The following is a 54,696-nucleotide window of genomic DNA, read 5'->3' on the forward strand; positions in this document are numbered from 1 at the left end:
CAGCCGAGCAAGACGCTCTTCAACATCAAAGAAACCTGGTTGCTTCATAAGCCAGCCCCCCACTCTCCACATGAGGAATGGAATCACACAGAGGGCCCAAAAACCAGAGGGTTTTTCGAACCCTCCACTTCCGTTTTTGGGCAGCGCATACCCGTGCTTCGATGTCCCAAAAGAGGCGTAAGCGGACGCCGTACTTTTCACCTTCTTCAAATCACTTCTCAGTCTTTGAAATGCTGCGCTGGCAGTATCCTAATGCCTGTCAGCGTGGTCGCGACGTAGTCACCCGAATAGGTGAAGAGGTCCCGAGCGATGGTCCAGTTTGCCCATGCTGCGAGGAGGTCACGGGCTTTTGTGTCATCAGGGTCTTTCAGGATCAGATCAAGGCGGGGGTTTTTCTCCCCTTTTGTCCCAAAATCGAACACCGCGAGCCCGCGGATCGAGTGGTCGTAATCGAGGAGCAAAGCTCCCTTGACCAGGCATTCGTGTGCTTTACATGCCGAGAAAAGCCAGCCCCCGGCCTTGTAGCCTAGCATTTCGACCGGACGATCGGGCGGACCACCCAAAGAGGCTAATACCTGTCGCTGAAGCGTTGCAAATTCGCCCGTATGAGGTCCAACAAAGCGTTTGATTTCACCATCGAAGCCCCGGCTCCAAACCAGCTGATTGGTATCCCGGCAGAACTCGGCTGTCTTGAGAGTGCAGGGCTGAGCGGCAGCGCGGGCAACAGAGCACCACGATGTCACGAGAGCGAGGGCAATAGCACTGAAAATTAGCGCCCCGGGAATGCTCATAAGCTGTCTTATCCTCTTGTTCAGACTAGGCGTGTTGCATGACGTCTTTCAGGTGACGTCCAGAGGGTGATCATTTTCTCCTTGGGCGCCCCCGATTATCTTGAGGCAACGTGCCTCACTGATACTTCGTAAAACGTCCTCGATGCCCGCGCGATCAATCGCTGCATGCACTCGGATCAAGGTCTCGCGTAGAGCGTCGGGTGCATGGTGCGGGAGAGGAATGATCCAGGTCTCCGGTCGGTCAGGCTGCCAAGCCGGTGCGTAATCAAGAGGGCATGGCCCGTCTGGCCATGCTTGCCGCATGTCCCAGAGTGATCGCTCCAGTGTGCGGGAGCGGTTGACCCTGACAATGCGCCATGACGAGAGCAAATCCGTGAACCCGTCTTCATCGAGATACACAGGTGTGATCCGGGCATGAAGCCAGACCGTGCGCCACCCCTCTCTACCTGCAAGGCGACGCCAAAGACTGAAACGCCGTGAGGCTCCGCAGTTCCCCGCAATGCGCTCGTGGCTCCAGGTCACATCCGTGACGTCGAATATCTCTCGATTTCGAGTTGCAGACGGGTTGAACTCCCGCAGGATCGCCTCCCGGAGCCGCGCGGTCTGCTCTTCATCAAAAGGGCCATAGTTTTGTGGATAGGAGTCATCGAAGCTCATGGTCTCGGGCAGGCTGTCAAGTTCGCCGACCAGCTTTCCTTTTGATGCGCTGACAGCGGTAATCGACCGGATATCGATTTTTGCATGGTAAGGATCACCCACCCGGAGAAGACTGCTCAGCAGCTCAGAAGCAGGATGGGGCGGGATATTATCGAACGCTTGGGCAAAACTGACCATGCGTCGCAGACGGTAGTAGGCATTCTCTTCGCGGGGATCGCGGCTGGTATCTGCCTTGAAGGGATGATTCTCGAGGTCTGCCAGAAATCGGAGGATCGCCACCTGGGCCTTCTTCTGACGGCTGCGTTTAACAAAGTGCCGGACGAGGGCGAGAGACTGGTACATCATAAGACTCTAAAAACGGGCAAACACGCACGCAAGTCCTTCTGCGACGCACCATGTGTATTCAGACAGGAGCGGGTGGGTTAGGGTGACCTCCGGCAGGATCTGATCGACCAGGGCGAGCCCGGAGGGCGTGGCTTGCAGGGAGAAGAGATGTGACAACGGTACTGGGCAGCTCGGCCTTTGCGCGCCATGAAGACCTGAGGCAGGAGCAACTCCAGGCAGTCGTACGGTTCATGGCGGACCGTTTGATGACCGGATCTGCTGGTGTGGTTCCAGGCACGCTGAAAACGCTGACCGATCAGGGAAGGGACTATCCTTTCGTTCTTCTGCAAGACGATTGTGTCTACGCGGTAAGTCCGATCGAGAGCCTGCGCCTTGTGCTGGATGCGGATGGTCGTCCCCTGGGCTGTCCGTCAGAGGGGCTGCTGTATCTTTCGGATGTAGAGGGAAATGCTGTGGTGCGGCTTCTTCCGACACCGCGTTACAAGCCGTCGGATCTCGGACTGACAATCTGAGGACCTCAATTCGGTTCTGACGCTTCAACCCCTCTGGTCCATCAGCTGAACCGCACTCACAAACGCTGTCGTCATACTACCCGGTATGACCGAGCATACACTTTCTCTTGGGCAGTCAGAGCTGCCCAAACACTCCCTTTCTCTCTCACTCTTGTCCCCCTGGATGCTTGGCAGCATGGTTCTTTCGGCGACCATGCTTTTAGGGTTCGGCTGGCTCCTTTTTCCGCTGGATGTCCAGATGGTCTGGACCATGCTTGCTCAGGCGATCCTGTTTTCCCTGGCGATCTCCGTTCTCGTGATGGACGTCATACGCCTGTTGAAGACGAACGCCTTCATGCCGCGCTGGCATGTGCTGGTCTTCGTTCCGGTCTGGGTGGCTGTCGGCCTGTTCAATCTCCGGAACGCCTATGACTGCATGAAGGCGGCAGGCCAATGGTGACGTTGCGTAACCGCACTCACAACACCCCGCGGGATACTGACTGTCAGGTGACAGAGAACGGGGCAACACAGTGAAGTTTGGTGGCAACCAGCCCAAAGCACGGGTTTTTCGCAAGCTGAATGCGCAGACACAGCGCGAAGCCTATCAGGCCGTACTTCAGCACGTCCGGACCTGCCTCAACCGGGGGCCATATAATGTCCTTGAGCTTCGGGCAAACCTCACCCCGGAAGAGGCTGGAGCTTTGCCTCTGGCTCTGACGACGCTGGCTCAGGCTGGCGAAATCGCGGCTCTGGGTCATAGCGTCTATGCCCGCGTACCCTGGATGCCTGCAACGCGGACCGTGAAGACGTCACCAATCGAGGATCTGGTCTTTGCTTCACTGACCGAACACGAGACGCCAACCGAAATCGCGTCCTGGCTTGGACTGACCCTCACTGTGGTCAGAGACTCTCTCGCAGCTCTGGAGCAGGCCGGTCTGATCGAAGAGCGGCTGGATCCGCGTCGCCCCAACCGCTACCGGATTGTATCGCCGCATATGGCCAAACATATCCGGCAGGGGGCACAGGACAGGACGTTCACCGATATCGCCCGGCATGGCTGAGACATGAGGGAGGCGTCGCGCTTGCGGATTATCCCCCAAAGCAGTGGACAGCGTTGTGGGCAACCGCGGGCAGGATATGTGGATTCACGGTCCGTTCGTCCCGGGCACAGGCGTGCAGCGCTGTCCATTGCAGGCGAACTCTCCGTCATCGGCTGGGGTGTGCGCCAGGCGTCCCGCCGATCCGGCGTCTCCAAGGACAGGATCCTGCGCTGGCAATCAGGGCAGGGTCTTCCTGACCCGGATTTTCTCAAGTGGCTCGCGGCCCTTGGGATGCTGCACCGTCGACTGAGTCACCCACTGGCCCGGGCTGTGCCTCCAGCGGGGAACAGACCTCCGCTGAATGGCTACGCGATGACCAGTGCCCTCATCACAATTGGCTGGTCCGAACGTACACTCGCAGATCGCCTCGGCGAACACCGGACGGCGCTTCGCCGTCTCATTGAGGAACAGGGACATCTCCCGGAGCGGCAGTCCCGCTGGCTCGAAGCGCTGGCAGACGGGCATCGCGATCTGCCACGCCCCCTCTCTCCCATCTGCGTCTCACCCGATCTCTGAAAGGTTGATCCATGTTGCAACGCGTATCATTTCCTGAAGACGTTCAGGACAATCATGGTGTCATCGCAGGCGGCATCGCCGCCGACCGGCTGCGGTCCATTATTGAGCGGGTTGAGCGCCTGGAAGAAGAGCGCAAGGCGCTGAGTGGTGACATCAGGGACATCTTTGCCGAAGCCAAGTCGGCCGGGTTCGACGTCAAGGTCATTCGTACGATTATCCGGCTGCGCAAGCAGGAGCCCGCGGAGATCGAGGCTCAGGAAACCCTTTTGCAGATCTATCGCCGTGCCCTGGGAATGTGACCGAATGCAAGATGCTCCACCGCGCCGACGTATCGCCGAGACGGCAGGAGAGATCCTGGTCTGCTGGCCGAGTGTGGGACTGCTTCTGTTTGCGTTTGTGGTTCCCAGGCTTGGCGCTGTCATGGGGCCCGTTTTCATGCTCGGTGGCTGTCTGGCAACCATGACGGGACCGGGTGTCCCCGAAATCGGCGAAGACGGGCGTGACTACGGTCTCGAGCGCAGGCGCGGTGTGGTTTTTGCCAGTCTCGGCCTGGTGCTCTGCCTGCTCTCTCTGTCTCGTCTTTTGCCGGATGGGTATTGAGCGTGCCTGCACCTTTCTTCGCGGACTGGACTCCAACGCGCATCACCAGTGTCCGCTATGCCTCCACTCTGGGACCCTCTCACCCTGTTGGGACGGTACAGCGTCGGGTCTGTGGCCCCAGATGTCTGATCGGGGTCAGCCTGTTTCTTCTGACGAACGCCGCGGATGGATTTCTTGGCCTGGATCAGTTTGCCGGACAGGGACCCTGGCATCTGTCCGGACTGGGTCAACCGGTTCTGATGCTGTCGTTCTGGCAGTGGACGCTTCTGGCCTGCCTCACACTGGCTCTTGTGAAACTCGCTGAAAAGACGTCCGGGATCCTGACCAGGCGTGGGCAGGGGCGGGCGACCAGAATAAGGCTCCTCGTCACCTGCGTGGCCCTGGCACTCGGCGGCCTCGCCCGCAGCCTGATCCATCCGGGATGACCGGACTCACATTGCCCTCTCCTAAAGTGATCCTACACAACCGGCAGAGGAAAGATGCCTGAACTGCAGACGCTCCTGAAAGAAGTGGTGAAACTGCCTGCGTCCTATCGGCGGCAAGGCGCACCTCTGGCGTCCCTTCTGGCACAGGTTGCCAAAGGGGATGACGGGCATGGCCAGAGGGTCGGGCGCCTTGCTGGCCTGCTCGGCCATCTGGCGAAAACTGGCCTCTCGTCCAGCGCCCTTGAACTGGCAGGCCGCCTGCACGATGCGGGCAAACTGCTCCTGCCAGACAGCCTCCTGAATCATCCGGGCATGTTTAACGACAGGCAGATGCTGGTGATGCGGCAGCATCCCTCGCTTGGCCTTGGAGCGCTGTTTCATCTGTCAGCCGATATCCCGACCCTTGTTCATGAGGCCGTACTCCTGCACCACGAACGCTATGACGGTGATGGTTATCCCTTTGGGTTGAAGGGCAGAGCCATCCCTCTGGCCGCCCGCATCATCGGCCTCGTGGACGTGATCGACGCCCTGCTCTCCGCCCGCGCCTATAAGACAGGTTGGACGCCGCGTCAGGTGAAAGCCTTTCTCCACGAGCAGGCAGGTGGTGCGTTTGATCCTGACCTGGTGCGGCACGCGACCACCTTCTTCGATGATCTGCTCGCCATTCGCCGCAGCGTCGCGCAACCCGTTCAGGGGTACCAGCCAGTCCCTGGTCAGTCCCCTGCTTCTTCCCGTACTCTCAGCTTTCGGAACGATATGCCATGATGCCACTTCCGCTCCCACCCGCAGCGCACGCAGTCCCGTCGGAAGCATCTTCCCTCAAACTTCTTGCCGGGATTGCAGACCGGCTTTTCGCAGAAAACCGGAGAGACGAGGGGCTGTGTGTGATTGACGCTCTCTATCTTCAGGCAGATGCAGCATTTTGCGGCAGCCGGAAGCCCTGTGGTCAAGAGGACGGCTGACGCCGTCCGATCCGGATGTATCTTATCGCGCAACGCGGAATGCTGATGAATCTTGGTCGATAGGGGGTTAGCGCGAAAGCGTAGATCGGCACCATGATGTAATCGTCAAGTCATGGACGGGATCTCGAGCACCAGGAGGAAGTCGTCGTTGGGTCGCATAGTCAAAAAATAAAGAAAGCCCGATTTGTGTATTGAAAAAGGTATCCAACGGATACTATGATGTAGGCATCACGAACGAGGACAATGCGATGCCTAAATTCGACACTTCCCGGATGCGCGAACTTGAGAAGGAAGTGCTGCGTCGTGCCACCGTCGAGGCGATAGGACGGGTGAAAGATGGCGTTCAGCGTGATGAGGAAGGACGGGTCCTGCTCCTGGCTGCGCCGTCGCATGGCTATTTCTCGCTCGAAGACAGCACCGTGACGAAAGAGGTCGCTGCTCTCCTCGGGGTTTCGCCTACGGCCGATGATGTCGCGAAGGCCATTCGTAAGGTCGGAAAGACCGAAGTGGACAGACTGGCTCTGTCAGGCTGGCATTTCTCAACGGGTGAGACGCGCAATCTCGGCAGTGTAAAGCTGGACGACGGGTTTGAAATCGCGACAGAGCACTCGATGCGGCATGCCGTAACGGGGGAAGTCGCGATGCGTGACGACATCCCTCATTATTCCGATCGCATTGAGCTGCAGCACAGAACCGGGGATCGTATCCTGTCAGGTGTCTGGATCTTTCCCGACGGTCGCTGTGAAATAGACGAACCCAGTTTGGATAAAACCGGCGAATACAGCGAAGACTTCGACCTCTCGCCGCAGGGGCGGGCCGACGCTACGTTGATCGCGAGCCTTAATCGGACGAAGGCCGGACTTGAGCGGGCAGGTCATTTCAAGCGGGCATGGCTGGGTTATTGAGGGAGGCTGACGTCGAGGACATTTCTCCTCGGGCAATCCGTCAAGCCCGTCTCGATGCGGGCCTGACACAGGTGAGTGCTGCGTCTCTTGTTCACGTCACACCTCTGACCTGGAAGCGATGGGAAAGTGGTGATCGCACCATGCATCCGGCCTTCTGGGAACTTTTTGCTCTCAAAGTCGAGAGTGGCATATTGGGTGGAATGAACAGAGACGAGTCAAAGTAGAGACAGAAAGGGACAGTAAAGAGCGTCCGGCCGCCACAATGGTCTGGCCGCACGCGGCCCGTGCCCTGGAGGGCGCTCCATTGTCCGGTCCAGGCAATACGGGATTTTATCGCTGAACCAAAAACGCACTGGGGTGATATTCACGCTCAGGATAATTCGGGACTTTTGCCTGATTTGCACTATGGACTGTTTCAGTAATGCCAGAAAATCCAGACGACCTGAGGCGAACCTATGTTGCGTTCTGTTCGGGCGCAGGTTTGTCGCACGCAGATGTAAAGTCTCTTCTTGCTGATCGTGGGTACACTCTCTCGAACAACGCCGTCCGTGAATTTGGAAGGGCTAATCGTTTTCGTGATGAGAGACCCAGAACACAGGCGCGCGGGAGCATGATTACGATTGAAATTCTCCGGGATTTGATTTCCGCTTGGGCTGATGAGCAGCGCGAGAAAAGAATTCTTGACGAGAGAACTTCGCTGGGAGATGGTTTTGACATTCCCCGCGCAAGCAGGGATGAACCGTTATAATCCTAATCCTTGATAGGTTTGTAAGACCTTCGTTCCCTGCCTCGGCGGGGATGACCCTTTCTAATTCTGGTCCAAGATAGGTTTGCAAGACCCGTTCCCTGCGTTAGCGGGGCGAATATCTTACGGCCTTCTCTCGTCCTCAATCTTACCAACGATAAAGAAAGAGAGAGAGAAACAGCACAGGCCGTCCTGCCGCCACAATGGTTCGGCCGCACGCGGCCCGCGCCCTGGAGGGCGCGCCATTGTCCCGGCCAGCCGTCTGCGCCTGCGGGAAAGCATCCAGAAAATGAAAAAGGATGTTCCCCATGGCGACTCACGTCACAACCGTCTTTACGCTCACTGGCCAGCAGGACCGTCTGCGCCAGATCGCTGATGAGCGCGCCTACCGGACCTGCGCACCGGACCAGATGGCTTGGGAAAACGACACCACACTCGTGATGACCCTCGAAAGCGGGATCGGGACGTCATTTCTTGGTCATGGGCTGGGGCTGTCTGACGAATATCCAGACGTCAGCATCCGGGGCATGGAGTATTTCGACTGCTTTGATAGTCCGGCCTTTGCCAAATGGCAGGGCGGTCAGCTTGTCTATGAAGCGGATCTCATCACAGTCTTCGGAATCCTGTTTCCGACAGACGCCACAAAAGACTGGCCGGGATGTAGCGCCAGCTTCTGGCACAGGTCTCCGCCTCTCGCGGCCGCCATAGCCGAGAACTGCCCTGACTTCGATCTGATGCCTTTGCGCCGACTGGCAGGGCCGGTGCCGGGATGGGTTGAGACAACGGACGGCTTCGCCACACTCTTTCTCCGCCCGCCCTCGACACCCGACGCGCAGGATGGCCTCGGGGTGATCCTCTATCCGGAGATCGGCAGGAGCACCCTGGTGACAGGGATCGACCGCTTCGGTGGCGTCGCCCGGTTTCGGCGTCAGTCCTATGGACAGATCAGCGCCTCGTGCCCGGAGCTGCGGGCCGTCCTGCGGGACCGCTGGAACGTCAGCGAGAAGAAAAGGAGGAAAGCGCGCCAGGAGCGGGAGGTGCTGAGGAGGAGATTGAAGAAAGCAGAGGGGGAGAGAGGGGATAGTGTGTTTTCTTTCGTCGAGACTGACCCGTGGGTAATGTGAAGGGTAGGTGAAAAGAGGATCGGGGCGGCCCTGACGGGTTCGTTCGCTCTACTGCGCTAGGCTCCTTCGTCGCCAAGCTCCGCCTAGCCCCGACGTCCAGCCGCCCTCAGTCGGGCGTCTGGCCCTCGGGTCTGGCCCTTTCGGGTACGGCTTACCCGCATCCTTTTCCAATAACGGTCGGCCCTGGTCTGGGGGATCGGTTCGTGAGACGGCTCCTCAACCTCCCCGGCCAGTCCTTCGGACCGTCCGGGGAGGCACGTTCCATGGAGGTGGCCTCGCATCCAGCGTTCACTCTGACAGTCGCCGTGCCAGTCCGTAAAGCCACTGCACATCCCTCGGCTTCAGGTGTCAGGCCCGCGTCTGCTGCAGGGCCGCACGCGACCCCGCATCAGACGCAAACCAGTCCCCTTGCTCAGGACGCTCCGGGCTTGACGGCCTCTCCCGTCGCCCGTCTTGGCCGGTGGCAGGATGGGCTCAGGAAAACGCCACCTCCATTCCTCTTTCGTCGCCGTCAGTGTGCTCGCCGCACAGGCAGGATGGGTCTAGGAAAACATCAAATACCCGTTCAGTATTCAACAAGTAAATCGTCAATTCCTGAGGCTTTATTTTCTTGGAAACGGCGGTTTTCTGCGGTTTTTCGTTGACTGCGAGCAAGTAAAAACCTAATATCTATTCATGGACGGAGGCAATAACGCCGAAACAGTCCAGTTGATACGTTCCCTATTTCTTGGAGGTTCTCATGGCCGGTTCGGTTAACAAAGTCATTCTCGTTGGCAATCTTGGTAAAGACCCGGAAGTCCGTCATACGCAGTCCGGCTCCAAGATCGTGAGCTTTACACTCGCCACGTCTGAGACTTGGAATGACCGCCAGAGCGGGGAGCGTCGTGAACGCACCGAATGGCACCGTGTCGTTATCTTCAACGAGCGGGCTGGTGACGTGGCGGAACGCTTTCTTCGCAAAGGACGCAAGGTCTATATCGAAGGTGAACTCCGCACCCGCAAATGGACCGATCAGGGCGGTCAGGAGCACTACACCACAGAGGTTGTCATTGACCGTTTCCGGGGTGAGTTGGTGCTGATCGACAGCAACCGCGCAAGCGAAGGAGGCGGCTGGGGCCAATCGGATGAGGAACTGGACGATCAGGCGCCATTCTAAGGTACTCAGTTCACCGCACGGTCCTGCCAAAGGACCGTCCCCGTTTACGCTCCTTACAGGAACCGGCGTTATGACCACCGAAGAGACTTTTCCATGATGCTGCCGACGCTGCCTCCCAGACCTCCTACTTCAACGCAGCATACAACCGAACGCGTGAAGCTTTTCGCAAGCGGCTGCCAGAGCCTTGCGTTGGCAATCCTCGGGGCGGGGATCGTGGCTCCGCTCTTCACAGGAGTGGCCGTCCCTATGTGGCAGCGTCTGGCAGCCGCGCTCGCCGCTGCCGCTTTTGAAATTGCCGCGTGGACGCTTCTGGGCTATATTCCGAACAACGAGGTCACGCCAACGGAGACCGAACATGATGAATGAGTTCTTCCCAAACCTGCTGATGATGCTCGCCGCGTTTGCTGGCGGCTGCGCCTTTTTCGGCTGGATTGCGAGCCGGTTGCTACCCGCTTCGACCCCGAGACAGAAGCGGCACAGTCCTTCCTGATGCAGAAAGACAGGCGGCCTCCGGGCCGCTTTTTTTTGTCCGCTCGCCCGGTTTAGTCATGCGGGCGCGCCTCGTCGGCGCGAAGTGTATTGCCCCCAGTGCTCGCCCCCCACAGGGGGGCTGCGCCAGGACAGTGGAAAAGCTAGACTGCGCCCATGTCACGACAAACCATAATCCGTATTGGTGCACTGAGTATTCAGGCAGCCGTTCTTCTCCTGATCTGGCAGGGCTTCCTGCATCCAACCCGGGGAGGTCTGCTGGTGCTTGCCGTCGGGTTTGTGGCCTTCTTCCTGACGCGGGATTCTTCCGGCAAAGATCTGGGCCGTAAGTAGAAAAACAGAAGAAGGATCGGGGCGGGCCGTCCGGGTAACGGTTCACCCGTGTTCTTTTCCCTGAACGGACGGTCCTGGTCTGGCAAGTTCGACCGTGAGACGGCTCCTCGTCCCTCCCGAACGGTCCTGAAGGACCGCCCGGGAGGGCCGTTCCACGACAGCGTCCTCGCATCCAGCGTTCAGTCTGACAGTCGCCGTGCCAGTCCGTAAAGCCACTGCGCGACCCTCGGCTTCAGGTGTCAGGCCCGCGTCTGCTGCAGGGCCGCACGCGACCCCGCATCAGCCGCAGGCCTGACACCCTTGCTCAGGACGCTCCGGGCTTGACGGCCTGTCCCGTCGACCGTCGTGGCCGGTGGCAGGATGGGCTCAGGAAAACGCCACTGTCGTTCCACTCTCGTCGCCGTCAATGTGCTCGCCGCACGGGCAGGATGGGTCTAGGAAAACGACAGGTATTCATAAAGTAATCAAGCAATCTTTTTACTTGTCATTCAAAAATAAAGCGCGTTTTATGGCGGTTTTCTGTGCTTTTTCTCTTGTCAGGAAAGGCCAAAAAGGCTATCTTTTACTTGTCGAGAGGGATTGGCCCTCAAGACAAAGCGCCCCGAACGGTATTGGTACTACCGAACGGGACTTCGCTAGACTAGAAAGGCAAGTTTCATGTCCGACGCACCCAACACCATGTCCCAGAACGCTTCTCAGGGCAACTACTCCCCCGCTGCTGTCCGTCGCTTCAGTGAAGCCCAACGCCGCACCAAAGCTCTCGCCTCTCCGGGGCTGGCAGACATTCTCCGCCTCGTTCCGTCGGAAGACCAGATGGCAAAAATCGTGCTGGCGTTCGGTGTCGAAGCCGGTGACGTTGACGAGCTGACCGGGGCAGGGTCCAACATGGTGCGCGAGCAATACGACCTGATGTTTCCCATCCTCGTGACCTATATCCGGGGCGAGCAGAATTTCAACGGTCTGCGGATGCACCTTGACCGCGTGGTGGATGGTCTCATCCGGTCCGCCTATGGCGCCGCGAATTTCTATGAAAACCGCCGTATGATCGCCAAGGATGCCGCAGACAGCTACGCCAACGGCGACCGCGACGAAGACCGCATGGGCGTGGACGGTGGAGAAAACCGCGTGGATGGCCTGCGCCGCATCGCTGCCGAAAACGGCGCGAAGGCTTACGCGCTGGCCTGCGTCGCTTCCGGCGCATGTGCCGCCTATGAGGAACTGATGGGTCAGGCGTGGAAGCCTTACACCCGCGACAATGGCCGCAGCCTCTCCCGTGACGTCGCCGCCGTTCAGGCCGACGCCATGGGCTTCTAAGGCAAGCCCGCCGCGCCCACAGGGCGCGGCCTCTTCCTGTCCCTCTGCACATCGAAGAGCGACCGGCCCCGCCCGGTCGTGGAGCCTGTCCCATGTCTCACGCACTCGCCCCCTATGTCCCCGACGCCAGCGCCAAGAGCCTTCCCCTGAGGAGGCTGGAGCACCTTGCGCGTGGCTTTGCCATCGCGGACGCTCTCATGACCTTTCTGGAAAATACCCGGTTCGATTCCAGCATTGAGAAGGCCGCAGAAGAGGCGCGCGCCGCTGGTGCCACCCCTGACGAGATCCGGGTCGCGTCGAACGGCCTCGCCTGATCGGCCTCGGCCAGGTCCACACGCGCAAAAGGCGGCTCCCCTGGGAACCGCCTTTTTTGTTGTCCGGTCAGACCGCGCCAAAATGGACACAACCGCGCAAGCGCGGCTGTGACGTATGGTGCGTCAGGGCTTCGCCCCGACGGTGCGTGCGCGAGAGGTCACCGCCAAGAAAACGCTGGTCCGAACACGGACACAAGGATTGCCAGACCCGTCAGTCCTGCGACAGACCAGACCAAGGCCGCATGGGTCTCAAAACGCACAAAAAGATAAAGGCCAGCGCAGGAAATGGGCAGCACTCCAAAAGCGCCAACGGGAAAGGCAGCCACGCCCAGTGATGGGCCGAAAAGCACGCGGGTGCATGAGCCACCAAGGAGTGAGAGACACCCACTGCCCCAGAGAACCAGCCGGAGCGGGCTGGCGTAAATCTCCCGCAATGAGCCCGATGCGGAAGCACATCGTGCGATCGGCGCAATCCGCAGGCGGATCACGCCGATCGCATGCCCCCTGACAGACGCGAAGCCTTTCCAGACCCGCCCGACCGTCATGACCGACTGTCCCCGGTGCCCTGAGAGGGCAGCGTCAGGGGGCACCACTGCATCCCGGTCGGCTTGTCATACTGAAGGTGCTCGGAGCAGAAATGACCTCTCACGGTATCTTCCGAGGAAACGCGGCTCCCGCTCCAGTAGCCCAGTGTCACCAGTCCGGCCGCGATGACAAAGGCCACGAAGATCCGGTTCCAGCGGATCTGGCGGTAAAACAGTTCCTCGTTCTCAGGAAGGCGCTTCTTGAGGGCCTTGAACAGATCCTCCTGCTGCGCCACGGCATTTTTTGTCAGTGCCTGTTCGATGCTTTTGACAATCTGCGCCACGGCCGCCGTCTGTTCCCGCTCAAGGAAAATTTCCTGTGTGCGGATCCGGCTCTCTCCAGACGCCTTGAGGCTTTCAACCTGTTCGACCCCGCGTGTCAGCTGCTCCCGGAGGTCCGCCAGTCCCGTCTCAGCAGTTCGGGAGGCCGCAGACAGCGCCTCTGCCGCCCGGTCGAACCGCGCACTGGCCAGACTGATGCCCTCAGACTGGGATATCATGATCAGGCCCAGAGGACTGGAGGGCTCTATCCCCGCATCATGCAGGCTTGCCAGAAGGCGCTCACGCGCCTCCTGTGCGGTCGAGGGGGTGAGGCTGCTTACGGCAGCCATTCGGCCACGCCTTCTTCCTTGATATTGTGCTGGAACGCTTCAAGCCATTTGACCGTCATGTGCTTCCACAGGGGATTGACCATGGTGCCGTCAGCCTTCGGCTTGCCCGCCACCACGTCAAAGACGTTCATGTCATCACCCTCCAGATACTTCATGCACGTCAGGGCAGGGAAGACGATCGGACGCACACCGGCCGCCTCCATTTCCTCTAGGCGTGTATCCTTTTTCAGCCAGAGAAACGGATCAGCAGAGCGTGTAGAGGATCGGAAGAGACCTTCGTTCAGGAAGAGGATTGAGTCGCCGTTATTGAAGGCGCCAGACTTCCAGATGCGATAGACGTGATCGAAGTCGTCCCGCTCCGGGCCAGTGAAATACGCAAACGTCGGGCTGACGCCATTCGCTTTCAGGAAGTCGGCCAGATGGGATTCCGCTGCCAGTTCTTCACTGACCCGGTCGCCGCCGCCCATGTCGATGGCAAGGGAGGCGTTGTGTTCAAGAGCCTGTGCGAGCGTGTTGGCCAGCCAGAGCTTGCTCTCTTCCAGTTCTGCGTTGGCCGGGCGCTCGACACCGTGCTTGCCTTCGGGCGGAAACAGCTTTGACAGCATCGGATTGTTTGGATCGCCATCCGCCGCCAGAACGTCCCGGCCTGCCTGTATGGCCCAATGGACGAAAATGGCGAGCGCGAGGCTTCCGCCGCTTCGACCCCGAGCGATACGCCAGACGGCGCGCCGCCGTGGGGGCTCTTTCTTGGGGGGCGTTGTAGGCTTTTCAGTCATGATGCCTGTGTCTCCTGCTGATGCGGGAAAGTGTCCCGTCCCAGAAGGATCTCACAGGCCGATGTGAGTGCGGTTAACCCGGCTCAGTACAGGTTCGGGATGCAGCTCTTGGCACCGCGCATGACGAACTTTTCCTCCGGCGTCATGGTCAGGTTTGTCGGATGGCGATGGCGCAGAAGAAGACCCACGTCCCGCAGCCACTCTTTCTCGTACTCGTAGTTTCGCTTGCTGGGATATCCGGGCAGATCGCCGCCATATCGCCACGCGCTGCCTGTGTACCGATTGATATCACCGTCCCGGACTGGGGCCAGTTTGGGGTCAACGGGTAGATAGGCACGGTTCGAAACGCCCTTGAGCACCGGAAGATCCAGCGTGATGAACTCTGATGGATCAGACGGCGCAATCTCGTTCTGCTGTGTTCTAGCGGCCTGCTGCTGGGTACGCTCCTGACGCTGGACTGCCGCCCTGGCATGAGCGTCCTGAACTTCGGCCCGCTTGCTTGTGGCGTAGCTCTCGGCCCGGTCTGCTTCCTGCATCCGCTGGGACAGTGTTTCAGCCTCAGCTGCTTCGGCATCCCGGCTCGCCTTCGCGGCCTCGCGGGCTGCCTTCTTTTCTTCGGCCAGTCGCTCTGCGGCGGAGGCCGCATCGGCATGGCGTTGCCTACGCGCCTCGAGAGTCTTTCCGACCCGGTTCCAGAGCAACTTGGCGCATCCTACGGACGGCGCTTCGCCCTTCGCATTCGTCAGTCCGACTTCGGTAAACCACGCGCACAGGGCCTTCCAGTTCAGACGCCGACCATCGAGAGCCGACAGAAGCTCATCGCGGTGCGCTTCCATCCAGACACGCAGAGACGTCGCACCAGACGCTCTTTCAAGCGCTCCAAGAGCTCCCTCAATCCCGATGCTGGCGGCAGTCATGTGTGTCCTCACAAGGTCTTCCTGACGCGGCTACTGGCGTCTGAGAAGCACTCTAGAACGATATCGCGACGGTATCAACGGGTATCGCTTCGCTATCGCGTCGGTATCAAAAGAGTATCACGAGAGTATCAGTCTTTTTCTTTTTCCATACACAAATGCAAACTTTCAGTTTGCGCTTCGCGCCACCCTGCGGGTGTTGCATCCGGCGGGGCAGGGTCTGACCCGGGCTGAAGACCTCTCATCGCATTCTGCTCTGCCAAATATGTTGTTCTGCACTACGAAAGTGCGCTACATTAATGACGTTCTGAATGTATGGAGTGTGTCATGGCATCCCCCCTTTCGATCCGTCTGGACGAGCGGTTGCGCACCGACCTGGAGCAGGAAGCAACAGCACGCGGTATCCCTCTGAGCCAACTCATTCGTGATCTTCTGGAGACAGGGGCAAAGAGTGCGCGCCGAGACCGTATTCGCAGGGACAGTGCGCGTGTTGCCCGTTACGTCGCTGCGACGCCTTCCGCTCAAGCACTCTTTGAGGAGGTTGGCGGAACCCATGGCGCCTGATCGGCCGGTCGCCATGGCAGCGATCTTCTCACCTGGAGAAATTGTGCTGGCGGACTGGCGCGGCGATGCGCTGCCGAAGGAGCCCAACAAGCGTCGGCCGGCTGTTGTTGTCGAAGACGACCTCTTTCCGCCCGAGTGGCCGAACGTGATGCTTGTGCCGTTGACCGACGATGAAAACCTCGTCATTCCGGATCTGGCGGTACGGATCGACCCAACGGCTGAAAACGGCTGTACCAAGCCCTGTTGGGCGGTCAGTGCTCTGCTCACCACCACATCCAAGCAGCGTGTCGCCGTGACAGGCAGCAAGGTGAGACCTGATCAGCTTGCTGCCATCAGACGCCAGATTGCGCTCCTGGTGGGATGCGACGGCTAGGCAGATAGTCTCTGAGACGATGTGGGCTCGGAGCGACAGTTTTTGTCAGCGAGCACTCACAACCACCTCGAGCAAAATGTCTCCTTTGCCTACGGAGACGATGCATGCCAGACGAAAACGTATTTGACCTCCCGCAACCGGTAGATCGCGAAGCGCCGTTTCAGCTCCTCGTTTTGCAACGGCTGGACCAGATCGGGGAGGCGCTCGCCCAAATCCACCAGATGGTCAGCCCTCCAGAAAAAGCGGAGGAAGGCGAGGGTCTGGTCGAGGTCGTCGCGCGCATGGCCCAGGCCATGGAACAGCAGGGTGCTGCCCTTGAGACAATCTCGGCGCAGCTCGGTCGGCTCGAAGCTTCCACTTTCTCTGCGTCGGCTAAAAGATGATTACTTACCGGAAGATCTCTGCGGCCGGTGCCGGCAGGCTGATCGTTGCCTATCTGAGAGAGAATCAGTCCGAACCTGAGAAGGATGCCCGCTTTGAACGGGAACGGAGTGATCCGACCCGTGAAAACGGTGACAGGTTGACAACCTACTATACCGGACGTGAAGGGCGCGGAATGTGGTCGCCAGATATGGGCCCCCGGATCGCTGATGCTTTAGGCATTGATGTCATGAAGGTCCCGACAGACCAGGCGCTGGCCAATCTGTTCGAAGCGAAACGCGCTGACACGGGTGAGAAATGGGCCAACACAGGCCGGAAGCGTGAGCACTCAGCCATCGACTTCACAGCGTCACCCGATAAATCCGTGACGCTTGCCGCTGAATTTGCATCGACGGATGCCGAGCGGGCTCTCATCTGGAGCGCAATTCACAAGGCCAACGACAAGGCTATGGCATTTATTGCCAAGGAGGTTGGCGTGGCGCGCAGAGGGTCAGGAAAGACTGCCACGCTGGAAGGAGGGGAAGTCGCGTGGGTATCGTTCCGGCACTACACGGCACGTCCTGTCATGAAGATTCAGGACGGCGCAAAAGGCCCTACGGCGGCGGTGGAAGTGCCGGTGCCGGGGGATCCACAGGCGCATATTCACAATCTGCTTTTGAATGCCGTAGCGACAGAAAGCGGCCATTTGGGTTCGCTGGACAGTGCTCGCATTACCAGTGCGACGTCTTTCATGTTCGGGGCGTATTTTCAGGCGGAACTTGCAAGGGAGCTTCGCAAGCTCGGTATCGCGGTGCACGTCGACGAGAGCGGCCGCGCAATCGCGATTGATGGTGTGCCGCGAGAAGCCTGTGAGCTTTTTTCAAAGCGGCATTCGCAGGCGGAGAAAACGGGAAAAGCCTATGCCCAACGGCAGGGTCTGGACTGGAACGAATTGTCGGCAGAGCGGAAGTTTTCAATTCTTCACAACGCAAATCTGGCTTACCGCTCAAAGAAGTACAATGGCAGCAACGACAAGGAGTTCTGGCTTGCGCAGGCTCATGAAATTGGGTGGTATCACGATACTGTCCTGACCGATGAGAAGGTCCAGCCATCAGGGCGCGCTGAGCGCTACGAGCTGGCTTATGCGATTGCTGCGAAGAAATTGGCCGAGGAGTTTCGGACCGCCGCTGTTCTCGACCGGGATACGTTCCGGACCCATGCCGCACGGGGTCTCATTGCGGCTGGCATTGAAGGAATGGAGGACGTGGAGCGGATTGCCGATCTGATCCAGGAGCGTGGCATCGAAATCGACGGCCAACAGGTCCGTTTTTTGGAACGCGAGCAGGACGGCCGCCTCCGGGTGGCGACAAGCGCTCAGATCGCCCTCGAAAAGGACATGGCCCGTCTTGCCGGCCTGTCGTCGCGGACCCGGGACGGTGCGCTCAGTGACGAGCAGATCGCCGCTGCCGTTGCCCGGTCCGGTCTCGACTTCACACGCGAACCGGCACACGGCGCTGCGCAGCTTGCAGCCATCAATGCGCTTGGTCAGGCGGGCGGACTGGGCTTCCTGATTGGTGTCGCCGGATCCGGTAAAACGACCCTTCTGAAGCCTCTGGTCGATGCCTGGCAGGAGGATGGCCGCACCGTCATTGGCGCGGCCATTGCCTGGCGTCAGGCCGATGCGCTGAAGGATGCGGGCATTTCCCAGACCTACGCGATGACACCTCTGTTGGATGGCCTTGCGCAGGGAAAGATCGTCCTCGATCGGCAGTCCGTTCTGGTTCTTGATGAAGTTAGTCAGGTTTCGCCGCGTCAGTTGCTCGAAATCCTCCAGCTTCAGCAGGAAAAGGGCTTTGCCCTTCGGGTGGTGGGCGACCGGGAACAGGCCCAGGCGATCGAGGCCGGTGACGCTGTGGAACTGCTTTTGCGCGTTATGCCCAAAGAGGCGCGTCCGGAACTGTTGAGCACGATCCGCCAGAAGTCCGCGCGCGGTCGGCAGATCGCCAGCATGTTCCGCAGTCCCGGCCGCGATCTGAGCCAGACTGAGGACGAGCAGAAGAAAGCCGATATTGCGCGGGCGCGTGAAGCCATCGACATGAAGCGCAAGGACGGCACGATCCGACTTGTGGGGGGCGACCATGACCAGGTCGTCGAGCAGATCGCTGACCTGTATCTTCGACGTCGCGACATGCTGACGCAGGCCGGGTCGGAGCGGGGTATCACCATGTCGGCGCCGACCAACGAGGACGTCATGGATCTGAGCCGTGCCGTCCGCGACCGGCTGCGCAAGCGTGGCGAGATCGGGCAGGAGGAGATCGTCAAGGCCGCCGTCGATCAGCGTGGCGTCACCTATGAGCTGCCTCTCGCAGTCGGTGACAGAGTTCGATTGTTTGCGAAAACCAGTGTCCGGATGGAAACACCTCACGGTCGTCGCTGGCGTGATCTGGGCTCGAACGGTGACTTCACGACCGTCAAGGGCTGGTCCGATGAGGGACTGGTTTTGCAGAATGCGAAGGGCCGGGAAGGGCTCGTGCCCTGGACCCGGCTGGCCGACCCGAAGACCGGACGCGTCCGTCTGGGCTTTGGTCACGCTATGACGGTCGACGCGGCGCAGGGTGTGACGTCCGACGAGCATATCAACGCCATGCCGCGTGGATCCTCGGCCATGACAGGCTTTACGTCCTATGTTGCCGAAAGCCGGCATGTCCATCGCTGCTGGACGGCCGTGTCGGAAGGATCTCTTCGTGAGGCCGAGACGTTTTCGCGGGCTCTGGGTGATATCCGGCCGGTGACGGTCAACGATCTGTATGACCGTCTGGCGTCGGACATGGGACGTCATCCCTACAAGTCCCTGGCCGTTGATCTGGCAAAAGCCCGTCTTGCGCACGAAGAAGCCAATACGCGCTGGATCCGGCAGAACCACGTCAATGAGCGGACCCGCCAGAAGGGGCAGTCACCGGGCGGCCAGGTACGTCGTCAGGTTGAGGAAGCGCCGATCCGGGATGTACCGCGCGCGCAATGGGATGATGTCAGTCGCAAGCTGCGCAAGGCCGGCTATGCCGCGCAGGACGCCCTGACTGCAGCGCGGCGGGTTGAGGATCTGCAGGAGCGTCGGAGAGCGCGGCAGGCCGACGACCGGCTGCGGCAGGCTCGCGCCGCCGCACAGGAAGAAGAGTTGCGGGAGCGCGATCGCACGCGGGTCCGTGGCACAGGACGAGGGATGTAGAGTGGAAAACCGAGGCGACTGAGGACATGCCGCCTCAGATATCAGGCGAGTTCTTTACCACGCGCGTAGAGATTCAGGGCGTGCGTGACGGTTTCAACAGCCGCACGCTCGTCCTGTCCCAGCATTGTCTCAAACGCAACCAGTTCTGCCAGCAATGCTTTGTCCAGATGCGGATGCAGCGGCTCCGTTGTTCGGGGCAACTGAGCGGACGGAGGAACGAGGGTGTCAAACAGCTTCGCGAACGGCTTGTCGTCTGCCGGGGGCTCATCAGGGAAGAGCAGCGTCAGGAGCTCCTGCGCGTCCTGCAGGGGCGTACCTTCAGTGTTGAGAACAATGCCGAGGCGCTGATACAGATCTCCCAGAACTCCGGTTAACGGCCGGAGATCAGCCTTTTCGATCCGGTCGCGACCTTCCTGAAGCCGCTGAGCCACGTCGTCTGTCTCTGTAGCCGGCTCCTCCGAGATGGGTGTTTCAAGGGCTGGGGCCGCTGACACTGTGGGGAATACCCTGTTCACGCCTTCAGGCTTGATCCCTGCGTAGAACAACCGCGTGTAGATACGCTTTCCTCGGAAGAGAATGATGGCCTGCCCCTGGCGGAGGTTCTGCACATCACTCCAGGAGATCCGCTTGACGTCCCGGATGTCTGCGCGCTGCTGATCCGCATAGACGCCCAGAGGGTTCGAACTGTCAAACCCGGGAAGGACGCTGACAGGCATCATTCCGCCTGATTGCTCGACCCATTCCCGTGTCGGGCCGGAGTCCTCGATATTCTCAAAGATCTTCAGCTTGGGATTGCCGAGAAGCGGAACGGTCAGATCCTTCCCAAGCGTGGCGTAGAGCGTGCCCACTTCCTGGAACGAGATCAGCAGGAAGATGTTCATCTCGCGTCCCAACGCCATCATGGCGTCGATCCCACGTGTCGCGAACTGCCCGACTTCGTCCAGGACGATCGGATAAGGGACCTTGGACGATGACGCCCGGTTTACGACGCGATCCTGGTATTCGCCTTCAATCGAGGTTCCGAGGGCTGCCGCCAGTGCGTAACGCAGCGCCGTGATGACGGCCTTGCCCAGGGCGGCGTTTGTGTCCGGATGGTTTTCGAGAGAGGGGAGAAGAACGACGAGGATGCGCCGGTTGAAGATGATGTCCCGGAAGTCGACATCGCCGATATTGCACCGGAAAATATGCCCTAGTGTGGAACTCATTTGAGTGAACGTCTTGCCGAAACCGCCCACGACATAGGAATGCTGCTCGCGAACCTTGTCCTGGTCTCCCACGCTTTTGGTGTTTGAGAAGCCACCTGTTTCGGTCACGTAGTCGCGGATAGGGTTAAGCAGGGTACGGTCAAATTCTGGCGGCAGTTTGACTGTGCGCGTCTCGCCTGCGTCCGCGTCGTAATATGTGAAGATCTGATCCTGGTAGAGATCGCGCAGTTTCACAATGTCAGAGAACATCGTGCGGATTGTCTCGGACATGATCGGGATGCCAAGGTTGTCCCGGACCCAGACGAAGACATAGGACATGCCGCGAATAAGCGCTTCGGCTCTGTCCCAGAAGTGCGCGGAGTTCCCTCCACCGCCCTTCTTGTCTTCCGGAAGAAAGAGCGTGAGCAGAAGCTCCGTCATGCCCTCGGCGTTGACAGAGGAGAATGGGTTCCAGGTGTTGGTCTTTCTGTCGCCGGCTGAGACCATCATATTGATGTAGCGCAGATCTGCCTCACGGCCCCACCGTCTGGCCATGGCCGCAACGGAGAAGGCGAGGTTGTTCGAAGCCTTGCCGTCGACAATGGTGAACCCGCCGCCCTGTGCCAGGACGTTGCAGAGCAGACTATAGATAAATTGCGTCTTACCAGAGCCCGTTGATCCGGGCAGTGTGGCGTGCATCGTCAAGTCGTTTCCGGACAGCCAGACCTGTTGAGCCGTGGCTTCATCCCATCCGATCAGCCAGTCTCCAGAGGGCTTGCCCGGAATTTCGACGCCAGGGCGCTTTGGGTCCGGCTCAGGGTTCCCGTAGTCCTTTCCTTTCGCATTTGCCGGCAGCCGTAGAGGCAATGTCACCGGGCGCGTCAGGACATAGCCTGCAAAAGCGACGGCCAGCGGTACAATGGCAGTTGTCAGTGCTGGAACGGAGACAGATACGCCGGCCATTGCCACAAGCCCGATAGACGAAAACCCCGATCGCAGGATTTCCCCGATCTGTTGGGGTACGCTGCGGGTATCGCGGAATGCCAGGCCGCCTTTCTGCTCATGGAAATCCTGCGGACCGTCTATGCGGCGTCTGATCGTCGCCATGATTATTCCAACCCAAATGCGTTGTTCGGCACCGGGGCGGCTTCAGGCGCGGCTGGTATGTAGCGCCGTGTGGCTGTTTCGGGCGCGCGGAGTAGCGGCATCTGCCCTGTTTCTGCTGTATGTGGGCCATTGCTTTTTGCAGGTGACAGCAGCCAGTGGCCGAGGGAGGCGCCGACGACAATCAGACAGACGCTTGCGATCAGTGGAAGCGGTACCTTTCTGGTTCGCTGCGGCTGCCGTTTAGTGGCACTCTCTTCTGCCCGGAGGAGAGAGGGATTGTCAGGTCCCTCTGAAAACGGGCCCTGCTCGAGAAAGATGATGGTCCGGTCGCCTTCACGACGAATGGAAAGGGATTGTGTGTCAGACGGAACAGAAATGATCATCGCGGGCCTCAGCAAGTTAGACGCCTGTGCAGTATCTGACAGGCGTTTGTGAGTGCGGATCAGCCGGTGACGGTGTGGGTATAAGCCGTCAGGGCTTCAATACTGATGCATCCTTCGGGATCGGCTAAGGCTCTGAGAACCGCGTTGAGCGCCAGAAGGGCAATCGACAACGGGACATGATAGAGCCCGGTGAGTGTGTAGCCCGTCACACTGAGTGTGTCGGGTTCGATCCTCAGGCCGAAGCCCGCCCCTTTTGTCTCTGATCGCCAGAACTCTTCTGCGAGCCTGAGCAGTACCGGAAGAAACACGTTTGTCTGGCTCACACGCCACGCAGGCAGAGCGCCCACACCTGGAATGCCGGTCTCGAAGCGGTATTCCTGCGTTTCAATCAGCGCCGTGCAGCAGCGCACCAGGTCGTCAAGATCGCTCATGCGTAATCACGCTTTTTCCAAGAGGGGAGACGAGGGCGAATGGGACCGCACAGAATGACCCGGAACATTCGCACGGCCACGGGAAGCGTCAGTCCAAGCCATGCCAGCACGCTGAAGAACAGGACCCCGATAATCGCCAGGATGAACGTCCATTCCCGCATGTGAGCGATCCACAGGGCGAGTGGCGCAAGCGCACGGGCGTCAATAATGAGAAGGCGGACAGGGTCCGCGGTAAAGCGCCACATCAGTCTTCTTCCTTCATGGCAGCGGCAGCGACGGCTTCTGTAATTCTGCCCTGTTTCACGGCGGCCGCGATGGATTGAGCGAAAGTCTGTCCGTGTTCTTCGACAGCGGCCTGTGTGATGTTCGGCCAGCGATCCCGTGGGGCATCCAGCAGACGGGTTCGAATGGCCCGCGTCACAGGCAGGAACTCCCGAACAGGTGTCCTCTTGCCATCGGTTGATTTGAGAAGCCTCTGGTTCACCAGAAGACGGAGGTTCTCGACGAACGATATTGTCAGGCTGTCCCGCTGATCAGCGGGGCAGAGTGCCTGAACACGTCGGACCGTTGAAGAGCAGCTGTTCGTGTGAAGAGAGCTCAGGAGGCGATGACCAGAGATCCCGGCCTGGATTGACGCTTCCATGGTCTCGGGATCTCGGCACTCGCCCACGACGATGTCGGTTGGTTCTCGACGCATGGACGCGCGGACGAATTCGGCAAAACTTCTGAGGTTACGCGGGATTTCGAGCTGCGTGACCGTTGAGTTACGACGCAAGACGCGATCATAGAGGATCTCAAGGGGGGCTGAGGCTTCGAGCAGGTTGCAGTGAATATCCGGGTCTTCAAGCCGGGCCCGGTTGATGCCGCCAATCAGTGTCGACTTTCCCGAGCCCGTAGCGCCGCAGATCAGGAAAATGCCCTGTTCTCCATGAAGCGCGTCCATCAGTTGGGGCTCGACGTGCTGGTCCTCCAGCGGTCGGGGGATGTCAACGAGGGGTCGAAACGTCATCGAAATGCCTGCGTCGGCACCAACCTGCGAGCTGACGGCATTCAGGCGGAACGGGTATCGCCTCTTTTTGCGATCTGGCCAGATTGTATGGCCGACATCGATCGGATCCCCGTTCTTGAGGTTCGTCACCCCCGTCGCCGAGCGAAAGATGTAGTTAACCGCATCCTCGACTTCACCCGGCAGACTGGCATCGCGCGTTACCTGATGGTTTTCACCATGCAAACGCACCATGACAGGCATGTCCGACTGGATTTCGACCCGGGAGCATTCGGCTTCGGAACACCAGATCAGGAACTGATCCAAGGTATTACCCCGCAAAGCTTCACCGTCTTGAGGCCAGAACATGCTCACCGTGCTTTGTTTCCCAGACGGTTCAGTGTCTCGAATTGATGGATGACCTGTTGATGGGTCCTCACGAGAGCCTTTGAAAAGCCGTCGCTTTGCTCTCGTGGACCGTGCTTCTGATGCAGTGCCTCCATGTACCCCGAGATCGGCTCTAAAAGAGAAGACGGCGCGCGGCTTACGTCATACCCGTAATAAGTTTTGCGAGACGCTACATGGTCGAGCTGAACAAGCGTCAGGGTCATCGCCCGGTCGAGCTGAAGAGCTGGCACGGCATAGTGCTCTGCCACCCAGTCCCGCAGCGTGTAGGCCGCGATGCGCGCGCGGATAAAATCGGGCATGAGGGCAAAAATTACGGAATCAGTCATGATCTGCCGAAAGTCTTGAGAAGGCTGGAGATTTGAGGTGTTGTCAGCGGGTGTCCGGCAACGCATTCGGCTTTCCAGTGTGCCAGCGCTGCTGCCGCTTCCGGACAAGCGGCAATCGCCATGACATACGGTGGAAGTCCGTCACGCGGGTAAGACGCCGCCGAAAGAACGAGCCAGAGGTCTCGGTCCAGGAACTGGATGGCTGCAAAAAGCCCAGGATTGACGACGCCCGCCTTGAGGCGGGCCTCCTGGAGAAGAGACAGGAGTGCGGGTCGAACGAAGGCATGCTGACTCGCCAGCTGCAAAGTCGCATTGAAATCGTTGGCGCGTAACAGTCGATCCAGCTTTCGCAGAAACCGGGCCGAGACTTGTCCCGAAGAGTTGGGAGCGCCATTTTTCAGGGAGCCTTTAAGCTCTAGCGATAGATCTTCCAGAACACCCTGAGCTCGATCTTTCTTCCTTTGTATAAAAAGAGAGAAGGCCACAAAGAGACATTTTTCTGCTGCCGTGGCAGTCGTGGGGCCATTCCACACGTTGCCAAGCTGCGCCTCAAGGGCCTTGAAAGTAGCGTCCTGCAACTCTTCAGGAGAGTTTCCACAAACGTATCGCGCCCTCCACTCATCAAGGTTGAGCGCCGGATCGAGAGGCGCTAGGGGCATTTCGGGAGGCGAGGGCCGCACCAGCTTTAACCCCTTGCCAAGCCACGCTGCGCCCAATGGATGGATCTCCGCGAGTGCTTTCTGCAGTCCTTCAAGGCCGAACCGCTTGCGATGACGCTCCAAAGGCGCGCGGGTCAGGCACAGACCCGCAAGAATGACGAGCAAGACAAGAGCCGGCCACCGGAGAACCGACCCCGTCAGCGTGCAAAGCGCCCAGAGTGTCGATGCAGAGACACGCTCAGGGATGGCCTCCCCAAGATTGAGGAGGACCGCGTCATAACGGTGCGTGAAGAGTCCAATCAGCCGCAGCTCGTAGCCTTGCACGAACAGGACGACTTCGACGATCTGGGTGTGGAACTTCAACCAGAGCAGGAACGAAAACAGAGCAATTCCAACGCAGACGCCGATCAGCAGACTGGCAATGCGCTCGGGATCGTGGGATCGCGTGTTGGGAGCCGGGTTAACTGGCATTACTGGCCTCCCTCTGAAACGTGCCAATGGGCGCGGTTCGCATCGAGACCGGGTTGACTGCGGATGCGAAGTTCCCGGTCATCGAGACGCATCAGATCGGCGCCACCCTGAACGTCGCGGTGCAGCTGAGAGACCTCCGGGGCTGCCACTTTTCCGGCTCTTAACAGAACCCTGTAACGGCCCATGCCCATGACATCGCGTTCCATGCGCGACAGGTCATCGAGAAAGATCTCGACCGCCTGCCGTTGTCCGGCTGCCCAGCCATAAGCCACCCCGGTTCTCCAGACCTCAACTTCATGTGGCGTGCGTGGGCGGACCGCGTCGGCTGGTGGGGAAGGGGGTGAAACAGTGCGTACAAGCCATGTGCGCCATTGCGGCACGGCCGTTACAAGCTGAGCGCGTCGTGTAATCTGGTAGATCGTACCTGTCTCCCGGGCAGTCTGGCCACTTGGATCGAGAGCGACTGCCATTTGCGCTTCTGTGACCACGGGTGGTCGGATAAGGGTCTGACCGTTCCCGGCTGGGAGCACCAGAGTGCGGAAATCCACTTTCTGGTCCAGAATATGGGAATATCGGCGCAGGAGCTCATTGATTGCGTAGGATTCTGCGGCCCGCCCGCCTTGGGCGCCATAGGCCCAAGCCGCACTGCGGACAGCACTGTCGCGCCCGTTCCCGCTTTCCTGTTTCGGGGAATAGCCGGGGCGCACGGCCATCATCGCTTCGAGCGACGACGGCCTGTCCACGTCAGGAATATCCGGGGCTTCCGCTGCCCCGGTGACAGGCGTGTCGATTGCATTGCCTGCTTCCGGATTGCCGTCGGGTATCTCCGGGACAGGAAGATCCTGAGGGGGTTCTGCGCGTGCATAGGCGGTGAACCCACAGAGCGATGCCGCAAGAAGGGCCGTCCGAAAGGTAGAATGCCGAGGCTTACGCATTCCAGGTAATCCTTATGACGTGGTGGGGGATATCAACCCAGATGTCGGCATGACCCGCTGACGCGGCCGCCATTTCGTCCAGCAGGCGCCCGAACGTGGTCGTCTTCTGATAAACTTCTATGATCGGCGGCGCGGCGCGCGGCGGGATGTCGGTCTGATAGCCGATCCGTGTGGCGATCAGCCGGACACCCTCATCGAGAGGTCCTTGCCAATTCCAGCTGACAGGTCGGTTCATCTCGGCCGGAAGAACAGAGCCCGCCCGTACCAGAGGAAAACGGACGGCACCAATCTGGTCGAGTGCGGACAGAATATGATTCATGTCCTGATCGTAGGGATGCACAGGCGGCGGGGTCTGTTCGCTGCAGGCACAGAGGCCTGACAGCAGCAGAAAGGGAAGGCCGAAGGGTCGGCGAAGAGGGACGTGCCACATGTCGTCTATGATGGAGGAGACGTTTGTGAGTGCGCAGCAAGCTGCACGTTTTTCCAGACCTTACGTTGATAAGCCACGTTGTACTTGGGCGTACTGGAGTTGTAATTGCCGACCCGCCTCCAGAATTCTGCGGCGTTGTCAGGGGTGTGCCCCCCAAGTGCGCCGGCCAGAACCCAGGCACCGATGTGGATGTTCAGGCAGCCATCATTAATGATCTGGTCTCGTGTGATCCCCATGCGGGCGAGTTCTGGCAGGTGCATCGAGTTCACCTGGGCAGGCCCCATGTCATAACTTCCGTTCAGGTTCCGGCTGATATGTCCGACCCGACCACCCTCAGTGAGTAAAATAGCCCGGTAGAGGAGTTCGGGCAGATGATACTGTCTGGCTGCATGGGTGATGCAGGCCCCGAGAGATCCCGTAAAACCCGTGGCAGGAGGTGACGCCGGCTGGTCCCGTTCCCGGACTTCAGGCAACGAACGGGCTGTGCCCGCCCATGCAAGGATCCATGCTCCGGCCGCAATATTCATGCAGGCGTCGGATCGGACCTCTTCAGGATCAAATCCGGCGCGCTGGAGGATTGGCAACCAGCGAGGGTCAATTTTCATGACACCAAGGCCGGGTCCCGACGCATGGTCTACGACACGCTCAATGGAGGCGATGGGCACGCTATAGGCGTGTGCGGCCAGTGCGGCACAGGGCGGAAGCGCTGTCATGGGAGAACGACCGGATGCAGGTGATACTGGTAAATCAGCCGCAGGATCATGAGTTCGTCGAGAACGTCAGGGAAATAGCCAAGAGCGCTCTCGTCGGACACGGGCCTGAAGTCATACAGGCGTGATCCATTCTGTTCCTGAGACAGTTCAAGTCCCACGCTTTCACCATTATCGCGCTGCGGGAGAAGCTGAATTGCCAGAAGCTCGGCGTTGGGCGTGAGGCGGCTGATCAGGTCAACCAGCTCCCTGAAATGCCAGCCAATGGGATTGGAAGGCCGGGAGATCATCACAAACAGCTTTCCGTTTCTTGACCTCATCAAACGCCGGTGCCGGTCAATGCACCGCGTATAGTATCTGCGATCTTCAGGGGTCTGCGGATCCTTATGCGGGAACATGTCCTTCACCCCGAAGCGATCACGGAAGGCAGCGTGACCGTTTTCGCCCGGTTTGGGGAGAAAGTCCGCAAAATCGGTTTCAAGACAGTGCCGGATCATTCCGGGGGTTGCATGGACCCAGTCGAAGGGCAGTGCGCCCGTGCGCAGGTCGGCGTTCCGGAGAATGGTTGCTGGCAGACAGTGTGTTCCAAGAGGAATCACATGCTTGACCCGATGCCCGCCAATCGTTCTTACACCGTAATTAGGCATCTTGGAGGAACGTCGATGCTTGTATCGACGCAGGGTTGTGCGCAAGGACATGAAGAGTTCCGGCGTAAAGTCATACGTTCCGCTCTTCACGCCCGAAACGTCGGGCGTGATCACGGTCTTGGGCAGCGTGAGGGCGTCGCTCATTGGGCGCTGCACAGATGAAGGGTTGAGTATCCATAATTGCCGTACCAGATGGTCTCGATCCCGAGGTCTTCTGTGCCGGCAGGGCAGCTGTAACCGCCCGTGATGCTGTTCGTCCGGTTGTAACCGGCAAAACCATTTGTTGTGGTCGGCACATAACCTGAGATCTGGGCCTGTGGTGCACGCCAGACACCGCTTTGACACACCAGAAGCAGTCCAGAGTTATCATTTTTAGTCGCTAACGCGCCGTTCGGACTGCACCCGTTTCCTGGCCACGCATTGCCATTATCGGTTCCCAGCCGAACAGTGGTGGCTGAAACATTCCCTGCTCCAAGATCGGCCGCGCTGCCGTCGGCATGCTGCACATAGGCTGCTCCAGGTGCCCGGATGGCCAGATTGTCATTGTCGCCATAGAAACACGCATTGCCGACGTTGAAGGCACAGCCGTTCTGCATCACACGCACCGAGTTCTGAACTTCGAGGCGGTCGCCGATGCTGACATATCCCTGATTGTTCACATAGGTTCTGACATTTCCGCCTGTCCCAACGCCGAGGCCGCCTTCGAAATAGCCATCCCAGCTATGGACGCCCCCACCCCAGCCGGTCGGCAGACCCACATAAGGGTCATATCCGCGCGTCCCGATGTTAGAACCAAAATGCCCTTGGCCGGCCCATAGATCGGCCGATGACCCATCATAATGCTGCAGAAAGACAGCGCCTGGTGTTCTGACGGCAGCATTATTGTCGTCGCCGTACAGGTAGGCACTCGCCACCTTCACCCCGCCATAGCCGCCGTTCGGATTGCCTCCTGCGAACACGCCGCGCGTTGCGTTGACATCATTGGCGTTATTGATGCTGTTGCCGCCCATATCCAGCGGGGTTCGCATCGTGTTGAGCTCTGGGTGCCCAGCCACGGCGGTGCGATACAGGTAGTCGTTCGTCGTCACGCCAGCGTCCGATGACCCCGCACCGGCAGAGACCAGACCGACAAGATGCCCAGGGCCAGGGTTGGGGAGGCCCGCCATATTGAAACGCCAGGTTCCGCTTGCGCCGTAAGCCGTGTCGGCCGTCAGTCCACCAAGCATGCCATCATAGGGAACAAAGCCACCCTGATGCCCCGTCATAGACGCGACAGAGACTTCGTCCTTTGGAATATAGGACGTACCGCCACTGCTTTCGATGACGGCACTCAGCACACCAGAGGTCGGCTGCTGGATGTAGACACTCCAGATCTGTCCGTCCGGGTTTGTCGCCGTGAACGCAGGCGGAAGGTCGTGTTCGCTGATGAGCGTTGACAATGCAATCTGCGTGGTTCCGCCAACCGGAACAGCAGCCGTCAGCTCGCTGGTGTGCGCGTTTTCATATTGTCCGGCTGCCCGGATGAGATCCTGAAACTGTCCGGCTGTCACGGCAAGACTACCCTGACGCGTGCCATTTTCGACCATGGCGTAATAGCGCGGCAGGATCATGATACCGATCACCGTAGCGATCATCAGTGCGACGATTGTGTTCATTGATATCCCGTGCCGCTCAGGCTGATGTAGGAAACGGCGTCGCCATCTGGCACTGCGACCGGAAGGGCTCCCATGTCACCCGACGCAGGGGTGAACCAGTGCCCGCTTCGCGCTGTTCCAAGGGAAAGATCGCCATTCGCCAGCAGGATTGCCCGTGAAATATCGGCGGCTTCCATAGGCATCCAGGCAATGACCGAGACCGACTGACCCGTACCCGTGATGCTGTTTTGCGCGGTTGTGACCAGGGCAGCGTTGCTGTCAAGGGTCAACGCGCTGAGAGGTACAGAGGATCGGGTTGCCGGATGGTTTTCGAGGTAGAGAAGCAGGGCCGCTTTGTAGGCAAGCCAGGCCTGCGCAGTCTCGGTCGTTGACACCAGGGGGGACGGCAGATTCTGTCGTTGGATGACCCGAAGGCCATCCATTGAACTTGCGGCCATGATCACCAGAGCCAATGCCAGAAAGACGTAGGCCATACGGGCTCAGTTCGAGTATTCGAAGGTGACACTGACCTGCGAAACCCCAGACGTTGCATTGCAGTTATTCGCGATATTCACTGCGGCCTGAGGATCGGACATTGCGACTTCGGAGCCGTTAATGGCTACGCGATCAGCGTTCTGGCTTCGCGCAAAGGTGGCACACGCATCACCATCGACATTCGTCCACGCTTCGGAATGACCTTGATTCCATGGGGCAATAGTCACCTGGGAGTTGCCCCACGGGCCAAGAATGGTCGATCCATCACCATTTTGCATCGACTTGGGAACAAGCCCCGCCTTGATGGCTACGGAATTGTCGAGCCCTGTGTAGTTGCGCGTGGTCATGCCGCCATTGATGTAACTGGTGATGTTGGTGGCAAGCTGGCTCTGTTGTGATGCCGCGGTGCTGCCGTTGTTCTTTGCAAACACGGCGTAGCCCCCAACAAGGACGGCGATCAGCGCAAGAAGCACCGCCCCGGCCTTGATGAGGAGTGAGACAATCTGATCCATGATAATACTCCCTGATATGGTCCTGGGAGCATTATCGAACGGGTCTTTGTGAGTGCGGACACACCCGGGCTAACAGTTACATCGGCCCGATATCGCTCATGCCGGAACCGATGTTGTTCGAGGCGACAATCAACGCGCCGGCAATCAGCATCATCATTGCGTTCGCAAAGCCTTTCGCTGCTGCCGCCTGCTCCAGGGTCGTGAACTCGATCTCATCAGCCCAGGCGCGACTTGACTGCAGAAGACGGTCATAAGCTCCTGCGCCGCCCCAGCTTGCTTCGATGTCGTCAATGACTTCGGGGGACGGGAAGGCGAACCCGGAATCTTCCATAGCCTCGGGCAGGGACATGCCCCGTGGACCCAGACGGTCAAGAATGGCTTCGAGGCGTTCACGAAGCCAGGGTGTGGCAACCTGCATCTGATGGGTGAGGGCTTCGGTATCTGTCATCCCGGCCCGAACCAGCGCAATAAAACTCGAGATCCAGATGTAACCCTGAATATTGCGATAGATGGACCAGGGTGCTGCGCGCTCGAGAAAAACCCGAAGAGGCCCTGTCAGCTTTGTGAGACTGAGCCAGAGCAGTATCAATGCCCCAACCAGGCCACTGAGGATCAGGACACCATTCAGGCCGGTCGCGAGACTACTGGCGAAAACAAGCATATCCTGTGACGTACTCGCTTTCATCTTCATGCCGCCGTTCATGAGTAGCGAGGGAATGACCATTTTCGCGATCGTATAAAGGAACGCGAAGATGATCCCGACATACATCAGGGGCTGGCCAATCGCACTCCTCGCCGCCCGCATGATGCGACCTACGCGGGTTTTGATATCGCACAACAGATCCATCGCGGAGGCGATGTCGTCTCCTTTCTCGCCGGAGAGGATCATCATGTATTCGTCATGCGGGATGAAAGGCCTCAGCGCCTCGGCAAAGCTCATGCCTTGGGCGGCCATCCGATGCAGCACCTTGTTCAGAATCCTCGGCACAGAGGTCTTTTTTCTGCGCTCCTGCTGACGGATATACAGGAGCATGATGCGTTCCAGCTCTGACTTCTGCCTGAGCCTGATGGCGATCATCCGATACAGCCGAGCCCGTGTCCGCCATGTAAAAGCGACATGGATATCCATCCACTGTGCAAGGTCCTGCGTAAGCCGCGGTTTTTCAGCCGCCGCAGAGGTGTAGACAATTCGAAGGCTCATGACAGTTTTGCCCCTGACAGTCGTTCGCTCATGACGGCGTCACGTGTTCGGATCCGATCAATGGTCGCCGTCACGGCAAATGGATCGACAAGCCCCTGGAAGACACGGCCCATTGCTGTCTCGACCATCGACGGATCGGCGTCGGGCCGGGCTCTGAACCGATGCCGGGCGATGGCTACGCCATGATTGACGAAGTCAGACATCAACTGTTCGTCCGTTTCGACAACCTCGGCAACCGTGGTTCGACCGGAGATGCCGGTACCGAAGCAATGAGGGCATCCTGGCCCTTTTCTGCGGACTGCGCTGAGATCGTCGCCCCATGTCGGGACAGCTTCGCAGGTCCTGCGTGGCAGTCTTTCGTCAGCGACGGTCCACGGAAGTGAACAGTGTTTGCAAAGGACTGGAAGCAGACGTTGCGCGACGACGCCCCGGACGATGGAGGCATTGCAGGTCGTGCGGAAACTCAGGCGTTCGAAATCCATGTTCTGAAACCGCAGAGGGTAATCGAACAGATCATCCACATGGAGTGTACTCATCACGAAATGACCTGTCTGAGCAGCATCAAAGGTGGTCAGGGCAACTTCGCTATCGCGCATCTCTGCGATGGACAGGTCATCCGGATCCATACGTAGCGCGGTCCGTAGGCGCCCACGGAACTCGCGACCAGCTTCTTCAGCGGTCAGGGCATTCGAAATGTCGAGTTGGATTCCCCACGGCATCGGGTACTCGGCAGGCTGGGCGATCTCGACCATGCGGCGCTCCGGCTGGGTCCTGGCTTTGTGGCGCGCGATCTCGTAAAGCAGGGTCGTTTTCCCGGATCCGGTCGGGCCGGTGCAAATGAGGATGCCTGAAGGCGAGACGGCGATATTCAGGATGCGGTCAACCTGGCTTTGCGTGAATCCATATTCGAGCAGTTTGAGCTTACCTTCAGGTTTGCGCGGAGTTCGGAACGCAGTCTTCTGCTGCGGCTGACTTCGGCGATTGCCTCCCGATTTCACGGACTGAAGGCGGATGATCATGAATTTTCCACCTTCCGAGACCGGAAGGCAGGGGCCTTTGACAATACGGACGTTGGCGAGCCCCGTTCCCTTGAGAATATCGCCAGCAATGCCTGCGTCCTGAAACGAAAGGTCGCTGTATGCGCTGTCACGTGAGGTCGCCATCGTGTACATCGCCCGCAAAAGACGATCCGCATGCTCGTTCGTCAGCTCATGGGCAACTACGAGTGAACCGTTGATTCGAAACAGGACCTCGGTGTGGCGCTCTTTGCGGTGCAGGTGGATATCAGACGCATCGCTTTCGGCTCCTTCGCGAAGAAGAGCCAGCGCCTCATCCCGAACTTCGGCGTCTTCACCTTCTTCTGTGTCCGAAAGGCTTCCTGTTTCATGGGCGTTCTGAATGCGGGCCGTCACGTCACTGATCGGCTCCCAGATAACCTTCAGGCAATCCAGCTGGGGATGCCTGCGCGTATTGGCAATCCAGTCGAGAGCGTCGGCTGAACGCTGCAATCTCTGGTTGACATAAACAGTCTGGTTCACCGGATCGAGATGGATCTGGCTTCGCAACCCTGTTGGAATTGTCAGAACATTCGACGATGTCCCGACTTTCTTTGGCTTTGTCTTTTTCAGAAAAGCGAGCATTTCAATGGTCTTTCAGGTCTGGCGCTGCGCTAGGTGCGGGCCGGGCGATAGTCGGCCCCGCTCCTGTGACCTAGTTCGAGGTCCGAAGGGATGGCTTTGGCGTGGCAGTGACAGGCGCAAGCGTGTGCGTAAAAGAAACCTGCATCTGCCAGGAACCCGTCTGCGACGCCGACTGGGCGGGCAAGACAGTCCGTGAAAGTGATGTGACCCTAAGGTTCTCAAAGGCGTCCCAAGGAATGTCCCGCGGATCAGTCTGAAGGCTGAAGGACATTCGGGTGGTCTCTGTTGGCACCTGTCTCCCGTTCACCAGAAGATTGAGCTTTGACGAGTTAAGCGCCGGAATGACCCCGCTGCGCTGCAGGATGCCGATAAGCGTGCGTTCATTATAACCCGCTACCGTGTCCGGCCGTTTCCTGAAGCTGTAGGACAGGGGACGGTGCGTCACGATGGCGTTTCCGTTGTCCATAAGCTCACCCTCTGGGGCATCAGCCATACTGCCGCCAGTTCGGTACCAGTGCAGATCGATCACGTCGCCTTTGCAGGACGCATGGTCCAGGGTCCAGCCGGACGCATACGGAGAGGCGGGGATCATCGACACGCATCCGTCGATCCATTCGGATGGAGGGGGCTCACGCTTCGCGACGACTTTGGGAAGCCGTTTCGCGCTCTCTATTAAAGCCTTGCGGGCGAGTTCCCGACGTTGGTCCAGAACGTGCAGATGGTAGAAATACGATGCTACGCCGGTAAGAAAGAGAAGGCCGATGACAACGGCCGCAGACGTATAAATGGGGGCGAGCGAGGTTGACCGGACCTTGAGAGGAGCGTCTGGCAGATCTTCTAAAAGCGCTTCAAATTCGCGGGACGAGAGAAGATCTCTCTGGTCGAACGGATAGCCGGAGAAGGTCGAGCGAACAGCTTCGATCGCCTCTTCACGATAGACGCCGTCTGACCCCGGCAGAGGTAGCCCTTCTTCGTCGGTGGCAATGATCCAGAACTGGTCAATCCCGACCTCGTATTCGCCGTAGTATCTCCCCCCGAATTTCTCGCTGATGGCCAGCGCGAGGCTATGAAATGGCTCTTTGGTGTCGACGGTCTCAGCGGACAGGAATCCAACATGCTGAGGGTAAGTCCGGCTTTGCACATAGTAATTGCTGCTGAACTCGGCAGCCACCTTGTGGACAGTCAGCAGGGACGGGGAGCGCTCGAAGCTGCGCCATCTCAGATCGCCGACCCAGACCCGTCTCTCGTTGCGGATGAAGAATGCCATCGGATACTCAGCGTGAGTAGGTCGGTGGAGGGAGCGTGTTCGACCCGCCTGGAATGGCAATGATCTGCGTGCCGCTCGGCTGACTTCCGGTTGCGTTCAGGCGGCTTCTGGACCCGTTGGAAGAGATCTGGACGCCCGAAGGTGTCACTGCGAGCACGACGCTTCCGTCCGGAAGTGTAACCCCCTTTGACACCTCGGAGGTGCTTCCGTCTGCAAACCTGAGAATGGCAGACGCCGTGTGATTGTAAGGATCAACCAGCAGGGCGTCATAGGTGGGAGGCTTGGGCAGGCTCTTTGGGAGAGGATGGTCGTCGTTCGATGCTTCACGCGGAGGTGGCGAGAGGGGCGGTGCCAGCTGCGTATCAAGCGCCGCCCAGGGGGCTTGTCCCTGAACCTGTTTCTCATTCTGCTTGCGCTCGTTCGCAGTGATAGCCGTTGTCAGGTCGGACGCTGCCTTTGCCTGTTGAAGATACGTCAGACAGGCGTTGTTCTGATCAATCTGCGCCATGCTCAGAACCTCACCAGTGGCAGGCTCATTGAGGTGCTTTGCGCAATCCAGTGTCGCGGCCTGCGCCAGGCCGGGCAGAGTAAAAGCGACCGCTGCTGCGATGAGGTGTTTCATAGGGTGCGAGCCTCGACCGTGACGACAACATGAGTTTTGGAAACCTGGGCGTCGCCCCCGCCACCTGTGACCCAGTTCAGGGCTGAACCGACACCGTTGCGCGTGCGGGATGTTGCATCGTCGACATAGCCGCTCAGGACGAGGGTTGAGCCGTTCTGTAGAGCCACTGTGTCATCAAGCGACGTGTTCGAGCTCTTGGGCGCCTGAAGGCTGGAACCATTGGACGTAATGGTCTGAATCGACAGAAGCGTCTGGAGGAGGAAATTCACCCTCAGAAGAATGCGGTTATCGACGATCTTTGGCGTCACCGACCCCATGAAGCCGGACATGATGACCCCAGGAGACAGCGAGTTGGCAGATCCGGCATTGGTCGCGAGTGTCGTCGTCGTATTCGCAAGATATGTCGTGTTGATACCGTTCTGGAACGGAGCTGTAACGCCGTTGGTCGTCACCACGCCCCGATCATACTGTTCGGTGACGTTACCGAGCTGCTGAAGCGCCTGGACGACAAACTTGGTCCCGGAGAACTGTCCTGTTGCTCCGGTCGCCGTATCGAGAATGGACGCACCAAAGCTGAATGGTGTGTCCGCACTCTGCAGGGCCGGAATTGCGGCAGGCATCGCCGCCATTCCGAACGCCTTGCCGTAATTCTTGAGGGCAAGCTGCGGACTCCAGCCGTAGTTGCTCTCATGCGACACTTTGACAGTGTAGACATGGACCTCGACGGCGACCTGCTTCATCAGGCCATCGTTCAGGTTCTTCATCCAGTCGTCGACACGCGCGATCTGGTCGGGCGTGCCAGTGGCGGACAGCGTGCCCAGGCCTTCATCCGCGACCACGCTTGCCCCTCCTGACACGATCTGCGCGGTGTGTTCGATGGTCTTCCAGCGGTTGGTCTTACTGGTACTCGATACCGAGGCGATACCAGAAGACTGTCCTGAAGACTGACCCGACGAGCTTCAAGAGCCGGTAGATGCCCCGCCGCCACCCGAGCTTCCCGACGATGACCCTGACGATCCCGAGCCACCACCCGTGTAAGCTATGATGGACGTGTTTGCCTGTGTGTCGCCCGCAAAGGCAGGCACGGTGAAGGTCTTGGTAAGCGTGCGGTAAAACTCGACATGACCGTCGACGAAGCGCTGCCACACCCCAAAGCGCGTGGCGAGAGCCTGGAATACGCCTTCCCGTGTGCCGTCATACTTCAGCCAGTCGCCGCTACCGTTCCAGCTCTGCCTGGCACTCTTTCCCTTGTTTCCCAGAGCGGCTGACATGGCAGACATCACCGGGGGAGGGGGAAGATTGGTTCCATTGAAACTGACGGATTGTGGCGTCGCCGTACCGATCTCGCTACCATCGTCGGCATCCTCCGCATCCGGCATGATTCTGACAGGAACGCTTGTCAGGCGGCTGGCCAGAATGGCCGCGTCCCGAAGCGACGTGGGGCGCGCGATCGTTATGGCGGCGGGATGTTTCAGGAGGTCTGGAATGGGATCGACATCCTTTATCGCGTCACCAAGAAGCCAGGGCTTGTCGCTCTCTGAAATGACCGGGATGTTCGGGACGTGCTGACGCTCGGCCGTGTTCATGACATCGGCTTCGCGATGCTGGGCGTCCTGGAAGTCCTGGCATCCGGAGAGAAGTGTACCGGCTGCCAGTGTTGCCAGGAATGTGGTTCGTAGTTTCATCGGCCGCCTCCTGGCGAAGTTACAACGAGGTATCTGTTAGGGGTGTGGAACTCCGCCCGAATGGACTTCCCTTCGTCCGATACTGTCTGGATGACGGACGACATGACGGTTTTGAAATCACCGTTGAAGGTCGTCATGGCCGGCACCATCCAGTTCAGGGAGACTGGCCAGCTGATCTTCCAGCCAGCGCGGTCAGCCCAGGCCATCATCTGGTCCCGGATGGGTTGCCCTTCCACAAGCGTCCAGACTTCCGCAGGGGGCTGAAGCTTCACCAGCGCCGGATGCTCCGGATCCACGGGTGCCTGGACAGGGAGTGGCTTGGCTTCGACCGCATCCGGATGGGGTTGAATGACGGGGTTTTGTGGGGCCAGCTGGACTGGACCGGGTGGTGGCGTCTGCTGAGGTTTTTCAGGGGCAGGCAGCCCCGAAACCAGAACGTCCTGTTCAGGGATCTGGAGCGTCAGGGACGCACCGCTCCGAAGGCTGCAGCTGCCCTTGCGCCTCAAAGCTCCGGCGTTGTCATGTCCGTAAAGACAGGTGGCAACAGCATCTTCGACATCCAGTTCCACCAGAAGATCCGCCCCTAGGGGAGAGACGGCATAGCGCACGGTCTGCGCCCCCGGATATGGCATGCCCTGTGGTGAGAGAGCGAAGCCCCGCTCGCGCAGGGTGTCCGTCAGCAGGGTCTGGGCGTGAGCGTCATCCGGGCCGATATAGGGTGCGAGGCGCAGGACTGTTCGCCCTGCATCCAGACTATGTGCAAGGATGTCCGCAATGAAGACGGTGAGGGCGGACGTGTCTCGAAAGCCCGCTCCGCTGATGTGGGACGTTTGTGACGGCGGAACTTCGGTGCAAGCGCTCAGGAAAGCGAGCAGCGACGCCACTGTGAGAGCATAAGGACGGCGCGTCATGCCTTTCCTCCATGAGAGATGCGAATTGTAGGAGAGCCGGGGTCGTTACCGATCAACAGGGCGTCAGTGACGGGTAGATCGACGACGTAAGAGTCACCGACCGTTCGGTACGGCTGGGTTGCGGTGGTGGAGGGTGACAGCACAACCAGACGAGGGGCGCTGTTGATCCCACCGGGCGGAAACTGAATGTAGGTATGATCGCCCTCGCGGTAGATCCGCAGAGGCTTCCATCCCGGGCTGCTACCTGTCATGTGGAAGTCAAAATCTGGCGTATTCCGCATGGCCAGCGCCTCTGGCGACGGCGGCGGCTCGGGCTGCGTCTGCGGATCGCCCGAAGCATAGCTGTAGGCAATGCTGCGCATTGAAGGGCCGACGGGATCAAGAATGACGATGTAAGAGCGTCGACTGGTCGAGAAGCGCAGGATGGACTGCCTGGCGGCCGGGTCAGGCGTGAGTGCGACGGCCCATGCAGCGTGAATGCCGTGTGTTCCACGCACAAGATCTGTCCGCCATCCGGCTTTTGGCTCTACAGCAAGAGCCTCACTCGCGACCGTCTCACCCGGCTGAAGACGAAGAATGCAGAGGGTGCCTGGCGCGCAGCGCACCCGCGCATAGCCATCGCCGTAAGCGAACCACGTCAGGCCCGCCTTACCAGCAAGCGGGCTGGCTTCATGCGGTGCAGCCGGTGGGGATATTACCGGCGGTGAAGATGCCTGGGCTTGTGGCGCAAGATTGATCGGGTGGGAGGGCGTGACAGCAAGCGCGGTTGTTTGTCGAACCGGCGTATCGATCCTCTGATTCAGGCTCCCCAAAAAGCCGTTGATGCGATCAAGGCTTTTTTGCAGGGCCAGCTCGGGTGACGGCATCCCCGGAACATCGACTGTCACCGGGGTCTCGGTATTCTCACCCGCACACCCGCTGAGCGCTGCAAGGCCGACGAGGGGAAGCATGAAAAGAGCGTTCTTCATGCTGTTAGTGTGGCGGACTCCTTTGTGAGTGCGGACAGTTCCTCTTCAGAGGGCATCCGGATGACCGTACCCAGTCCGACGCCATCCCGGAGTTCTCTGGCAATATCCTCGATCACGCCGCCGAGGGCGGTGCTTGAATCCTGACCGGCTTTCATCCGGACGTCTTCGCGACGCTCGATTTCCTGCTCGGCCGATCCCCGTGGGAAAACCTTTGCGAGGCGTCGACGTGCTTCCGTCGTTCCTAACGCGTCATAAAGGCGGCGGCGCAGCGCCGTGTCCTTTGGACTGGTGGAGAGAGCCCAGAGTTCAATCGGCCCCATGAGATTGAGAACGAAAAGCTCGTAGAGCTCGTGATTTACGCGCGTCTGCCAGATGAGTGGGGCACCGCTTCCATCGGCCCGAGGGCCGTTCAGTCCATTGCGTACGATGGCCTGCGCAGCTGAACTCAGGCGAAACCGTTTGCAGATCTCATTAGCTTCCTCTTCGTCGCCTGCCCCCAGGATGAAGCGACCGGTAGAGTGAGAGATGAGATAGTCCCCGAAGTCGGCGAGCTTCTGGCTGGCAAGGCCGATTTTTACGTTGAGCTTCGCGCCGCGCCGTGCCGCCTCTTCGAACTGCTTTTGCACGAACGGGGCACCTGCGGTTCTCTGGAACTCGTCGCACTCAATCCGCTTGAAGCTTTCCCGAAACTCCTCGAAACGCTTGCGATGATACGGACGCACATGGAGAGGGACGTATTGGGCATCCTCTGGATGCAGGAAGAAGTTGCGCGAAGCGATCTGAAACCCCAGAAGATACATCAGGTCCGTCTGACGTTGCGCCTCTCCCTGACCTTCCGGCGCGACCCGGTCAATGTCGATGACCACAATCCGCGCCTCTCCAAGATCCAGACGTGTGGGCTTTGTCAGACTTGGAAACTTTGCGACGAAGTGATTCAGGTACCGTCGGAAGACGTCAATGGAGGACTCTGCGCCGCCTGTCGGGTTCGTCTTGTTGAACTCCATGCGGATGCGCTCTTCACGCACGACCTCGACGAGATCGCTGATAACGGGAACGGCAAACTGTGTTGCGCGGTGCGCCATACGCATGTCGCCGGCGCTTGCCAGCAGGTCTGCAACTTCCCACCAGGACGTATTCCGCGTCGCCACAAGACGATGATGCGCAAGAGCCGCGTCGATGCCCGAGCGATCAACGCCCTCACGGTACATCTTTGGCCGCACGGAGGGCCCCGTGTCAGAGAAGTATTCATACGCGGCCGTAATGAGGGCGTCGATCAGCTGGTTCATGCCTTCGAAGTCAGAACCATCGAGCGGCTTACAGATCTGCGCGATGAAATTGGTCAGAAACGTGCGGTGATAGGGCAGCGGTGCCCGGCAGCATGTTTCGGTATCGAAAATATTGTAAGCGTGTTCGTCAATCAGCTGAAACGGAATATGGATTGCAAGGTGCCGGTCTTCCTGTCGCAAGCCGGCCTTGACCATATCGATAAACCCTGAAGACGAATCCCCAACATCCATTTTCCCGATCAGGGGCAGTTTGGCGCCTTGAGCTGTCATTGCAGCAGGGCTCAGGACCGTGGCCAGCAGGAGGGCATTGGCCAGCATGGATTTGCCGCGACGGGAAGGCGCTACGAACAGGTCAAGTACCGCCTCGCGCCCTGAACCAGCGGGGTCATAAGGAACCACGGTGCCGTCGTTCGCACGAAACAGCATTGCGCCGTCGGCCCAGGGCATCCCTGGCCTGGCCCATGGCATCATCGTCAGAATCTGGGACATCGGGCCAGGGGTCGGGGGTGCGGTCGAGGCAAGGGCGATCCCGGGGACGGAAGACAGCACACCCGCAAGCGGATCTCCACACACGCGGCTGGCCTGAGCACTGTCCCAGGACTGGATGGCCTGTTCCAGCCTTGAGGCGCGGGTGCGGAGTGCCTCGGTGTCACCGGCGTTCGAGCGGGTGGCGAAGGCCATGCGCAGCTTGACGATGCTGTCACTCTGGCTGTTACGCATGGCCTTCAGCTCTTCGAACCCCGAATTAATGGGGGTGTTGGAGCCAAACTTCAGGAACTGTGCGATCGTATCCTTCCACACCATGTAACCCGGCCGCACGCCTTCTATCAAAGCTGTCGCACGCCAGGGCATGCGACGACCCGACAGACGCGCTGCAAGCTCGGTAAATGTGGGAACAGGTTTGTTGCTCACGCCTGGTACCGGCATTTCGGGAACCCGCGTCAGTTCGATCGGGCTCCAGTCGAAAACACCCATGCGGGCCGTGGAGAAGTCAGGCGTACTGGCATCATCCCGGAAGAGTTGTTCACGCAACGGACCCCAGAGGGCAGCCGACGCATCAGGAGGAGTGTCGGTCTCAGGAATGGTGCCGCCTGGTTTGCGAAGCGGCGTTGAGGGGGTCCACGAAGACCCTATCGTATCGGGATAGAGTTCGTGACGAATGGCCTGAAGACCCTCCTCGGGGCTGAGAATGTCCACCTGTACAGCTTCTGCACCCAGAGCATCGCAGGTGCCCTGCACGAAGGTCTGATGGATGGTCCCGAGTTCGAGACTTCCCAGAAGTGGGTTCTGTGCGTCACCAAGTGGCGGCAGACCCTTGAGGCGGTTGGCCCGTTCGCGCTTTGCCTGTGACACCTCCTGCGATGACAGGCATGCAGGCCTTGTCCAGAGCACGAGGTACGTGCGTTCCTGACGCATGAAAGGCGGAAGTACCTTCTGTCGTTCCGTGAAGATGTCTTCGAAATCGGCGTTCAGCGCACCTGCAACGGTCCGTCGTTCATCGAGGTTTCGCCGGATGCTCTCACCAACACCCTCAGGATCGGCGACATAGCAGAACTGCAACGCATGCCCGGGTCGGCTGAACTGACTTCCTAAAGCCAGACGAAGTCGCGAGGACGCCGCAGCGATTTCAGCCCCGTTGGCAATCCGCCGCATCCCCCGCAGGCGGATGACGGTGGCGTAATCGCCCTGGAACGTGATCAGGCCGCGCTCATCGCAGGTTGCCAGATCGCAGAACGATGTCACGTCCCGGTGCAGGAAGGTTGATGCGGCCGCAATCCAACGCAGGACACCATCGAGGAGGGAAGCTTTGGATCGGGGAAGACGCGGATTTTCCTGCTCATCTGAGGGCGCAGATTTTTTACGTAACATCAGCGTGCCACTGCCCATTCTTGAGCCGCGTCGAGATAGCGGCGCGGATTATCTGGAAACCACGTGCCCCTCATGAGGACCCGCAGTCCTGTTTCATGGGCTTCCGGAAGAGGATTGCGAGAGAGGCTCTTCAGAGCGGATCGGTACAGAGACGGGCGGTCCGTACCGATTTTCTCTATTGCCCCGAGGCGGCAGGAGAGAAGCGCCTCGAAGGCGCGCTTTGCGCTGAGCGCCTGGCCTGAAAGTGCCTGATCATAAACGGTGTGTCCCGCTGCTCGTGCGGCCACATGAAGTGCTGTAACACAACGGCCCAGAGCGCCTTGATCCAGATGCGGGAGCCAGATCAGCGTCGCGACATCGTCTATACCGGGCTCGTCAAGCGCGTATGCGGGCGCACAGGTCAGGCAGAGGGGTCTGCCCGCCACGCTGACTGCTGCGAGCATGTGCTCGCAGCAGGTGCAGTGCCCGCTAGATGGTGCCTTCAGGTCCTCGACCGTCAGCTTGTTTTTGCCGGTCGAGACGAGTGGACGTGACGACGGCATCTTACTTGTCGAACTTCATCTGCTGCTGCTCGCCCGTGACACTCGGCGCGGTACCAAACATCGTGAAAGACGCAGTCTTGGCGAGGAACGGAAACGCCAGAAAGATGCCGCCGCAAATGAAGCCGGCGATGATCATGCCCGGCTTTGATCCTGCGTTCGGATTCCGTTGATGCTGCCACCAACCGAAGATCGCCATGGCAAGCAGGAGACCACCGCCAATAAAGCAGAAAGCGTTCAGCGCCATGCCAAAGGCGTTCATCCCCTTCTGGGTTGCATCACGCGTGATGTCGTCAATAGCCTGAGCATGTGCTGCGGAAGCGAAAGCAAGAGATGACAATGCGACAAGCGAAGGGGCCGCGACCATCAGGGAACGCTTCAGGTGTGTGTGGGAGGTCTGTGTCATAATGACTCCGGAATAGACGCTCTCGGCGTCGACTGTAGGGTGAAGGTGTGGGGTCACTGCACAAGCTTCAGTTCTTTGAGGAGTGCAGGACCAAGGACGTCTGCGTTCATCACGAGGAATCCCGCTATTCCCATGACCATGTTCAGGCCGGTGGAACTGTTGTTCGCGCCTTTCGCCCGGCCCATCTGACGCACGATCGCGAAATAGACGATCAGCGCGCCATAGGCTGCGAAATAGACATGAAAGACATTGAGGATGGCCGTCAGGGCAGCCAGCGGGCCGCCTCGGGCCGCTGTCATCAGGGTATCTGACGAGAAGCTCATCTTGGTCGGTGTGCCGATGCCCGCATTGCCCTCGAAACCGAGGGTTCGGTTTCCCATATTGAGGAACTCGGGAAACGACAGGAAAGTCGCACCGACAAGGATCATCATCTCCGGAACCACGCCCTTGGAGAGTAATCCGTTACTGATGGATGAGCGCTGAAAGATGCCCATAACGCCGCTCAGGAGAAAGCAGCCTCCGCCGACGTAACAGAGAAACGGAAGCAGCCAGGACAGTGCGGCACCAAGATCCTGAGCGAAGTCGAAAAGTCCTTCCATCTTAGTGGATCAGACCTTTTGGGGTACGCACGACCCACCGAGACCCTGAAGAGGTAATCGTGATGACCGGCCCCCATCCGGGGATGACGGAGCCGGCTTCGACGCGGCTGGCATTGCCCTGTTCGTCCTGGAGAATGGCAATTCCTGGCGCTCCGGCCTGTACTGTGTACTGGGGCAGATGGACGGGGGCGGCCTTCGGCGTGACGGGTTCCACGGCCGGGTGAGACTGCGCGACACTTACGGCCCGGGGGGCGACAGGTGCGGCGTTGCTGTGGTCACGAGCAAAGTGGGCGGGTGCGGACTGACTCGCTTGGAGGGCACGATCTGTCTGGTCTTCGTGATGCTGAAGTTCGTCAAGACGTCCCTTGAACTCGCCAAGACCGCGGTTCAGCGTCGCCGTCAGGTTGTCCTGCATGGCGTCGACGTTTTTCTGCAAGGCCGCCACATGATCATCCAGCGCTTTCAGCTGTTTGGCCATCTCCAGTTCGAGAGCTGCGTCCGGGGATGGGGATGCGACGGAAGGCACGGGGGCCGCAGCCGGAGCGGCAGACACAGCCGACTGAGCCTGAGGCGCGGAGATCGCCTGGCTCGTCGGGACCGTTGCGGCGTTCGGCACACCCTCTGCGATAGCGGGCGGCGCAGGGATGGCTGGAGCCGATTTGGCCTCAGCCGGCTTCGTGGCGGCCGGGGGTACGACGGGGGCTGTCATGCCCTCGCCACCGAAAGGGTCGTCGTTCTGAGCGACAGTGAGGTCCTGGGCCCGCTTCTCTGACACGTCGGGTGTGCCAAGTGCTGGGGGTGCCAGCGCAAAGGCCGCTTTCTGAGCCGCAGGGGCCGCGGGCGCATTTGGTGTGCCGGTGACCAGTACGCGGGGTCTGTCATTTACAAACGGGATCGGCACGCCAAAATGTGCACCGACTGCCACAGCGCCGCCAAGCAGACCACCTGTCCCAAGCAGCGCTAAAGCGGTACCGACCAGAAGTCTGCTTCTTGGCGCTCGGGTAGCACCGGCTTCGTTGCCATTGTGTGCATTCAGAGGCTTGCGGCCGTTCTCTGCCGTTTCCTCTGGCGCATCCGCCCGGTTGCCCGACAGATCTGCCTCCGTTGGCATCCGGCCGTTCTCGTCCTGTTTGCCGTGCCGTTCTGTGGAGCGCTTCTGGGGTCGCAGCATCTCCACAACCTCCCCTGTATCCTCACGGCGCATTGCGTTTCCTCGCATGCTGATGGTCCCTCCTGTGTCGTAATTGCAGGATGCCAGAAGCCGTTGTGAGTGCAGTTAGGGGACGTCGACGGGATCCGTGAAAATCACTCCGATTGGATCATCCTTATGAAGAAGAACCGTCGGGTTCTGAGGCGTTTGCTTTTGCAGGATCTGGCCCATTTCCTGTCCAGCCCGTCCGGCAGCAACACCAAGCTGTTGGGGCAAGGTCAGATGCGTGAACGAACTCACGCCCAGCCCGCTGGTCACACTGTTTGTGTTTGAGTTCTGCATCGCGTTACCGAGACCCTCGACAAAAGCCGCGGCGGCCGGAAGAAAGACGCGTGTCGGGAGGTGTTCATGCACTTCGGAGGCGAGGCCGGTTTCCATGGTGTCGGGTGCTACCGCATAAGCCGAGACCGGCAGCGGATCGCTGTCACCGATCATGAGTTTATCGAACTTGATGACCAGCCGTTCGTCTTTGCGCTCGAAGGAGCCTGACAGCCTGTCGTGGGCCAGTGGTCCTGAATCAATCTCGACGAGAACCGGGGTGCCGGGATAGTCGCTGTTAATACCAAGAAGGGAATGGCCATAGACGCCTCTCCCTGCAGCAAGGAGCCTGTGGGTCGCCGGCTTCACGGTTGCCACATTTTGCTGTGCTGCACTCGCGCCTGATGGAGCCGCCTGAGGTTCCTGCGTGAAAGACGCCCTGTCCTGTCTACCACCACCTGCCGCTGTGGTTTCCGCTGGAAGTTCCATGTCCAGCGAGGCCGGCCTGCCGCTCCATGCAGCCAGTAGCTCCACTTCCTGTGCCTCGGAAAGTTCTCCTGGGCGCCGCTCCCGGCTCGCGGGCGGTTCGGAGGCTGCCTTTGTTCCTTCCGGAACGCGCGTAAACTGATTCACAGCAGGAGGCGGCGGTGTCCGAGGCGTCCCCGGGGGTGTCACGCCAGCATTTGTTGCAGAACCAGTGCCGGGCATCCGACCCAGCAGGGGGGCTTTATCATCCCCAAGCGGCCTGTCTGTCGTCAGCGCGCTTGCAAAAGATCGTCCATTGGCCTTGGCGGCGTCGGCGTCAGCCTTTTCCTTCATAACGGTTGCGCTGTCGAGCTTGTCGGAGTGATTGTTTCCTCCGGCTGGCGGCGCAAGATTTGGGGTTTGCAGGGCCGCTGACTTCGGTTTTGGCGCTGAGCCGTGGCTCATCATGTACCACCCACCTGCAGCCACCACGAGAAGGCCTGCGGCCGCGAAGGCCGGGCGACGAGACGCCTTGAGACTGGTGGCTAGGCCGCTGGCAGATGCGGCCGGTCCTGGATGCGCCTCGCTCACGGGCCGTCCTCCGATAATGTCGCAGAGATGATCCGGGCACCTGAAGACAGGAGCACGTTCGATGTCTCGGGGATTTCAAAAATGCCAATGCCGTATTCAGTCTCATGGGCGCTTGGAGCAGGAGAAATCGGCGTGTAATCCGTGCGGAGGTACATCTTGTCGCCCAACTTCCACGCTCTAAGCCGATCGGGGCTGACCCCAGAAACACGCAGGGGAACGGCATCGGCGGGTGGCGCGCCATCGAGCATGGCTTCGAGATTTCGGTCACCCGTAGCCGGCGCGTCAGGCTCGGAATTGGGCGCGTCCTTCGCGTTTGGACCGCGTGCGGCAACGCGCACGGTCAGATCCGCATCATAGGCGCCCGTGCCACTGATGATCATGAAAGAGATCGGCTTTGGCGCGCCCTTGAGATTGACCAGGACACCACCATGAGCATAGCGCGAGACGGGCGTCAGCTGCAGGACGTTCGAGCCGGCCTCCGGAACGCAGGCATTGATTCCGACACTGCGCACGGCCGAGTTCTGACCCTGACCATGAGCGTCGCAGCCGCCGCTTTTATTGGTGGCGATATCCCAGGCAATCGGCCATGCCTGACCCGTCTCATCGAGAAACGTGATCGCTGCGGGATAATCCTGCGCAATCCTGATGATATTGGTCTGAGCACCCGGGGCAAGGGAGATGCGCACAGACCGTGACACAGGAGTGGCCAGACGGTGAGGATCTTCCGCTGCGTCGAGGTTTTTCTGTCCCTGATCGACCCGGTCATAGAAGTGTTGCATCGCACTGGGAGGTGGCGGCAAGCCTTCGTAAATCGGATCGACCCGTGGCTCCCCATTGCTGTCACGCGTGGTCTGGGCGCAAACCACCGCTTCGGGAACTGCTAGCAGCAGAAGCCCGATGGCCGCTCTAACTGCGATGTGCATTCAGCCTCCGTTATCGGCGGCGCGAGGCGCATTGAGTTCTGTGATGACAAGTCCGTCAGGATGCTCGGGACTATTGGTGCGCCTGATCGTCACGTCTACCGCCAACAAATTGGTGGTCGATCCTGAGGCGTTCTCCCACTTGAGCAGCATTGGAAATGACACATGCCACTCGTAGTCACCGCTTCTCGTTTTTCCTTCGGAACGTATCGATGGTGCACTTTTCGGTGTGGCGGTCAGAAAGACACGTTTGGCCTTGATGAAATCAATATTACCCGGCCCCGAGAAAGACTGGCCCCAGGCGTTCCATGCGGCAAGATCGAAATCTTTCGCAGAGGCGTCCAAGTGCTTGGCGTAAGTTACGAAATCCATCGTATAGAGATTGGTAACCTTCTTCGCGGCCCAGTTGTTCACCTCGGAGTCAGAAAAATACGGTTGATCCGTGACGATCAGCTCCCGCGGTTTTCCAAGCGAGTCATGATAAATGTATCGAACGTGCGGTGTCTTCATCACCGACACGGTGAGCGCCAGTCCCAGAATGACGTTGAGGATCAGACTTCCCAAAAAGGCAATGAGTCCACGCTTGATGACGCGTTGGAGGAATTCCGGATCAAGAAGTCGCCGGCTGATAGCAGCGGACGCATTACGCATCAGTGGAAGCATCCCGACGCGCGGCGCTCGACAAGACGACTGCCCAGATAGCTGTAATGTTGCTGGCGGCGATCCTTCGGATGCTGGAAAAACACTGTGTTCGTGATGCCACAGGTCCTGGCAATCATCTGACTGGCGAGTGTTGCATTTTCGGCAACAGCAAACGGGTTTTCGGTCGGAGAAGTGCGTAACAGTGTGAAACCAGCCCGGCTCGGAAGCCCAGCTCGTTTAGCGGCCATACAGACAGTATTGTACTTCAGTCCGAAGTATTCAGCGATGAAGGCAGGCGAATAGAGCCTCTTCCACAGATCAGCAAGAAGATGCAGGGACTGTGTGTTCCAGATGGCTCTTCCAGGCGCCGTTTTTGGAAACGCGCCCATCATTGCCGACGACGTATCGTTATGATGCTCGTTCACGATTGTGGAATTTTTTCGAGCTTGTGCAGCATGTTGGCGCTTCAGTGTCAGCGGACGGCGCAATCCCAGTCGCTTCGCTTTGTTCGCGACAGCCTGCGGACTTCTTCCGAGCCTCTCGGCAATGACCTTGATCGCCGTGTCCGTCGGATAGATTTTCGTAAGCAGTGTCGTCTCGTTGTGAGACCATAGCCTTCTGGTTTTCGTGAGCTTTAACGATATTTCTTTACTTGTTGTTAACTCTTTTAGAGCGGGAACATGACAGAAGAACTTTTTTTCGGGCAAACTGATCCATGGTGGAATAGGGCCGGCATGAAACTTCATTTCTACAATGCTTGCCTTCATGGTATTCTTTACATCCGTCGAAGCGTTAATATATCGTCAAACAGCCTAACCGCTCGCGTCGCAAAATGTTACCAACGACTGGTCGTTTTTGAGGAACTGTGTATTTCTGCAACACCTCGTGGCAGCGGCGGCAGAGTCCCGAAAACTAACGAGGCCGCGTTTTAGGAATACCCCCATTCCGTTTTTGCATGGCTCGTAATCTGATTTTTGTGCCTTTCCGTTCCGGTACCGGAATGTCTCACAAAGACGTTTTTCGGTTGCCAACGTCTTCTGCCGACGCGACAGACCGGCCACGCACTCACATCTCCCTCCCTTATTGTTTCTCAGAATGGAAACCGCTTTGGAGGGTCAGGTGTCTGGCGAGACGAGAGCGCAGGAAAAGCCTAAGGACGAATGGCTGACAGCAGAGGGTGCGGGGCAGGTTCTTGGGCCTCTCGTAAAGGCTGTCTCACCGCAGAACAGTCGTCCTTCGAGAGCGCCTCAAGGTGCCACACAATGAAAGGGTGCCGAGAGAGCACACGTTTGACAGTCGTACCGCTGATAGCCGCGTTAGGTTTCAGTCTGGTGACACCTGCCTTAGCAGAAGACTCTTCGTCCGGGTGCCAGACGCTCGTACAGGCTGGGGCAACCGGGCTTGCTGCAGACCTGAAGGCTGACGACGCAACAATCCATCAGCCTAAGTCCGTAACGAAGTTCACCTGCCTGGGTAACTTCTTCAACGGCGTTGGCCTGGATGTTGTGGCGAGCAAATTGAATGTCGCTTCGCTCGCTGAGGCGGCGATGGGCAAGATCTGCTCCCAGCTCACATCAGAATGGGACAGCCTCCAGAGCGCGGCCCACTGCGGTCTTTCTGTGACAGGGCTGGATACGAACTTCAATCTTGGCCTGGGTGCCGGCAGCTTTTGTCCAAACCTGAGTTTTGGCGGTGGCGGCGACAGCCTGATCAATGCCGGGACCAATACGACCGGCAAACAGAGCTGGGACGTCTCCGGGCAAAGTCAGCTTCCGTCCGGCTACAGTTTTGAAGCGATTGGCTCAAGCACTGGCATTTCCCGGGTGACGCAATGAAGCGCCTTCTTGAAAGAGCCGGGCGCCTGGGTGGTGCGAGCCTTCTTGTTCTGACGCTAGCGACGGTCGCGGCCCCAAAACCGGCTTATGCCTTTTTTGATTCAGCCGCGATCGTGGGCGCGATCAGTACGCTCCAGGGCGCCATGAACAGCGTGATCACGACGGCCCAGAAAGTCCTGAACAGCACGCTCGGCCTCATTAACGGCAGTCTTGGAGACGGCTTCACCCAGCTGAGCAATTACATGAAGGCGCAGGTAGGAGCACAGGAGCAGATCGCAGACGCCAACAACATGGTGCAGGCCGAGCTTGCCCGGGACGTGCGGGCGGCTCAGCAGCGCGACAACCATGCGACCAACCGGCAGGATTGTCTTAATCTTGAAGGCGGTCAGGCTGCCGTTGTTGCCGCGCGAAACGGTGCCGCCGTTGCGACGGCTCTTGATAGCGGCAAGGACAAGCGAACACAGGCCGGTAAAGGAACGCCGTCCTGGGAAGGTGCAGGGCAGGGCGCACAGGCCAATAATAACCGCCATTTCACGCTCTACTGCTCGGATGCAGAAGCGGACGCTGGTGTTTGTTCGCTCGCATCCGCTGACCAGCAGAATGCAGATCAGGACGCCACCAGCCTGTTAACGCCTCCGGCTTATCAGGATCAGGCCTCGATCGACCGTGCCAATGATTATGTTACGACACTGATCCAGCCGGTTGCGCCTGCTGCGCTGCGCGGAAGCGCCCTGACCTCTGTGGATGGGCAGTCCGCCCTTCCGGGTCGCCGTGCCTATAATGCTGCCATTTCGCTCGCCCATCACGTCGGAGACGACATTATCGGGTGGCACGCGAACACCGTGACCCTGAGTGCTGCCCAAAAGGCAGAGGCAGTCCGTGAGGGTTACACCAACACTTCAGTCGGCTCTGAAAGCGAAGCCACTGAACTGGAAATCAACCGGAAATACAGTGGCACTGACTGGCAGGCAGATCTGCAGGCGATGCCCTCCGAAAAATCGGTCCTTGTCCAGATCGCGCTGCTGGACGCGCAGCGTAACTGGATTGCCTGGCAGCAGTTCAAACTGGACCAGACCCGGGCGCTGATGGAGGCCAACAGGCTCGCGACCTCCGCTGAGCAAAGGCTTCGGGCGGTTTCGCCTCTGCCAGTTCCCACCACAACACTCCCCTGAATGTCTCGAATAGGAATGACCATGTCGGGTACTCTTACTCAGCAAGGGCCGTTAGGCTACGTCCTGCACGCCCTTGATACTCATCAGTCCACCATCCCCGCAGCTGAGCGCGGGCTTGCGAAAGATCTGTCTGACCTGACCGCACGACTGCAGGAAAACCCTGCATTGGAAAGCGATCCAAAGTTCACGGTTCAGGTGGCCTGGCTTGTCCAGGACTGGAAGGCTCTGAGCGGAACCGGTGCCGAGCCGCAGATCCCGCCCATTCTCGCGGCTGGCATGAAGGCCCATGGCACAGATCTGCCGGGGCTGGAGAACGAAGAAATCAAAACCCTGCTGGCGCAGGCTGGCTCGCTTGAAGATCGAGATCTCGTCCGTGATCTCCGTAAAACAGCGCTGGAGATGTCCGAAATGTCTCCGGAAGAACAGGCTTCCGTTGCGGCTGCACGTCTGGCTGCCGTTCTGGACTATCGCATCACCATGGCCCTGTCTGGCACTCCCGCCCGCGCGCAACAGACCGAGCCAGAGTTGTCACCTCGACCAGATGCACAGCAGCTGGACCCCGTGGTGACATCAACGCCGGAGCCCGCGCCTGTGAGGGAAACCTCTCCTGAAATACAGCAACCGGCTTCTGCTGACATGCCCCAGCCGACCGTGACGGAGCCTGAGCCTCCTGTCGCGGAAAACGAACACCCCTCATTCGAGCCTCAGCAGGCGCCTCGGACACAGCACGAAATCCTTGAGCCGGGCCTTCCCTCGAATGACCCATTTGAGGACGAAGGATACTTACAGTCTCTTGAAGAAGAGGCCGGCCCATTTCGGGACGATGAGGAGTTTCAAGGAGATCATCGCCCGTCTGAGCAGCCAGGAGAAGTGGAAGACCCCGTGTCACAAAGCTCCGCAGAAAGGGACCGCAGCATTCATCGCAATGACCAACAAAATGCTGATGCGGCAGAAGACGCTGAGCCGGACGCGGCCGCAAGGCCAGCTCCGAGCGCCAAGACATCACAGCCTGACGCTGACCTAGCGGCCGCGGAAAGTAAGCCAAAACCGGAGAGCAAGCCCAATCAGCCTGAGGCGAAAATTGCGCCAACCACCGCCACGGCGACCAATCGTCGTGGACTGGCTGACTTTATGAGCGATATGGTAGGTAAGAGCGACGACCGCCAGATCCAGAACCGAACGCGAAAGGTCAAGGAAGCGGCCCGTGAAGTCGAAGAAGATCTAGGCGCTCTCAAACGCGTCGGACGAGAGTTTTTTGAAGCCTTTGCCAAAGCCGCGTCAGAGCCTGGACAATCAGAAAGTTCTGTCATTGCGGGCATGACCGACGATGGGAGTCATAAGGCGCTTCGCGCACAGCTCACTGCGTCTCTGGAGAAGACGCCCGGCTTCGCAGAGTCCTGGGAAAAGCTTCGCAAGTCGTCCCAGCGATTGGGCAAAGAGGTCGAAGTTTTAGGCGATGAAGCCTCCAAGCGGGACGCCTCAAGCGATCCCACTGTTCAGAGCACAGAAGAAACCGCCGCAAGTGTCGCAAAGAAGCTGGAATCTCTTCCGGGCCAGGAACCGGGCAAGGACTTCCTGAAGGAAGTTGGCGCGGCTCTGCAGCGTCTGGTGGACCGTTTCCATGATTTTTTTACCAAAGATCGAAAACAGGGTCAGGAGCAAAGTCGCGATAACAGCCCGAGCCCCGAGGTCTAAAAACAATGCACCAGTTCATGCGGCTCCTTCGAGTGTCCCGGTACTTCCGGGCGGCTACCATGACAGTCGTTGCCCTCGGGGTAACTATGGGATCCGCCCATGCCGGAACCACGGCAGACAGCGTGAGCTGGAGCAACCTCAGCGCGGGCGATGACTGGTCCGCCCGCGTGCTCGACAGTCTCTTCCCGATGTCATGCGGTACAGAGACAGCCACAGGCACAATGCTGCAGTATATTTCGGCTTATGCGATGCTGATTGCAGCGTTCTGGATCAGCTATGCCTCCATCCTGCAGGTTCATAAGACAGCAGAGAGCGGGAAGATTTTCTCTGCAAGTTTCTCGGGGTGGGTGCCGCTGCGCGTTGTTGTGGCACTCGGCCTGATGGTGCCGATCCCTGCAAATGGAGGCTTCTCGGTCGGGCAGGCGCTCGTCGTGCAGGGTGCTAAGACAGCGATCGGAATGGCCCGTAACCTCACGGATGTTGTGGCTAAATCCATCGGCCCGGACGCTTTGCCCCTTGCTGAACCGATCATCCCGGGGACCCGACAGGTCGTTATGGCGGTGATGGAAAGCGAACTGTGCCGCGCGCTGGTCAACAAAGCTTCGAACAATCCTGACCTCATGCCCGAGCCCAAGATTTCCAATCCCGGGAACGGTTCGCCCGTGACCGTCGATTACAGCCTCGCGATCGGCGAAGCGACAGCTGCGGCAACCTGCGGCAGTATCTCGGTGACAATCCCGCAACAGGTCGAGCAGCAGATGCTCGGGTCAAACCTCGATCTGACAGATGTTGGCACCAGGCAGGTCCAAGCGCTGCAGGATCTGATCAGCGCGGTGCGCACGCCCATGTTCTCTCTCGCGGATACGATCTGGCAGACCCGGGATGTGACCGCCCTTCGCTCCATGGATGGTGTTCTGACCGCACAGAATACAGCCTATTCAAGCGCGCTGAGTGAAGCGGCTACTGCCATGATCAGCAAGATCCGTGCGCAGTATTCCTCAGATGGTAACGGCTCGAATGATGCCGGTTATGTAGCTATGAAAAATCTCGGCTGGAGCGGGCTAGGGGCTTACTACCTTGAGATCTCGCGCCTCAATGCAGAGGTGCTGTCGATGTCCTCTATCGTCCCCTCGGTCACGCTGCCCAGCTGGCAGGGGCTAGGGTCATTCCTCTCCAAAGACCTTGCAGGTCCCATCACAGCAATTGAACAGTATCAGGCCGCCGAAGAGCAGAAGCTCGCAACGTCAGATAGTGCCAGTGCGCCGAACGGGGCGACGAGGCTCTTCAGTAATGCGGCTTTGCCCAGCTCCGGGCAATCCGCTCTGGACCGTGTTCTTCAGGCGCTCGGCATCACGAACGGGGTCATGACGCTGATCGTCAATCATCTCCTGTCGCCAACATCCGGGAGCGACTGGACCGACCCTCTGGGGGCAATGATCGGGCTTGGGCATCTTCTGATTCACACGGCACTGGCCATTATTGGTGGCGCGGCGGTTCTCAGCAGCAAGACCGGGGCGGGGCTCGCAACAGCGGCCAATCTTGCCACCGGGGATGTCCCGGCTGCCATCGCCTCCGCGGGCAGCTTCGCACTGAGCGGTCTGATCAAAGCCCTGCTCACGCCCGTCTTTGCGGCGGCGTTCTCCCTGCTTGCGCCCGGTATTACGCTTGCTTACGTCCTCCCGATGACCCCGTTTGCGTATTGGATGGCAGGCGTTGCGGGATGGTACATCGTCGTGGTCGAAGCCGTGGTAGGCGTTCCGTTGTGGATGCTGGCGCATCTGGTGTTTCAGGGAGAAGGCCTCCATGGCCGCGGAAACCGTGGCTACGAAGTGCTGTTCACAATTCTCTTTCGCCCGGTGATGATGATTGCGGGTCTTGTGCTCAGTTACACGATTTTTGCATCGATCTCCTGGCTGGTCATGA

General features: G+C 59.2%; 64 protein-coding genes and 1 pseudogene (1 of these 65 only partly in view). 28 read left to right on the plus strand and 37 right to left on the minus strand.

The genetic code is table 11. From position 1 onward, the window contains the following. Window positions 1-218 precede the first annotated feature (218 nt). The gene (locus J4P41_RS12430) at window positions 219-791 is read right to left on the minus strand and encodes a hypothetical protein (protein WP_426067374.1); all 573 of its coding nucleotides are present in this window, start codon (window positions 789-791) and stop codon (window positions 219-221) included. A 48-nt stretch (window positions 792-839) separates the two neighbouring features. Next, window positions 840-1,727 carry a hypothetical protein gene (locus tag J4P41_RS12435; protein WP_426067375.1) on the minus strand — a complete coding sequence of 296 codons (888 nt, stop codon included), beginning with the start codon at window positions 1,725-1,727 and terminating at the stop codon, window positions 840-842. A gap of 215 nt (window positions 1,728-1,942) precedes the next feature. Between J4P41_RS12435 and J4P41_RS12440 the strand changes: the two genes are divergently transcribed. The 19 genes and pseudogenes from J4P41_RS12440 to J4P41_RS12530 all read left to right on the plus strand — a co-directional run bounded on the left by J4P41_RS12440 (window position 1,943) and on the right by J4P41_RS12530 (window position 12,267). Beyond that, window positions 1,943-2,305, plus strand: coding sequence for a hypothetical protein (locus J4P41_RS12440; RefSeq protein ID WP_426067376.1), 363 nt, complete (start codon window positions 1,943-1,945; stop codon window positions 2,303-2,305). Between the two features lie 85 nt (window positions 2,306-2,390). Then, window positions 2,391-2,744: a hypothetical protein gene (locus J4P41_RS12445; RefSeq protein WP_426067377.1), complete on the plus strand. Its 354-nt coding sequence runs from the start codon at window positions 2,391-2,393 to the stop codon at window positions 2,742-2,744. Between the two features lie 70 nt (window positions 2,745-2,814). Then, window positions 2,815-3,345 (plus strand): hypothetical protein, encoded by a 531-nt coding sequence (locus tag J4P41_RS12450; protein ID WP_194263266.1) that lies wholly within the window; start codon window positions 2,815-2,817, stop codon window positions 3,343-3,345. A 78-nt stretch (window positions 3,346-3,423) separates the two neighbouring features. Further along, window positions 3,424-3,900 (plus strand): transcriptional regulator, encoded by a 477-nt coding sequence (locus J4P41_RS12455; protein ID WP_426067378.1) that lies wholly within the window; start codon window positions 3,424-3,426, stop codon window positions 3,898-3,900. Window positions 3,901-3,911: 11 nt separating this feature from the next. After that, on the plus strand, window positions 3,912-4,199 hold the full coding sequence (locus J4P41_RS12460) for a DUF2312 domain-containing protein (protein ID WP_426067379.1): 288 nt from the start codon (window positions 3,912-3,914) through the stop codon (window positions 4,197-4,199). A gap of 4 nt (window positions 4,200-4,203) precedes the next feature. After that, window positions 4,204-4,500, plus strand: coding sequence for a hypothetical protein (locus J4P41_RS12465; RefSeq protein WP_145993787.1), 297 nt, complete (start codon window positions 4,204-4,206; stop codon window positions 4,498-4,500). A gap of 2 nt (window positions 4,501-4,502) precedes the next feature. Continuing rightward, complete coding sequence (locus J4P41_RS12470; protein WP_426067381.1) at window positions 4,503-4,925, plus strand: hypothetical protein; 423 nt, start codon at window positions 4,503-4,505, stop codon at window positions 4,923-4,925. A 54-nt stretch (window positions 4,926-4,979) separates the two neighbouring features. Continuing rightward, on the plus strand, window positions 4,980-5,690 hold the full coding sequence (locus J4P41_RS12475; protein ID WP_426067382.1) for an HD-GYP domain-containing protein: 711 nt from the start codon (window positions 4,980-4,982) through the stop codon (window positions 5,688-5,690). Continuing rightward, the gene (locus J4P41_RS12480) at window positions 5,687-5,887 is read left to right on the plus strand and encodes a hypothetical protein (RefSeq protein WP_194258111.1); all 201 of its coding nucleotides are present in this window, start codon (window positions 5,687-5,689) and stop codon (window positions 5,885-5,887) included. The genes J4P41_RS12475 and J4P41_RS12480 overlap by 4 nt, the downstream gene beginning before the upstream one ends. Window positions 5,888-6,135: 248 nt before the next feature. After that, window positions 6,136-6,792 carry a hypothetical protein gene (locus tag J4P41_RS12485; protein WP_426067383.1) on the plus strand — a complete coding sequence of 219 codons (657 nt, stop codon included), beginning with the start codon at window positions 6,136-6,138 and terminating at the stop codon, window positions 6,790-6,792. Continuing rightward, window positions 6,777-7,016, plus strand: a complete 240-nt coding sequence (locus tag J4P41_RS12490) for a helix-turn-helix domain-containing protein (protein ID WP_426067384.1) — start codon at window positions 6,777-6,779, stop codon at window positions 7,014-7,016. The genes J4P41_RS12485 and J4P41_RS12490 overlap by 16 nt, the downstream gene beginning before the upstream one ends. 829 nt (window positions 7,017-7,845) lie before the next feature. Beyond that, complete coding sequence (locus J4P41_RS12495; protein WP_426067385.1) at window positions 7,846-8,661, plus strand: hypothetical protein; 816 nt, start codon at window positions 7,846-7,848, stop codon at window positions 8,659-8,661. Window positions 8,662-9,400: 739 nt separating this feature from the next. Next, window positions 9,401-9,778 (plus strand): annotated as a pseudogene (gene ssb, locus J4P41_RS12500) (single-stranded DNA-binding protein); the annotation flags it as partial. Window positions 9,779-9,910: 132 nt separating this feature from the next. Next, window positions 9,911-10,183: a hypothetical protein gene (locus J4P41_RS12505; RefSeq protein ID WP_194258106.1), complete on the plus strand. Its 273-nt coding sequence runs from the start codon at window positions 9,911-9,913 to the stop codon at window positions 10,181-10,183. Then, window positions 10,173-10,307, plus strand: a complete 135-nt coding sequence (locus J4P41_RS12510) for a hypothetical protein (RefSeq protein WP_273498567.1) — start codon at window positions 10,173-10,175, stop codon at window positions 10,305-10,307. The genes J4P41_RS12505 and J4P41_RS12510 overlap by 11 nt, the downstream gene beginning before the upstream one ends. Before the next feature lie 155 nt (window positions 10,308-10,462). After that, the gene (locus J4P41_RS12515; RefSeq protein ID WP_194258105.1) at window positions 10,463-10,639 is read left to right on the plus strand and encodes a hypothetical protein; all 177 of its coding nucleotides are present in this window, start codon (window positions 10,463-10,465) and stop codon (window positions 10,637-10,639) included. 48 nt (window positions 10,640-10,687) lie between these two features. Further along, window positions 10,688-10,849: a hypothetical protein gene (locus tag J4P41_RS12520; protein WP_194258104.1), complete on the plus strand. Its 162-nt coding sequence runs from the start codon at window positions 10,688-10,690 to the stop codon at window positions 10,847-10,849. A 447-nt stretch (window positions 10,850-11,296) separates the two neighbouring features. After that, window positions 11,297-11,953: a hypothetical protein gene (locus J4P41_RS12525; protein ID WP_426067386.1), complete on the plus strand. Its 657-nt coding sequence runs from the start codon at window positions 11,297-11,299 to the stop codon at window positions 11,951-11,953. 92 nt (window positions 11,954-12,045) lie between these two features. Then, window positions 12,046-12,267 carry a hypothetical protein gene (locus J4P41_RS12530; protein ID WP_426067387.1) on the plus strand — a complete coding sequence of 74 codons (222 nt, stop codon included), beginning with the start codon at window positions 12,046-12,048 and terminating at the stop codon, window positions 12,265-12,267. Between the two features lie 158 nt (window positions 12,268-12,425). Here J4P41_RS12530 and J4P41_RS12535 read toward each other — a convergent pair whose 3' ends face one another. The 4 genes from J4P41_RS12535 to J4P41_RS12550 form a co-directional block, all read right to left on the minus strand. Further along, a complete protein-coding gene (locus tag J4P41_RS12535; protein WP_426067388.1) occupies window positions 12,426-12,812 on the minus strand; it encodes a hypothetical protein in 387 nt (128 codons plus the stop codon). Beyond that, window positions 12,809-13,462, minus strand: coding sequence for a hypothetical protein (locus tag J4P41_RS12540; RefSeq protein WP_426067389.1), 654 nt, complete (start codon window positions 13,460-13,462; stop codon window positions 12,809-12,811). The genes J4P41_RS12535 and J4P41_RS12540 overlap by 4 nt, the downstream gene beginning before the upstream one ends. Beyond that, window positions 13,450-14,238, minus strand: a complete 789-nt coding sequence (locus J4P41_RS12545) for a hypothetical protein (RefSeq protein WP_062499536.1) — start codon at window positions 14,236-14,238, stop codon at window positions 13,450-13,452. The genes J4P41_RS12540 and J4P41_RS12545 overlap by 13 nt, the downstream gene beginning before the upstream one ends. Window positions 14,239-14,321: 83 nt before the next feature. Continuing rightward, entirely contained in the window at window positions 14,322-15,155 is an 834-nt protein-coding gene (locus tag J4P41_RS12550; protein ID WP_426067390.1) for a hypothetical protein, read from the minus strand. 324 nt (window positions 15,156-15,479) lie between these two features. Between J4P41_RS12550 and J4P41_RS12555 the strand changes: the two genes are divergently transcribed. From J4P41_RS12555 to mobF, 4 genes are all read left to right on the plus strand, one after another. Further along, a complete protein-coding gene (locus J4P41_RS12555; RefSeq protein WP_241009792.1) occupies window positions 15,480-15,716 on the plus strand; it encodes a BrnA antitoxin family protein in 237 nt (78 codons plus the stop codon). Next, complete coding sequence (locus tag J4P41_RS12560; protein WP_426067391.1) at window positions 15,706-16,089, plus strand: type II toxin-antitoxin system PemK/MazF family toxin; 384 nt, start codon at window positions 15,706-15,708, stop codon at window positions 16,087-16,089. The genes J4P41_RS12555 and J4P41_RS12560 overlap by 11 nt, the downstream gene beginning before the upstream one ends. A gap of 104 nt (window positions 16,090-16,193) precedes the next feature. Next, a complete protein-coding gene (locus tag J4P41_RS12565; RefSeq protein ID WP_062106987.1) occupies window positions 16,194-16,472 on the plus strand; it encodes a hypothetical protein in 279 nt (92 codons plus the stop codon). Further along, the gene (gene mobF / locus J4P41_RS12570) at window positions 16,469-19,675 is read left to right on the plus strand and encodes a MobF family relaxase (RefSeq protein WP_426067392.1); all 3,207 of its coding nucleotides are present in this window, start codon (window positions 16,469-16,471) and stop codon (window positions 19,673-19,675) included. The genes J4P41_RS12565 and mobF overlap by 4 nt, the downstream gene beginning before the upstream one ends. Before the next feature lie 41 nt (window positions 19,676-19,716). Here the strand turns inward: mobF and J4P41_RS12575 are convergent, their stop codons facing one another. From J4P41_RS12575 to J4P41_RS12725, 31 genes are all read right to left on the minus strand, one after another. After that, the gene (locus J4P41_RS12575) at window positions 19,717-21,966 is read right to left on the minus strand and encodes a type IV secretory system conjugative DNA transfer family protein (RefSeq protein ID WP_426067393.1); all 2,250 of its coding nucleotides are present in this window, start codon (window positions 21,964-21,966) and stop codon (window positions 19,717-19,719) included. A 2-nt stretch (window positions 21,967-21,968) separates the two neighbouring features. Beyond that, on the minus strand, window positions 21,969-22,349 hold the full coding sequence (locus J4P41_RS12580) for a hypothetical protein (protein ID WP_211506955.1): 381 nt from the start codon (window positions 22,347-22,349) through the stop codon (window positions 21,969-21,971). 59 nt (window positions 22,350-22,408) lie between these two features. Continuing rightward, on the minus strand, window positions 22,409-22,780 hold the full coding sequence (locus J4P41_RS12585) for a hypothetical protein (RefSeq protein WP_426067394.1): 372 nt from the start codon (window positions 22,778-22,780) through the stop codon (window positions 22,409-22,411). Continuing rightward, on the minus strand, window positions 22,777-23,025 hold the full coding sequence (gene icmT / locus J4P41_RS12590; protein WP_211506954.1) for an IcmT/TraK family protein: 249 nt from the start codon (window positions 23,023-23,025) through the stop codon (window positions 22,777-22,779). Before icmT ends, J4P41_RS12585 begins: the two co-directional genes overlap by 4 nt. Continuing rightward, a complete protein-coding gene (locus J4P41_RS12595; RefSeq protein WP_415565239.1) occupies window positions 23,025-24,134 on the minus strand; it encodes a type IV pilus twitching motility protein PilT in 1,110 nt (369 codons plus the stop codon). Before J4P41_RS12595 ends, icmT begins: the two co-directional genes overlap by 1 nt. A 2-nt stretch (window positions 24,135-24,136) precedes the next feature. After that, window positions 24,137-24,499: a hypothetical protein gene (locus tag J4P41_RS12600; RefSeq protein WP_231877953.1), complete on the minus strand. Its 363-nt coding sequence runs from the start codon at window positions 24,497-24,499 to the stop codon at window positions 24,137-24,139. Next, complete coding sequence (locus J4P41_RS12605) at window positions 24,496-25,629, minus strand: hypothetical protein (RefSeq protein ID WP_426067395.1); 1,134 nt, start codon at window positions 25,627-25,629, stop codon at window positions 24,496-24,498. Before J4P41_RS12605 ends, J4P41_RS12600 begins: the two co-directional genes overlap by 4 nt. Then, the gene (locus J4P41_RS12610; protein WP_426067396.1) at window positions 25,629-26,564 is read right to left on the minus strand and encodes a type IV secretion system DotC family protein; all 936 of its coding nucleotides are present in this window, start codon (window positions 26,562-26,564) and stop codon (window positions 25,629-25,631) included. Before J4P41_RS12610 ends, J4P41_RS12605 begins: the two co-directional genes overlap by 1 nt. Continuing rightward, window positions 26,557-26,994 carry a DotD/TraH family lipoprotein gene (locus J4P41_RS12615; RefSeq protein ID WP_426067397.1) on the minus strand — a complete coding sequence of 146 codons (438 nt, stop codon included), beginning with the start codon at window positions 26,992-26,994 and terminating at the stop codon, window positions 26,557-26,559. Before J4P41_RS12615 ends, J4P41_RS12610 begins: the two co-directional genes overlap by 8 nt. Window positions 26,995-26,999: 5 nt before the next feature. Beyond that, window positions 27,000-27,707: a transglycosylase SLT domain-containing protein gene (locus tag J4P41_RS12620; RefSeq protein ID WP_156474404.1), complete on the minus strand. Its 708-nt coding sequence runs from the start codon at window positions 27,705-27,707 to the stop codon at window positions 27,000-27,002. Continuing rightward, complete coding sequence (locus tag J4P41_RS12625) at window positions 27,704-28,495, minus strand: DUF1796 family putative cysteine peptidase (protein WP_426067398.1); 792 nt, start codon at window positions 28,493-28,495, stop codon at window positions 27,704-27,706. The genes J4P41_RS12620 and J4P41_RS12625 overlap by 4 nt, the downstream gene beginning before the upstream one ends. After that, window positions 28,492-30,006: a shufflon system plasmid conjugative transfer pilus tip adhesin PilV gene (gene pilV, locus J4P41_RS12630; RefSeq protein WP_426067399.1), complete on the minus strand. Its 1,515-nt coding sequence runs from the start codon at window positions 30,004-30,006 to the stop codon at window positions 28,492-28,494. The genes J4P41_RS12625 and pilV overlap by 4 nt, the downstream gene beginning before the upstream one ends. Next, on the minus strand, window positions 30,003-30,479 hold the full coding sequence (pilM, locus tag J4P41_RS12635; RefSeq protein ID WP_426067400.1) for a type IV pilus biogenesis protein PilM: 477 nt from the start codon (window positions 30,477-30,479) through the stop codon (window positions 30,003-30,005). Before pilM ends, pilV begins: the two co-directional genes overlap by 4 nt. Window positions 30,480-30,485: 6 nt before the next feature. After that, window positions 30,486-30,992 (minus strand): type 4 pilus major pilin, encoded by a 507-nt coding sequence (locus J4P41_RS12640; protein WP_062106776.1) that lies wholly within the window; start codon window positions 30,990-30,992, stop codon window positions 30,486-30,488. A 76-nt stretch (window positions 30,993-31,068) separates the two neighbouring features. Next, window positions 31,069-32,193: a type II secretion system F family protein gene (locus J4P41_RS12645; RefSeq protein WP_426067401.1), complete on the minus strand. Its 1,125-nt coding sequence runs from the start codon at window positions 32,191-32,193 to the stop codon at window positions 31,069-31,071. Beyond that, window positions 32,190-33,833, minus strand: a complete 1,644-nt coding sequence (locus tag J4P41_RS12650) for a GspE/PulE family protein (RefSeq protein WP_426067402.1) — start codon at window positions 33,831-33,833, stop codon at window positions 32,190-32,192. Before J4P41_RS12650 ends, J4P41_RS12645 begins: the two co-directional genes overlap by 4 nt. A 70-nt stretch (window positions 33,834-33,903) precedes the next feature. Beyond that, the gene (pilO2, locus tag J4P41_RS12655; protein ID WP_426067403.1) at window positions 33,904-35,100 is read right to left on the minus strand and encodes a type 4b pilus protein PilO2; all 1,197 of its coding nucleotides are present in this window, start codon (window positions 35,098-35,100) and stop codon (window positions 33,904-33,906) included. A 7-nt stretch (window positions 35,101-35,107) separates the two neighbouring features. Continuing rightward, the gene (gene pilP / locus J4P41_RS12660; RefSeq protein WP_426067404.1) at window positions 35,108-35,722 is read right to left on the minus strand and encodes a type IV pilus biogenesis protein PilP; all 615 of its coding nucleotides are present in this window, start codon (window positions 35,720-35,722) and stop codon (window positions 35,108-35,110) included. Beyond that, window positions 35,719-36,561: a hypothetical protein gene (locus tag J4P41_RS12665; protein ID WP_426067405.1), complete on the minus strand. Its 843-nt coding sequence runs from the start codon at window positions 36,559-36,561 to the stop codon at window positions 35,719-35,721. The genes pilP and J4P41_RS12665 overlap by 4 nt, the downstream gene beginning before the upstream one ends. Before the next feature lie 120 nt (window positions 36,562-36,681). Beyond that, on the minus strand, window positions 36,682-37,407 hold the full coding sequence (locus J4P41_RS12670) for a hypothetical protein (protein WP_426067406.1): 726 nt from the start codon (window positions 37,405-37,407) through the stop codon (window positions 36,682-36,684). After that, window positions 37,404-38,318, minus strand: a complete 915-nt coding sequence (locus tag J4P41_RS12675; protein ID WP_426067407.1) for a toxin co-regulated pilus biosynthesis Q family protein — start codon at window positions 38,316-38,318, stop codon at window positions 37,404-37,406. The genes J4P41_RS12670 and J4P41_RS12675 overlap by 4 nt, the downstream gene beginning before the upstream one ends. Beyond that, entirely contained in the window at window positions 38,315-39,286 is a 972-nt protein-coding gene (locus tag J4P41_RS12680) for a TrbG/VirB9 family P-type conjugative transfer protein (RefSeq protein ID WP_426067408.1), read from the minus strand. Before J4P41_RS12680 ends, J4P41_RS12675 begins: the two co-directional genes overlap by 4 nt. After that, window positions 39,283-42,441 (minus strand): type IV secretion protein DotO, encoded by a 3,159-nt coding sequence (locus J4P41_RS12685; protein WP_426067409.1) that lies wholly within the window; start codon window positions 42,439-42,441, stop codon window positions 39,283-39,285. The genes J4P41_RS12680 and J4P41_RS12685 overlap by 4 nt, the downstream gene beginning before the upstream one ends. Further along, the gene (locus J4P41_RS12690; protein WP_426067410.1) at window positions 42,441-42,983 is read right to left on the minus strand and encodes a hypothetical protein; all 543 of its coding nucleotides are present in this window, start codon (window positions 42,981-42,983) and stop codon (window positions 42,441-42,443) included. Before J4P41_RS12690 ends, J4P41_RS12685 begins: the two co-directional genes overlap by 1 nt. Before the next feature lies 1 nt (window position 42,984). Continuing rightward, window positions 42,985-43,386, minus strand: coding sequence for a hypothetical protein (locus J4P41_RS12695; RefSeq protein WP_426067411.1), 402 nt, complete (start codon window positions 43,384-43,386; stop codon window positions 42,985-42,987). 53 nt (window positions 43,387-43,439) lie between these two features. Then, window positions 43,440-43,985: a hypothetical protein gene (locus tag J4P41_RS12700; protein ID WP_426067412.1), complete on the minus strand. Its 546-nt coding sequence runs from the start codon at window positions 43,983-43,985 to the stop codon at window positions 43,440-43,442. A 1-nt stretch (window position 43,986) separates the two neighbouring features. After that, a complete protein-coding gene (locus J4P41_RS12705) occupies window positions 43,987-45,204 on the minus strand; it encodes a hypothetical protein (protein ID WP_426067413.1) in 1,218 nt (405 codons plus the stop codon). A 57-nt stretch (window positions 45,205-45,261) separates the two neighbouring features. After that, complete coding sequence (locus J4P41_RS12710; RefSeq protein ID WP_426067414.1) at window positions 45,262-46,509, minus strand: DotG/IcmE/VirB10 family protein; 1,248 nt, start codon at window positions 46,507-46,509, stop codon at window positions 45,262-45,264. Further along, window positions 46,506-47,432, minus strand: a complete 927-nt coding sequence (locus J4P41_RS12715) for a DotH/IcmK family type IV secretion protein (protein ID WP_426067415.1) — start codon at window positions 47,430-47,432, stop codon at window positions 46,506-46,508. The genes J4P41_RS12710 and J4P41_RS12715 overlap by 4 nt, the downstream gene beginning before the upstream one ends. Continuing rightward, complete coding sequence (locus J4P41_RS12720) at window positions 47,433-48,080, minus strand: DotI/IcmL family type IV secretion protein (RefSeq protein WP_426067416.1); 648 nt, start codon at window positions 48,078-48,080, stop codon at window positions 47,433-47,435. Further along, on the minus strand, window positions 48,080-48,838 hold the full coding sequence (locus J4P41_RS12725; RefSeq protein WP_426067417.1) for a hypothetical protein: 759 nt from the start codon (window positions 48,836-48,838) through the stop codon (window positions 48,080-48,082). The genes J4P41_RS12720 and J4P41_RS12725 overlap by 1 nt, the downstream gene beginning before the upstream one ends. 352 nt (window positions 48,839-49,190) lie before the next feature. On the opposite strand from J4P41_RS12725, the gene J4P41_RS12730 reads away from it, so the two are divergent. The 5 genes from J4P41_RS12730 to J4P41_RS12750 form a co-directional block, all read left to right on the plus strand. Beyond that, window positions 49,191-49,337 carry a hypothetical protein gene (locus J4P41_RS12730; protein ID WP_228119001.1) on the plus strand — a complete coding sequence of 49 codons (147 nt, stop codon included), beginning with the start codon at window positions 49,191-49,193 and terminating at the stop codon, window positions 49,335-49,337. A 65-nt stretch (window positions 49,338-49,402) separates the two neighbouring features. Next, on the plus strand, window positions 49,403-49,906 hold the full coding sequence (locus J4P41_RS12735; protein ID WP_426067418.1) for a hypothetical protein: 504 nt from the start codon (window positions 49,403-49,405) through the stop codon (window positions 49,904-49,906). After that, window positions 49,903-51,078 (plus strand): hypothetical protein, encoded by a 1,176-nt coding sequence (locus J4P41_RS12740; RefSeq protein WP_194258073.1) that lies wholly within the window; start codon window positions 49,903-49,905, stop codon window positions 51,076-51,078. The genes J4P41_RS12735 and J4P41_RS12740 overlap by 4 nt, the downstream gene beginning before the upstream one ends. A 21-nt stretch (window positions 51,079-51,099) precedes the next feature. Beyond that, window positions 51,100-52,773 carry a hypothetical protein gene (locus J4P41_RS12745; RefSeq protein WP_426067420.1) on the plus strand — a complete coding sequence of 558 codons (1,674 nt, stop codon included), beginning with the start codon at window positions 51,100-51,102 and terminating at the stop codon, window positions 52,771-52,773. 59 nt (window positions 52,774-52,832) lie between these two features. Further along, on the plus strand, window positions 52,833-54,696 hold the 5' portion of the coding sequence (locus J4P41_RS12750; protein ID WP_426067421.1) for a DotA/TraY family protein. Its footprint extends 392 nt past the window's final position; only the first 1,864 of its 2,256 coding nucleotides appear in the window; it begins with the start codon at window positions 52,833-52,835; its stop codon lies off the right edge, out of view.

It is taken from the genome of Gluconobacter sp. NFX36, assembly GCF_049887835.1.
Taxonomy (GTDB): Bacteria; Pseudomonadota; Alphaproteobacteria; order Acetobacterales; family Acetobacteraceae; genus Gluconobacter; species Gluconobacter japonicus_A.

Bases quoted from the DNA above. Each gene is read 5' to 3' on its own strand.
- J4P41_RS12430 (WP_426067374.1), bottom strand. From the start codon at position 791: ATGAGCATTCCCGGGGCGCTAATTTTCAGTGCTATTGCCCTCGCTCTC.
- J4P41_RS12445 (WP_426067377.1), top strand. From the start codon at position 2,391: ATGACCGAGCATACACTTTCTCTTGGGCAGTCAGAGCTGCCCAAACAC.
- J4P41_RS12460 (WP_426067379.1), top strand. From the start codon at position 3,912: ATGTTGCAACGCGTATCATTTCCTGAAGACGTTCAGGACAATCATGGT.
- J4P41_RS12465 (WP_145993787.1), top strand. From the start codon at position 4,204: ATGCAAGATGCTCCACCGCGCCGACGTATCGCCGAGACGGCAGGAGAG.
- J4P41_RS12475 (WP_426067382.1), top strand. From the start codon at position 4,980: ATGCCTGAACTGCAGACGCTCCTGAAAGAAGTGGTGAAACTGCCTGCG.
- J4P41_RS12480 (WP_194258111.1), top strand. From the start codon at position 5,687: ATGATGCCACTTCCGCTCCCACCCGCAGCGCACGCAGTCCCGTCGGAA.
- J4P41_RS12485 (WP_426067383.1), top strand. From the start codon at position 6,136: ATGCCTAAATTCGACACTTCCCGGATGCGCGAACTTGAGAAGGAAGTG.
- J4P41_RS12490 (WP_426067384.1), top strand. From the start codon at position 6,777: ATGGCTGGGTTATTGAGGGAGGCTGACGTCGAGGACATTTCTCCTCGG.
- J4P41_RS12495 (WP_426067385.1), top strand. From the start codon at position 7,846: ATGGCGACTCACGTCACAACCGTCTTTACGCTCACTGGCCAGCAGGAC.
- J4P41_RS12505 (WP_194258106.1), top strand. From the start codon at position 9,911: ATGATGCTGCCGACGCTGCCTCCCAGACCTCCTACTTCAACGCAGCAT.
- J4P41_RS12510 (WP_273498567.1), top strand. From the start codon at position 10,173: ATGATGAATGAGTTCTTCCCAAACCTGCTGATGATGCTCGCCGCGTTT.
- J4P41_RS12515 (WP_194258105.1), top strand. From the start codon at position 10,463: ATGTCACGACAAACCATAATCCGTATTGGTGCACTGAGTATTCAGGCA.
- J4P41_RS12525 (WP_426067386.1), top strand. From the start codon at position 11,297: ATGTCCGACGCACCCAACACCATGTCCCAGAACGCTTCTCAGGGCAAC.
- J4P41_RS12530 (WP_426067387.1), top strand. From the start codon at position 12,046: ATGTCTCACGCACTCGCCCCCTATGTCCCCGACGCCAGCGCCAAGAGC.
- J4P41_RS12535 (WP_426067388.1), bottom strand. From the start codon at position 12,812: ATGACGGTCGGGCGGGTCTGGAAAGGCTTCGCGTCTGTCAGGGGGCAT.
- J4P41_RS12540 (WP_426067389.1), bottom strand. From the start codon at position 13,462: ATGGCTGCCGTAAGCAGCCTCACCCCCTCGACCGCACAGGAGGCGCGT.
- J4P41_RS12545 (WP_062499536.1), bottom strand. From the start codon at position 14,238: ATGACTGAAAAGCCTACAACGCCCCCCAAGAAAGAGCCCCCACGGCGG.
- J4P41_RS12550 (WP_426067390.1), bottom strand. From the start codon at position 15,155: ATGACTGCCGCCAGCATCGGGATTGAGGGAGCTCTTGGAGCGCTTGAA.
- J4P41_RS12555 (WP_241009792.1), top strand. From the start codon at position 15,480: ATGGCATCCCCCCTTTCGATCCGTCTGGACGAGCGGTTGCGCACCGAC.
- J4P41_RS12560 (WP_426067391.1), top strand. From the start codon at position 15,706: ATGGCGCCTGATCGGCCGGTCGCCATGGCAGCGATCTTCTCACCTGGA.
- J4P41_RS12565 (WP_062106987.1), top strand. From the start codon at position 16,194: ATGCCAGACGAAAACGTATTTGACCTCCCGCAACCGGTAGATCGCGAA.
- mobF (WP_426067392.1), top strand. From the start codon at position 16,469: ATGATTACTTACCGGAAGATCTCTGCGGCCGGTGCCGGCAGGCTGATC.
- J4P41_RS12575 (WP_426067393.1), bottom strand. From the start codon at position 21,966: ATGGCGACGATCAGACGCCGCATAGACGGTCCGCAGGATTTCCATGAG.
- J4P41_RS12580 (WP_211506955.1), bottom strand. From the start codon at position 22,349: ATGATCATTTCTGTTCCGTCTGACACACAATCCCTTTCCATTCGTCGT.
- J4P41_RS12585 (WP_426067394.1), bottom strand. From the start codon at position 22,780: ATGAGCGATCTTGACGACCTGGTGCGCTGCTGCACGGCGCTGATTGAA.
- icmT (WP_211506954.1), bottom strand. From the start codon at position 23,025: ATGTGGCGCTTTACCGCGGACCCTGTCCGCCTTCTCATTATTGACGCC.
- J4P41_RS12595 (WP_415565239.1), bottom strand. From the start codon at position 24,134: ATGTTCTGGCCTCAAGACGGTGAAGCTTTGCGGGGTAATACCTTGGAT.
- J4P41_RS12600 (WP_231877953.1), bottom strand. From the start codon at position 24,499: ATGACTGATTCCGTAATTTTTGCCCTCATGCCCGATTTTATCCGCGCG.
- J4P41_RS12605 (WP_426067395.1), bottom strand. From the start codon at position 25,629: ATGCCAGTTAACCCGGCTCCCAACACGCGATCCCACGATCCCGAGCGC.
- J4P41_RS12610 (WP_426067396.1), bottom strand. From the start codon at position 26,564: ATGCGTAAGCCTCGGCATTCTACCTTTCGGACGGCCCTTCTTGCGGCA.
- J4P41_RS12615 (WP_426067397.1), bottom strand. From the start codon at position 26,994: ATGTGGCACGTCCCTCTTCGCCGACCCTTCGGCCTTCCCTTTCTGCTG.
- J4P41_RS12620 (WP_156474404.1), bottom strand. From the start codon at position 27,707: ATGACAGCGCTTCCGCCCTGTGCCGCACTGGCCGCACACGCCTATAGC.
- J4P41_RS12625 (WP_426067398.1), bottom strand. From the start codon at position 28,495: ATGAGCGACGCCCTCACGCTGCCCAAGACCGTGATCACGCCCGACGTT.
- pilV (WP_426067399.1), bottom strand. From the start codon at position 30,006: ATGAACACAATCGTCGCACTGATGATCGCTACGGTGATCGGTATCATG.
- pilM (WP_426067400.1), bottom strand. From the start codon at position 30,479: ATGGCCTACGTCTTTCTGGCATTGGCTCTGGTGATCATGGCCGCAAGT.
- J4P41_RS12640 (WP_062106776.1), bottom strand. From the start codon at position 30,992: ATGGATCAGATTGTCTCACTCCTCATCAAGGCCGGGGCGGTGCTTCTT.
- J4P41_RS12645 (WP_426067401.1), bottom strand. From the start codon at position 32,193: ATGAGCCTTCGAATTGTCTACACCTCTGCGGCGGCTGAAAAACCGCGG.
- J4P41_RS12650 (WP_426067402.1), bottom strand. From the start codon at position 33,833: ATGCTCGCTTTTCTGAAAAAGACAAAGCCAAAGAAAGTCGGGACATCG.
- pilO2 (WP_426067403.1), bottom strand. From the start codon at position 35,100: ATGGCATTCTTCATCCGCAACGAGAGACGGGTCTGGGTCGGCGATCTG.
- pilP (WP_426067404.1), bottom strand. From the start codon at position 35,722: ATGAAACACCTCATCGCAGCAGCGGTCGCTTTTACTCTGCCCGGCCTG.
- J4P41_RS12670 (WP_426067406.1), bottom strand. From the start codon at position 37,407: ATGAAACTACGAACCACATTCCTGGCAACACTGGCAGCCGGTACACTT.
- J4P41_RS12675 (WP_426067407.1), bottom strand. From the start codon at position 38,318: ATGACGCGCCGTCCTTATGCTCTCACAGTGGCGTCGCTGCTCGCTTTC.
- J4P41_RS12680 (WP_426067408.1), bottom strand. From the start codon at position 39,286: ATGAAGAACGCTCTTTTCATGCTTCCCCTCGTCGGCCTTGCAGCGCTC.
- J4P41_RS12685 (WP_426067409.1), bottom strand. From the start codon at position 42,441: ATGTTACGTAAAAAATCTGCGCCCTCAGATGAGCAGGAAAATCCGCGT.
- J4P41_RS12690 (WP_426067410.1), bottom strand. From the start codon at position 42,983: ATGCCGTCGTCACGTCCACTCGTCTCGACCGGCAAAAACAAGCTGACG.
- J4P41_RS12695 (WP_426067411.1), bottom strand. From the start codon at position 43,386: ATGACACAGACCTCCCACACACACCTGAAGCGTTCCCTGATGGTCGCG.
- J4P41_RS12700 (WP_426067412.1), bottom strand. From the start codon at position 43,985: ATGGAAGGACTTTTCGACTTCGCTCAGGATCTTGGTGCCGCACTGTCC.
- J4P41_RS12705 (WP_426067413.1), bottom strand. From the start codon at position 45,204: ATGCGAGGAAACGCAATGCGCCGTGAGGATACAGGGGAGGTTGTGGAG.
- J4P41_RS12715 (WP_426067415.1), bottom strand. From the start codon at position 47,432: ATGCACATCGCAGTTAGAGCGGCCATCGGGCTTCTGCTGCTAGCAGTT.
- J4P41_RS12720 (WP_426067416.1), bottom strand. From the start codon at position 48,080: ATGCGTAATGCGTCCGCTGCTATCAGCCGGCGACTTCTTGATCCGGAA.
- J4P41_RS12725 (WP_426067417.1), bottom strand. From the start codon at position 48,838: ATGAAGGCAAGCATTGTAGAAATGAAGTTTCATGCCGGCCCTATTCCA.
- J4P41_RS12740 (WP_194258073.1), top strand. From the start codon at position 49,903: ATGAAGCGCCTTCTTGAAAGAGCCGGGCGCCTGGGTGGTGCGAGCCTT.
- J4P41_RS12745 (WP_426067420.1), top strand. From the start codon at position 51,100: ATGTCGGGTACTCTTACTCAGCAAGGGCCGTTAGGCTACGTCCTGCAC.